Origin of the sequence: Thermoactinospora rubra (assembly GCF_002093975.1) — a bacterium.
Lineage (GTDB): Bacteria > Actinomycetota > Actinomycetes > Streptosporangiales > Streptosporangiaceae > Nonomuraea > Nonomuraea rubra_A.
Genome location: NZ_MSZZ01000032.1, coordinates 108713 through 165795, shown reverse-complemented (window position 1 = coordinate 165795; position 57083 = coordinate 108713). Strand labels below are relative to the sequence as shown.

The window sequence follows — 57083 nt, the reverse complement described above, 5'->3', positions numbered from 1 at the left end:
ACTTCGCCGAGCTGGTGCTCAAGCGAGTAGCCCCTTCTCAGGGGCACGGCCGTGAGCCTGACTGGGGCTACCTCCAGAAGGAGTGGGCTCCACCGTTGCCAAAGCGTTGACGAGCAGCACAGCCACCGAGGTGAGCCACAGGCTGAGTGCCCGGCGGGGACTCAGTTCCTCCCGAACCCGCTCACGAGCCGCCCGCAGGTTCCGCAGTCGCCCCTCGTGCATCCGTCGGATGCTTGGGTTGGTCTGCTTGGCCAACCTTTCCTCCACATTCCGGATCTGGAGATCGATGGTGTTCTCCTGCGCCCGAATGCGGCCATCCACCAGTGCCGCGTTCTCCTGCTTGAGGATGAGCTCAGTCTTGCTTTGCCGCGCGGCGACCAGTTCTTGCGCTCGGTGCCAGAGGTCCAGCAGATTGCCGGGAACGCTCGTGTCACCGTCTTGCAAGGCACCCTCGGCCAGGGCAGTGAGCAAGGCGTCTCCGGCGCCCTCGGACGGCTCGCCCGTCTCGACGTCCACCGCGGTGGTCCACAGCTCCAACCGCGGACGGAGCCCGTCGGACTCGGCGAGGTCGATGGTCATGAGGTAGCGACGCCCTTCGGGCAGACCTGGTACCGCCACTGAGCCGAACCTCTGGAGAGCCAAGTTGTCCTCGCCGAGGACTTCGATGGCGAGCTTGACGAGGGGATGCCGGGCGGAGAGAAGATCGACGTCGAGTTTGCTGGCCACTTCGGGGTCAAAGGTGCATTCGACAGGGGATCGCTCCTGGAGCCGGGCGGCAAGCTTGTAGCGCGGATACGTGCTGCTGGTGCTGTCGCTGTGGCTCTCGCGTAGCCGTGTCGCCAGCTCGGGCGTACCGATGATCTGGTGGACGCCATGGTTGTCCGTCTTCGCCCATCGCCCGCCGTACTTCTGGAAGAGCCGGTCGATCATTCCTCTTATCTCGGCCGCACCGACGAAACGACCGTTGCCGGGGCCGTTCTCCGTGAAGCCCTCCACGAGGAGGCTGTCCAGGCCTGCCAGCAGTGAACGAGAGGCGTTGAGCTCGTCGGTGTCGAGGGCGCGCCCCTCGGTCGCGACGGCGATCCTTTCCAACTCCCGGTCTCGTTGCTGCGGGGTCAGGCTGGGGTCGAGCAGTTTGGCGAAGCTGTCACGCAGGATGGGCTCCAGCTCTCCGATGGCGTTGTGAAAGATTCCGATGCGGTCATAGAGCCGCTGAAAGATGTCGGTCTCTATCGTCCCGGGAACCCGCATGTTGTAGATGAAGATCTTCTCATGCTGCTGGCCGAACCGGTCCAACCGGCCGATGCGCTGCTCAACGCGCATGGGGTTCCATGGCAGGTCGTAGTTGACGAGCACCTGGCAGAACTCGAAGTCCAGACCTTCGGATCCGACCTCGCTCAGGAGCAGGATCTCGAACTTTCCGTCGCGGAAGTCCCGCATGATGTCCTGCCGTTCGATGAGCGGCACGCCACCGTGCATGACCCGGCAGGTGAAGTGCTCACTGAGCCGGCGTTGCAGATAGGAAAGCGTCCCGCGGAAGAACGAGAAGATCATCGCCTGGTCGATCCCATGTTCGCGCAGCCGTAAGAGCTCCTCCAGCAGGCGCTCGAACTTGGTGTCGCGCTGCACAGGCCGGATCTTGGCCAGGTGCTCACGGAGCGGGCCGAGGTCCTCGGCTTCGAGCTCGTCATCGACCTCATCGAGGTCGTCGACGTCGTCGAAGAGGTACGGCTCGCGCCGGCGCATGACCTCCTGCGAGGCGGGGATGCAACTGGCGGCCTGCCGTAGCGGCATCTGCATGATGAACCCCGGCGGCACTCCCTTGGACCAGGCACGAAGCCAAGCCCAGCGGTACACCGCGTCGTAGTAGGCGCGCTCCTCGGCGGTCCATTCGACGTCGATGTTCCGGGGCTCACGAACGGCCTTGCGGTCGGGCACGTCGGCTTTACGGGTTCGGGTCAGCACGCCGCTGAGCACGTTGAGATCTGCCAGAAGCTGTCTGGCCCTGGCCTTCTCCTGGTGAGTGAGAGGCCGGTCCGCATCGAGCAGCGTGCGGAGCACGTGGTAGTCAGGGCGATCGGTGATGTTCCGCCCGAACCGCAGCCCATCCAGCCGGTCCAGCTCGGCCAGCAGCTCCCGGGGGTGCTGGTTGCCGACGAGCGCGCTGGAGACCTTGTTGAGCACCGCGTTGGGTTCCAGCTGCATGGCAAAGGTGTCGCGGTCGTTGAAGTTGCCCTCGTCCAGGAGGTTCACCAGGTTGAACAGATCGTCGTTGCCCAGGTTGAGAGGGGTGGCGGAAAGCAGCACGAGGTAGTCGCTGTTGTCGGAAAGGTGCTGGCCCAGAGCATTGGCCTTGCTCTCCCGGTTTCGCATGCTGTGCGCCTCATCGATGATCACCAGGTCAAAGCGCGGCTGCAAGGCGGAGAGCCTGGTGAGGACCTTGTCGGCCTTGCGCAGGGATTCGATCGAGACGATGGCGTGAAGGGTCGGGTCATCTCCGTCCTCCACCCTGTCGAGCCACTCGTCCAGGTCTCGTGGCCGCAGCAGGTCCAGGTTCCGATCGAAGCGTCGCCGCATCTCGGCCTGCCACTTGTACTTGAGCACCGAAGGAGCGATGACCAGCACCCGATCGAGCTTTCGGCGTTGCTCCAGCTCGCTCCAGATCAGTCCCGCCTCGATGGTCTTGCCCAGACCGACCTCGTCCGCGATGAGGATCCGGCCGGACGAACCCGTGAGGATCTTGAGCACCGGTTTGAACTGGTAAGCACGGAAGACCGTCTTGCTGGAGGCGAACGAGTAGATCGTGTCCGTCAGTGGGTGAGTCAGCTTGGTCCAGGTCAGAGTGAGCGCGACATCGTCGGCTCCGGCCGGCTCCTGAGCGAGCCAGAACTCCATGTCGTCCGGATCTCCGGCGACCCCTTGAAGAGACTGCTCGGTGTAGCGGCGCTTCTTACCCCTGATCTCCACCTCGTAGCGGTAGCCGAAACCGCTTGGCACCACCTTGATCACGTTCCCCACGACGGAGCCACCGTCGGGCTTGACGAGATCACCGACTCGGTAGCGCGCGTCATCGCCAAGCGGCTGGGCTTGCTTCCACATCTCCTGCTGAACCGCCCAGGCAGCGATGAGGTGCCCGGAGTCCATGGAGCGACGTTCAGCTCCCGCAGGCTCCGACGTGACACCGTCGAGGACCACCACCGCGTGCCAGTCCTCGTCGATCTCGACAGCGTAGGTGCCTCGATGGAGAAGACGTGTCACCAGACTGGCCGGCATGCCGCGAACCTCCTGCGCGAGCGCCTTGAACCGATCGCGGGAGCCGTCCGGCACGGCGCCGATGACCAGGCAGGTGGCGAGGTTGAGTGGTTCCAGCCAGCGCAGGTCGGTTGTTGAGGGCCGGTATAGCAGGTCATCCGACATAAAGACTCCTGCTGCTGTGAACTTCGGACACAGCAGATATCTATGGTGTTCGCATAACCATCTCGAAGTGCTACCGTTGCTGTCAACGGTGCGCGCAGCGGTACCGGAGAAGCAAGGGCTCATCAGTGAGACGCCTGCGAGACTGGTCGGGATGTCCTGCTGATCGAAGGAGAAGGGCCACCACGTGGCGAAGCTGACGTTGCCGCAGCTCGAGCGGCACCTGTTCGGGGCTGCCGACATCCTCCGCGGCAAGATGGACGCCTCGGAGTTCAAGGAGTACATCTTCGGGATGCTCTTCCTGAAGCGGGCTTCCGACCAGTTCGAGGTGGTCCGCGATGAGCTCATCAAGAAGTGGGTGGCTCAGGGCAAGAGCCGGCAGGAAGCCGAGCGGATGGCGGAGGTGCGGGACTTCTACCGGGGCGACAAGTTCTACGTGCCCGCAGAGGCCCGCTGGCCGTACATCTGGAACCGCTCCCGCGAGAAGAACGTCGGCGACATGCTCAACAAGGCGCTGGCCGCGCTGGAGCAGGAGAACGTCGACGCCCTGGAAGGCGTCCTCGAGCACATCGACTTCACGCGCAAGGTCGGCCAGTCGACGATCCCGGACAAGCGGCTGCAGCAGCTCATCGACCACTTCTCCCGGGTACGGCTGCGCAACGAGGACTTCGAGTTCCCCGACCTGCTCGGCGCGGCCTACGAGTACCTGATCGCCCAGTTCGCCGACTCGGCCGGCAAGAAGGGCGGCGAGTTCTACACCCCGCGTGGCGTCGTCCGGATGATGGTGCGCCTGGTGAAGCCGCAGCCCGGCCATGCCGTCTACGACCCGTGCTCGGGCTCGGGCGGCATGCTCATCCACGCCAAGGAGTACATCGACGAGCACGGCCTCGACTCCGGCGACCTGACCCTGGCCGGGCAGGAGTACAACGGCGGCACCTGGGCCGTGTCGAAGATGAACATGATCCTCCACGGCGTGCTCAACGCCAAGCTGGAGAACGACGACACCCTCGCGGAGCCCAAGCACGTCAAGAACGGCGAGCTGGAACGGTTCGACCGGGTTCTCACCAATCCGCCGTTCTCGCTGAACTACTCCTCCGCCGACATGAAGCACAAGGAGCGCTTCAAGTACGGCTTCGCCCCCGAGACCGGCAAGAAGGCGGACCTCATGTTCGCCCAGCACGTGCTGGCCGTGCTCACCCCTGATGGGATCGGCGCCACGGTCATGCCGCACGGCGTGCTCTTCCGCGGCGGCAAGGAGAAGGAGATCCGGGAAGGCATCGTCAAGGACGACCGCCTGGAGGCCGTGATCGGCCTGGCGCCCAACCTGTTCTACGGCACCGGCATCCCGGCCTGCATCCTCGTCCTGCGCGGCACCGCCCCGCGTCCGCCCGAGCGGCGCGGCAAGGTGCTGTTCATCAACGCCGACCGCGAGTTCACCGCCGGCCGGGCGCAGAACTACCTCGACCCGCAGCACGCCGAGAAGATCGTCGCCGCCTACGAGGAATACCGCGACATCCCCGGCTTCGCCCGCGTCGTGGACATCGAGGAACTGCGCGAGAACGACTTCAACCTCAACATCCGCCGCTACGTCGACAACACTCCCCCGCCCGAGCCCCAGGACGTCCGCGCCCACCTCCACGGCGGCGTCCCCAAGTCAGAGGTCGAGGCCAAGGCCGGGCTGTTCCGGGCGTTCGGCATCGACCCGGCTGTTCTCTTCACCGAGCGCGACGCCGACTACTACGACTTCCTCCCCGAGGGCTGGAAGGCGACGGCCGACCGTCTCCCATCGCTCGCCGCTCCCGCCGAGGAGCGCCTGCGCGAGGCGTTCTCCGATTGGTGGGTACGGCACAGCAAGCGCCTGGTCGAGCTGCCCGACACACGCAAGGTCATGGAGGTCCGCGCCGAGCTCCTCGACTCCTTCGTCACCGAGCTCAAGCCGCTGGGCGTTCTCGACCGCTTCGACCTCGCCGGTGTGGTGGCCGCTTGGTGGGGTGAGGCGCAGTATGACATCAAGACCCTCGGGCTCAACGGGTTCGAGGGGGTCGTCGAGGGTTGGCTGACCACCATCGAGTCGGCGTTCGCCTTGGATGAGGAAGACGTCGAATACTGGGACAAGCAGAAGGTCGCCGCCGAGAAGCGCAAGGCCCGAGACCACCGGGTCGTCCCGGCGCTCATTCCCGACTACCTCGCCGAGCTGGAGGAGGCCGAGACGGCTTATGCCGAGCTGAACGCCCAGCTCAAGGCCGCCACCGCCAAGCCCTCCGAAGAGGATGAGGAGGCCGACGAGCCCGCCGAGGATCAGCTCTCCGAGGCTGAGCTCAAGGCGTTGAAGGCCCGTACGGCTGCCGCGAGGAAGAAGGTAGCCGTCTTGGAGGGCCACTTCCTGCCGCGCCTCCGCATGGCCTACGCCGCTCTGGATGACGACTCCCGCCGCGACCTCGTCCTCGACGTCCTGCGATCACAGCTTGCGTCCCGTCTCGAGTCCCGTACGGCTGCCGCCCGCCGGTTGCTTGAAGGTGCCTTCCGCACCTGGGCCGACAAGTATGCGGTGACCTTGCGCGAGCTCGAAGCTAAGCGTGAAGCAGCCGCCGCGCAACTGGGTGCCTGTCTTAAGGAGCTGGGCTATGCGTAAGCAAACGCACTACGTGCCACTGGCGAACCTGGTCGAGATCAATCCGAAGGATTATCCAAACAGCGAGGTAGTCCACTACATTGCCATGGAGGACGTTTCCGACAACGCGGAACTTCTCCGCATCGGAGAGCGTCCTCGCTCGGAGCTATCCCCGGGGCAGCCTACTTTCCGGGATGGCGATGTACTCTTTGCTAAGATTACGCCGTGCATGGAGAACGGCAAGGGCGCCTTCGTCTCCGGTCTTGATGGAAAAATAGGCCAAGGCAGCACCGAGTTCCACGTCCTCCGGGCCCGAAACGGAACCAACTCCCGCTTTATCTACCATTGGACTAGGTCGAAGTATCTGCGACGCTCAGCAGCAGCCATGATGACTGGCTCGGCGGGGCAGCGGCGAGTTCCGAGACAGTTTTTTGAACGCTTTCTCGTGCCAGCATTCAATGAGTTGGAGCAGCAACGGATCGCGGAGACTCTCGATACTCTCGATGGACTCATCAGCAACTTCCATGCCTACGCAACCAAGCTAAAGCTTGTACAAGCAGGCACGGTTTCTCGCCTCATGACGCACGGCCTAAGCGGCAACGCTTCATCCTGGCCCCAGTTTGCCTGCAAGGATGCATTCAGCCTCTCCAGCGGGCTTCCATACCCCGCACCTCAGCCAATAGAAGGAAAGACGCCCATCTACGGCGCCAGTGGGATATCAGGATATGGCGATCGCCAACTTACGCCAGGCCCCACTTTCACTATCGGCCGTGTCGGCGAAGGCGGCGTCGGGATTGTTCACCATGTACCAGGTGCTGCGTGGATCACAGATAATGCGCTGTGGGCCACCTCGATCAATCCGGGATGGCATGCGGAATTCATCGCACGATATCTGTCCTGGTTCAACCTTCGAAGGGTTCGAAGCCAGACCGGGCAGCCCCTGGTAACTCAGGGTGTTATAAGCCCTCTGCCGATCCCTAAGCCACCCAAGGCCGAGCAACTTCAAATAGTTTCAATCCTCCAAAGCCTCGATGAGGCAGCGGAAAAGAATAATGCGGAGCTTGAAAAGCTCCGCATTCTCAAGTATGGGCTCATGGACGACTTGCTGACCGGGCGGGTTCGGGTTTCGGAGGCGGAAGCCGTACTGGAAGATCTTTGATCTTGGCGAGGCGGCGACGCGCCGCCCCGCGATGAGGCGATTCGTCGGGGGATGACGTTGTTCGAGGACTTACCGAGGGGAGTCGGCCGGTGACCGACTACGAGTACACACTGGTCGAACGGCCACTGATCGAGCAGCTCAAGAGCATGGGCTGGCAGCATCTCACGGGTGCCGAGCACGGGGCCGTGGTCCCGCTGTTTCCGAGGATGTCAGCACGGCGGTCCTTCGACGAGGTGATCCTGGAGGACAAGCTCAGGGACGCGCTTGAGCGGATCAACGGCGACTGGCTGGACGACCGGCGGGCGAACCAGGCGTTCAACGCGCTGACCCGCGTACCGGCGGCCAACCTGCTGGAAGCCAACAAGCAGGTCACCGAGCTGCTGATCAACGGCATCCCGATCGAGGACCCCACGAGCGGCAAGTCGCGGACCGTCCACTACATCGACTGGCGGAACCCGGGCAACAACGAGTTCACCGCGATCAACCAGTTCCGCGTCGACATCCCCGGCACCGGCGGCAAGCAGCAGATCGTCCCCGATGTCGTCCTCTTCGTGAACGGCATCCCCCTGGTCGTCATCGAGTGCAAGAAGACCACCGAAAGCAGTCTGAACGTCGCGGTCAACCAGATCCGCCGCTACTGCGACAGCCGTACCGGAAACCCCAAGCTCTTCCACCCTGTGCAGCTCACCGTGGTCACCAGCGGCGAGGACGCCAAGCTGGGCACCTTCACCGCCAGGCTGGAGCACTACGTGCCCTGGCGCGACCCCTATCCGCTGACCAAGGCGCAGCTCGCCGGCGACCTCGGCAAGGACGAGGAGCAGCTGAGCAGGCAGGAGATCCTCGTCACAGGCGTGCTGGAGCCCGCCAACCTGCTCACCGTCATCCACAACTTCGTCACCTTCATGACCACCGACGAAGGCGTCACGGTCAAGGTGGCACCGCGCTACCAGCAGTTCCGCGCGGTGGAGCGGACCGTCGACCGCCTCCTGCACGGCAAGCCCGGCCACAAGGGCGGCATCATCTGGCACACCCAAGGCTCGGGCAAGAGCCTGACCATGACCTTCCTGGTCCGGCGGCTGCGCTCGATCCCGGAGCTGGCGCACTACAAGGTCGTGGTGGTCACCGACCGAACCCAGCTGCAGGACCAGCTCAGCGAGACGATGCAGCTGAGCAACGAGAAGCTGGACATCGCCAAGAGCAGCGCCCGGGCCAAGACCCTGCTCGGCCGCAAGGGCCCAGGTCTGGTCTTCGTGATGATCCAGAAGAACCAGAACGGCGCGCCCGTGGACAGGTACGACATGGGCGAGGTCAACACCGACGAGTCCATCGTCGTGCTGATCGACGAGGTGCACCGTTCGCACACCGCCACGCTGGGCGCCAACCTCCGGCAGGCGCTGCCGAACGCGGCCCGGATCGGCTTCACCGGCACGCCGATCATGACCAAGAAGGGCCTGCGCAAGACCAGCGTCGAGCTGTTCGGCTCCTTCATCGACACCTACCGGCTGCGCGAGGCCGAGGAGGACGGCGTGATCGTGCCGATCCTCTACGAGGGTTTCAAGGTCAAGGGCGCGCTCCAGAACGGCCAGGACATGGACGCGCTCTTCGAAGAGGAGTTCGAGGACCTGACCGACGAGGAACGCCAGCAGCTCCAGCGGCGCTGGGCGACCAAGGGGAACGTCTCGGCGGCGCAGAAACTGGTCGACGTCAAGGCCAAGCACATGCTCCGGCACTACGTGGACAAGGTGCTGCCCGAGGGTTTCAAGGCGCAGGTGGTCGCATATGACCGGGAGACCACCGTGCGCTATCGGGAAGCGCTCATGGAGGCCCGCGACGAGCTGGTGCGCGACCTCGAGAAGCTACCGCCGCAGCTGCTCACCCGCAACCTGGATGAGCTCAAGCCGCGGCAGGCGCAGCTCGTCAAGGCCCACAGGCAGCTCGATCTCATCAAGCGGATGGACTTCGTGCCGGTGATCTCCAAGGGGGACTCCGAGCACGAGGACCGCTACGCGGAATGGACCGACGAGGCCAAGCAGAAGCTGCGGATCGACGGCTTCACCCGGCCCTTCGACGAGAACGACATCGCCTTCGTCATCGTCAAGTCGATGCTGCTCACCGGCTTCGACGCGCCGATCGAGCAGGTCATGTACCTCGACCGCAAGCTGGAGATGCACGACCTGCTCCAGGCGGTCGCGCGGGTGAACCGGACCGCGGACGGCAAGCCGTACGGGTATGTGGTCGACTATCGCGGCGTGGCGCAGAACCTCGTGGAGGCGCTGCGGATCTACGCCGACGAGGAGTTCGAGGCCGGAGAGAGTGATGACGTGGCCGGCGCGCTGCGCGACCTCAAGACGGAGATCGCCAAGCTCGAACCGCAGCGGCAGCGGCTGCGGATGATGTTCCGGGACCACACGGACGTCGAAAGCTGTGTGCAGGAGCTGGCCGACCCGCAGCTGCGGGACAGGTTCAACGTGGAGCTCGCCCGGTTCGCCCGGACCATCAACACCGTCTTGCCCGATCCGGCGGCGACGCCGTACCTGGAAGACGTCAAGCGGTTCTCGGTGATCAAGCTGACCGCGAACCGGCGCTACCGTGTCGACGGCGGCGAGTTCGACCCGGGCGCCTACGGTCAGAAGATCAAGCTGCTCATCGACGAGCACGTGACCTCGCTCGGCATCGAGCAGCAGCTCCCGCCGATCGCGCTGACCGCCGCCAACTTCGCCGCCAAGGTGGAGGCGATGACCGGCGGCTCGCGGGCCAAGGCCTCGGAGATGGAGCACGCCCTCCGGCACCACATCACCGTCCACGCCGGCCAGGACCCGGCCCGCTACCAGCTCCTCAGCGAGCGCCTGGAGCAGATCCTGACCGAGCTGAAGGACGACTGGGACGCCCAGCTGCTGGCCTTCAAGAACCTGATGGCCGACGTGGTGGAGGACCGGCGGGACAACCCGCACAACTTCAGCCCGGCCGAGTACGCGATCTACGGTCTGCTCCTACAGGAGCTGGCCACCTCGGAGGAGGACATCCACGAGGAGCGTTTCGTCAACGCCGCCCGGGAGATCGTGGCGTTGGCGAGCCGGACCATCCATCGCCGCGACTTCTGGAGCAAGCGCTCCGACGTCGCCGACTTCCGCAGCCAGATCTTCGAAATCCTCGTGATGAGGGACCTCGGCGATCTCGAACACCTGGGGCTCGTCGCGGACAAGGCACGGGACGTCGTCAAGAACAACCTCGCGACCATCCCCAAAGCGTGAGCCTGGCATGCTGGTGACCGTGAGTGATTTCCCCGGAGTCCTGCGGGTCGGCGACCTGGAGGTCGCCGTCTCGGTGAGTGATCGCCGCAAGAGCGTTCGCCTCACCGTCGAGCGGGACGCCTCGGTCACCGCCGTCGTGCCGCCGCAGATCTCCACCGCCGAGCTGGCCAAGCTGGTGGAGGCCAAACGATCCTGGCTGTACGGCAAGCTCGCCGAGAAGCGGGAGCTGGGTGAGGCTCCGCCGGACAAGCAGTTCGTCACCGGCGAAGGCTTCCGCTATCTGGGCCGCTCCTACCGGCTCCGCATCGTGCCCGCGGGTGAGGTCCGGCTGGTCCGGGGCCGCTTGGAGCTGCCGGAAGGCGGTGGCGCCAAGGAGCTGGTGGGCTGGTACCGCCGGGTCGGCCGGCCCTGGCTCACCCGGCGGATCCGGCCGTGGGCGGCTCGCATGGGCGTGGAGCTGACCGGGCTGCGGGTGCGTCCGCTGGGCTACCGCTGGGGTTCGTGCTCACGGGATGGTCAGGTCAACATCCACTGGGCGACCATGCAGCTTCCGCCGAGTCTGATCGACTACGTGCTCGTGCATGAGCTGGCGCATCTCAAGCGTCCCGACCACGGCGCCGAGTTCTGGCGGGTCGTCGAGCAGGCCCTGCCGGGCCACGAGGAGTATCGGGAGCGGCTTCGCCGTACGGGGGATGACCTGTGGTTGCCGGAGGAAGGGCGATAGATGCGAGACGACGTCCTGGTCAACGCCGCCGACATCGCGCGGCTTGCCGACGTCGGCCGGGCGGCGGTGAGCAACTGGCGCAAGCGGTTCAGCGACTTCCCCCAGCCGGTGGGCGGCACCGCCACCAGCCCGGCTTTCTCCCTTGCCGAGGTGGAGCAGTGGCTGCGCAAACACGACCGGTACGTCGAGGTCGCGCCCCGGGAACGGCTCTGGCAACGGCTCCGCAGCAGCACCGACGATCTGCGCCTGGGTGAAGTGGTGGCCGATGCCGGCGCGGTCCTGCTGGGCGAGAAGACCAGCCTGGACAAGGCTCTGGTCAAGGAGATTCAGGAAGTCGGACGGACCGAAGGCGCCGTCGCCGCCTTCGACGGGATCTGTGAACGCTACGTCGACCTGCACTCCCGGCGCCTGCTGGCCACACCACCCGAGGTGGCCAGGCTCATGGCCAGAATCGGCGCGACCTCCGGTGGCACGGTTCTCGACCCGGCGTGCGGGATCGGCACCGTGCTGCTGGAGTCCGAAGGCAGCCAGGTGTTCGGCCAGGAGCTGAACGAGAACGCCGCCAGACTGACGAGTATCCGGCTCCGGCTCCATGGCTACCGGGCGCGGATCGAAGCGGGTGACTCGCTGCGTGCCGACGCCTTTGCGGGCGTGCAGACCGACGCGGTGGTGTGCAACCCGCCCTTCAATGAGCGGGCCTGGGGGTACGACGAGCTGGCCAGCGATCCGCGCTGGGAGTTCGGCCTGCCGCCGCGTGGCGAATCGGAACTGGCCTGGGTGCAGCACTGTCTGGCGCACGTCCGGCCCGGCGGCCTCGTAGTGATCATGATGCCGGCTGTGGCGGCCACGCGACGCCCGGGCCGCCGGGTGCGGGCGAACCTGCTGCGCGCAGGTGTGCTTCGCGCGATCATCAGCCTCTTCCCCGGTGCGGCTCCCGCCTCCAGCGGAGCGCCGGACCTGTGGGTGCTTCGCAAGCCCGAACCGGGCGACGAGCTGCCGTCCCAAGTGCTGATGGTCAACGCGAGCGAGGATCTGGCGCTGGCCGAGGAGGCGTGGCGGGCCTTCGGCACCGGTGACGAACTGCCGGCGAACAGCCGGGCGGTACGCATCATCGACCTGCTCGACGACGAGGTCGATCTGACGACGAGCCATCGGGTGGCCGCGCAAGAACCCTCATCCGGCTTTGCCGTGATGAGCGATCGCCTGTCGTCGATGCTGGAGACGTTGACACTCCCCCGGCTGACGTCGGCCCCCCGCCGGGATCTGGCGATGACCAACATCGGTGAACTGGCACGCGCCGGGGTCGTCACCGTCATGCAGGGGCCTCTCAAGCTCGCCGACGAGGGCGACCAGCCCGTGCTGACCGCGAAGGACCTCCTGCTCAACCGGGCGCCGAGCGGCCGGACCGGCGATGCGCCGGGCCTGGTCCGCATTGAGGCAGGTGACATTGTGGCGCCCGTCCTCTTGAGCAGCGGTGCCGTGCCGCGGGTGATGAGCCGGGCGGGAGCCGTACTGGGACCCCAGCTCCTGCTCTTCCGGACCGACCCCGAGCGGCTCGACCCCCACTTCCTGGCCGGCTGCCTGCGCGCCGGCGGCGCCACCGGTGCCCGATCCGGCTCCGCCGTACGGCTGGACCCACGGCGAGCGCAGCTGCCACGGCTGCCGATCGAGGAGCAACGCAGGTACGGCGAGGCGTTCAGGCAGCTACTCGCCTTCGAAGACGCCACCAGGGAGCTGCGGGAGATCAGCGATAATCTTGTCGCTGCCGGGATCGACGGGCTTCTCGACGGGAGCCTTGCTCCCGAGTGATCTCCCTGGAGGCGCGGTGACCCTCTTCCTTGGTCGCTACCAGTTCGACCCGATCCATCTGGGCCGCGGGGGCATGGGAGAGGTCTGGGGCGCCGAGGACACGATGCTCGGCCGCCGAGTGGCGATCAAGTTCGTCCGGCTCCCGGACGCGGAACTGGACAAACGCTTTCGCCGGGAAGCCAGGGCGTTGTCCATGTTGTCGCATCCCGGTGTTCCCACCCTCTACGATTTCGGGTCCACCGACGGCCGCCACTACATGATCATGCAGTTCATCCACGGTCATGGCCTGCATGACGTCATCGCCGAGCATGCCCCGCTCTCCATCGGCTGGGTGGCCTCGATCGGCGCCCAGATCGCGGCGGTTCTGGAAGCCGCCCACGAGCAGCACATCCTGCACCGGGATCTGAAGCCGTCCAACCTCATGCTCTGCCCCGATGGCTCGATCCGCGTCCTGGACTTCGGGCTGGCCTTCATGCGGGAGGCGGAGCTGACCAAGGTCACCCGTACCGGCCAGCAACTCGGCACCGCGGCCTACATGTCGCCCGAGCAGGTCGAATGCGAGCCGCCCAGTGCCCGCAGCGACATCTACTCCCTGGGCTGCGTGCTCTATGAGCTGCTCACCGGCTATCCGCTGTTCAGCGGGCCAAGCGAGTACAGCGTCATGAGCCAGCACGTGCGGACTCCGGCCACCCCGGCCGGGCGGCATCGGCCGGACGTGCCCAAGAGCCTGGACGAGCTGCTGATGGCGATGGTGGAGAAGGATCCTGCGGACCGGCCGGCCAGCGCACGCGAGGTGCATGAGCGGCTCATGCCGTACCTGTCGGGCATCGGCCCTCTGGGAGACATGACCAGGGGTGGAGTGAGCCCGTTGACGCTCTACTCTCGGGCACTGAGCCGGACGATCTTCGCTGGGGTCTCTGTCCCGAGTTCCAGGACGTCGGTGGCACGGCAGGACTTCAGTCACGGAGATGTCCGGCGAGCCCGGCGGGAGGCGCAATCGCTAGTCCGGGAATCTCGGTACGGCGAAGCCGCCGCTTTACTGGAGGAGGCGGTTGCGCACGCTCCCGAAGAGCTGGCATTGCGGGAACAGCTCGCCGAGGTCTGGCTGACGGCGGGCGACTACTCCCGGGCCGCCCACGAGTACCGGAACCTGGCCGCAGCAGCCGACTCTGAGCAGGCGTTTCACTACCGGCTCCAAGAGGCCGCCTGTCATGTGCACCTTGGCGACACTGAGTCGGCGCTGCACCTCATGAACGAGCTGCTGGCAGACTGCGCCGCGGAGGACGAACCTCAGGCGCTGGAGCTTAGGCGGCAGATCGGCGAGCTGGAACGGGATGCGGGTCTTCTGGACCGGGCCAGACGGACTCTCACGGCGCTGCTGTCCGACCTGGAGCGAACCCACGGCGCCGACCATGCTGCGACTGAACGAGTCCGGCAACTGCTCGCCTCATGCTGAGCTGATCACTGATCCTTAGTTGATGGAGTTGCGTGGGGGTCGTGCCTCCCGCCTCGAAACGGGCGAAAGCGGAGTTTCCCGGAGCTTGCCGTGCAACTGCCTGGTGTACGGCTCGCCGAGCACGCCTCCGCTCCGCCAGGAGGCCGACGTAGAAGACGGCCGTCTCCTGATCGTCCTGACTGGGCGAGTCGAACCTCTTGTCGACCTCCCCGAGCCACCCGGAAGCATCCCCTCATACTTTGCGTCCCGTACGCATCCTTGACGGCATGCCCATGGCTAAGCGCTGAACATTTGTTTAGCATGCTATTCATGCGTTCAGAGTCGGATCTCACCGCCCGGGCCCGCATCCGCGACGCCGCGATAGACCTGTTCGGTCGCGAAGGTGTCAACCGGGTCAGCGTGCGCGCCATCGCCGCCCGAGCAGGCGTCTCCCCCGCCCTGGTGCTGCACCACTTCGGCTCGAAGGACGGCCTACGCAAGGCCTGCGACGCCTACCTGCTGGAGATACTGCGCGGCGACGGCCGGCCCGCCGATCTCGGCGACACCGCCCGGCTCGGCTCGATGCTCGAAGCCGCCGCACCGGCGCGCCGCTACCTGGCCCGGGCCTTCCTCGACGACTCCCCGGAGGCGGGCACGCTGTTCGACGAGATGGTGGCCGCCTCCGAGAGGTGGCTGGGTCACGGCGCGGAAGAAGGCTGGATCCAGCCCAGTGAGGATCCGCACGCCCGCGCCGCCGTCTACGTGACATGGCTGCTCGCCCCGGTGATGCTGCACGCCCATCTGTCGCGCGCCTTCGGCGTGGACGACCTGGCCGAGACCGGCGCGACCCTGCGCTTCTCCCGCGCCGCCATCGAGATCTTCACGCGCGGCGTGTTCGCCGACGACCGCGTGCTGGACGCCTGGAACACCGTCAGAAAGGACCTCGGATGAAGGTCGTCATCCTCACCCACGGCACCCGCGGCGACGTCCAGCCCTACGCAGCGCTCGCCTACGCCCTCATGGAAGCCGGGCACGAGGCCGTGTTGGGCGCGCCCGCCGCGTCCGCTTCGCTCGCCGAGCCGTACGGTATGCCGTTCCTCCCTCTCGACGACGGCCCGAACAAGCTCATCGACGATCCCGAGATCCGCCAGGCGATCGAGACCAACTATCGAGGGCTGCGCGGCAAGAAGATCGCCCTGCAGGTCATGCGGCGCACCAAGCCCCTGATGGGCCAGGTCTTCGCCGACATGATCCGGGCGGTCGACCTGGGTGCCGACCTGATCGTGCACCCGCCGGGCATCCCTGCGCACCACATCGCCGAGAAGCTCGGCGTGCCCGCCGTACCCGCTGCCATGCAGCCGGTGTGGGTGCCCACCGCGACCTTCCCCAACCCCATGCTTCCGGTACGGCTGCCGCGCGCGCTCAACCGCGCCAGCTACCTGCCGATCAAGATGCTGCTGCGCAGCTTCGCCGGGGTGGCCGACCAGTTGCGGGACACGCTGGACTTGGCGAAACGCCGAGGCCGCCACGACGTCATGCGTGCGCCCGGAGGAGGCCCGTCCACTGTGTTGCAGGCGTTCAGCCGTCATGTTCTGCCGCCCGGCCTCGACTATCCGGCCACCGTCCACACCACCGGTTTCTGGTACCTGCCCGCTGCCCCCGGCTGGGCTCCCTCCGACGAGCTGGCCGCCTTCCTGGCCGACGGGCCCGCCCCGGTCTACGTCGGGTTCGGCAGCATGGCGGGCACCGATCCCGAGCGGATCGGGCGCATCGTCACCGAAGCCGTCCGCCTGGCCGGCGTGCGGGCCGTGCTGGCCGCCGGATGGGGTGGCATGCGAGTCGGCGACCTGTCGGGTGACGTGTTCCTGTTGGAGCAGGCGCCACACGACTGGCTGTTCCCGCGCATGGCCGCGATCGTCCACCACGGAGGCAGCGGCACCACCGGGGCCGCGCTGGCGGCCGGGCGCCCGCAGGTGGTCGTGCCGTTCGTCGCCGACCAGCCCTTCTGGGCGGCGCGTATGCACGCCACGGGCGTCGCCCCAGCACCTATGCCGCAACGCCACCTCACCCCAGAGGGCTTGGCCAGCGCCATCAAGCTCGCCGCCACCGACCACGCCATGGCCGAGAAGGCGACCATCCTCGGCGGTCTCGTCCGCGCCGACGATGGTGTGCGCACCGCCGTCAAGATCCTGGAGAGCCTCGTGTGACCCCTCGATATCACCGGTTGCTCGCCGAAAGGCCGTATGAAGGGCGTCAAGAATTCTTGCCCGCGAATCGGACTCGATGATATTGAGGGATATCGGCCGCAAAAGCCGGGGGCGAGGATTCTTCTCGCCCCATGCCTGCCTTTCATATTCTCTGAGAAGGAGAGGGCGTCCCCAGATGATCCGACTTCGCCGCGCCGCCCGCCGCCGATGAGCGGCAGTGGCCTGCCCGTGTTCTTCCACGCCCGCCGTTCACGCGGCTACCTGTCACTCGGCTCGGTGGCGTCGCGCTGGCAGCGGGCGCGGCCGGGGTTCCTCCAGGGGTGAGGGAGGAACTGAGCTGTAAGGAACGTATTTCACCAACGGGAATCGCCTAGATCCGACCTCGCGCTGTCGCGGGGTTCGGCTCCTTGGTCGATCGAGTGCCCGCCCAACCATGAGAAGCGCAGGCGCCATGCCCATGTCCAGCATCAGGCTCGGGAGTACCCCCGAAAGCGCCGAATACCTCCCAAGCCGTAGGAAGGCCGCCTCCCCTGAGCCGACGCCCTGTCGAGGACTGACGACCAAGCTGGCCATATCGCCGGAAGGAGAAGACCGTGAGGACCCTCGACAAAGCCATCCCGACGCCGCCGAAGGCGCACCTGTCGGCACGATTCACAGACATGCCTGCGTGGTTGCTGCTCACGCTGGTCGCCATCGGACTGCCGCGAACCATCCTCGCCGACCTGGACATCGTCCCGCCGGAGAGCGGCCTGCTGTACTACTTCCTCGCGCTGGCCCCGTTCGCCGCGTGGCTGGCGGTGGCGGTGCTTCGCGAGACCAGGAAGCCGATCATGGATTTCCTGGTCCTCGGCTCGCTGTACGGGTTGTCACTGGCCGTCGTCCACCACGCGTTGTGGAACGCCGACGCGGGGTACGGAAATCGGCCCCCTGCCGGAGCAGTCGGCTTCGCCGGGAACTTCAGCCCCGCTCTCCAGGACCTCGCGCTTCATGGATACACGATCATGATCGCCATGGCGATCGGCCTGGGCTCGGGCCTGGCCGTCGCCGTGGCCGCCTGGGTGGCCGGCAAGGTGCGAGCGAAGCGCCACGACTTGCACCGGAAGTTCACTGCATGATGAATTCATGGATTCGATGCACCAGCCCGCCGCCATCGCCCCGACTGCCCGGTATCGCCTGCATGCAAGCGCGATACTCGTGCTGATCGCCTGGTGGGGCTTCGGCAACCTCTACGAGGCGATCGTGGTGATGCCATGGATGTGGCGCCTGCCTCCCGGGTCACTCCCCGGCGAATTCGAGCCGGGGAGTCCCGTGCTCTACTTCTTACCTGCCGGACTGGCTCTGCTCGCGCTCGCCTGGACGTTGGTCATCCGCGTCCGCCGGGATCCCGGGAGTTCTCGACGTGGCGTGCAGTCCACCGCTGTCCTGATCACGATCGCCGCGGCCGGCACCGGGATCCTGGTCCACGCCGTCAATCCGACGTTCCGCGATCCGGCAGCGGCCCTGTCCGATGTGCGGACTGCGATCGTGCTGTGGGAGATAGGCAATGCCGTACGGCTCGCCCTTGCTGCCGCCGCAGCCATCAGCCTGCTGCGCTGGCGGGTGTCTTCAGCGGAGTGTCCATAGTGTACGGCTCGCGGGGGCCCGGCTTCCCGGGCAGTGCGCAGCCGAAGGAGTGGCTGCCGCCGGTGACCTGGCAGTCCGGCCGTCGGGCAGTTCGACCAGGGTGTGAGTGCCCTCGGGGACGGTCACGTCGAGGGCGTAGTGGTTGAGCGACGTTATGCCGGTGGAGTCGGGACGCACGGCGTCCCAGCGCTCCCAGATCGTGGGCGCGCCCATGGTCACCGGGTGGAGGAAGCTCGGGCAGCCGGTCTCCATCAGCATCAGGTAGGCCTCCTCCAGGTGGCCGGTCCTGGTGAGCGCGGGCGGTATGAGAGGGATTCCCGCGAAGTTGTCGGACCCTCCTGTCATGATCGCCGCGATACGGCTTCCGCGGGAGGTAGAGGAATGGACGGCGCCACGGCAGCGACCTATGAATGGCTCCGCGGGGAGTTCAGCGACGCCGAAGAGACCTGGCTCTGCGCCGGCTTCGTGCGGGACCTGTCCCCTCGGGAAGCTCTGCGGCGGATCCACGTGACCCCCGGCTCTTTGAGCGAGTCGGGACAGGGCGTCGCAGCCTACGCGGCCGACGGCGGAACTGTCCTGATCGAATACGGCTGGGCGAGAACCGTCTACGACAAAGCCCGTCTGCTGTCAGTGGGCACCGTCGCGGCCTCGGTGTACGTGAACATCAAGAACGACGGCTTCACCTACTGCGTCGACGGCCGGCAGATCACCACGTTCAGCTTGTACGCCTATTCCCTTCGGGAAGGGGCCGACCCCGACCGGCTCCAGTCGGATGTCGAGGACCTTGGCATGGACATCGACGGCAACCAGCTCGGCTTTCCCGACGATCCCGTCTCCAGCGCCCTGGCCCTCGCCGAACGCGCTACGGGCGTCCATCTGTCTTCCGCCCATTTGGCCAGTCCGGCTCTGATCGGATCCACCGATCACCTTGACACAGCCTGATACCCCATGAAGAGCTCGTTCCCAGGCGGGTGCCCCGGGGCGAGCTTTTCGTCATGGAGCCTGATGAGGCGGTGACCGCTCAAGGTAGAGGTTCCGCCCTTTGGACACGCCCTGTTCCCCTGCGCAGTGCCAGCTGATCAGCGACGTCCGGATTTCCCGGGCATCGCGGTACCGGCCGCGGCCCAGCCGTATCGCTGGACCGAAGATCGCACTGTGACCGCCGGCAGCATCCCTGCGGGCGTGAATCGCCGGAGGTTGTTGACGCCTCGGGTCTCGACCGGCAGAGGCGTGTTGGCGTGAGTCACCGAGCCCTGCCTTCTGCTCGGTCCGCCATCGGCACAGGAGGCGTGTCAGAACTGAGATCCAGTCTGGGGAGCCGGCGCAGGGCCAGGATGCCGAGCGCGGCATGCAGCAGGGCGGCGACCGCTGCGGCGATGTGCAGGCCGGTGACGAAGGCTGCCTTCGCATCCCCAGCGACTGCCGGCGCGAGGCCGGGGAGCTGGAGGGTTTCGTCGAGGGTGGGGGCCAGATCCGGCCCCTGGAGGCGGAACACCAGGGCGGCGAGTGAGCCCAGCAGCGCGATGCCGAGGGCGTTACCGATCTCATTGCTGGTCTCGGCGATCGCGCTCGCCGATCCCGCTCGTTCCGTGGGCACTGCGGCGACAGCCGTATCGGCGACGACGCTGAACGAGATGCCGTAACCGACGCCGGCGATCGCCGTCGAGGCGATGTACCAGCCGACCCCGCCCGAGACACCGGTCGGCAGCAACAGCAGGAGACCGGCGGCGATGCAGAAGTGGCAGACGATGAGGGCTGTCCTCTTGCCGATGCGACCGGCCACTGTCGGCGTGATGACGCACGTGGTCGTGAGAACCGCCGCCCCGGGCAGCGCCAGGAACGCCGCGTGCAGGACCGGTAGGTCAAGAACGGACTGGAGGTAGATTCCGGCCAGGTAGGCGACTGCCGACCACGCTGCCAATGGCAGCAGGCCGGTGATGATCGCGATCGTGAAGACGCGGTCGCGGAACAGGGAGAACTCGATCAACGGGTGTTCGAGGCTCCGCTGGCGGCGAGCGAACCACGCCAGAAGGCAGACGCCGGCGATCCCTACCGCCAGCGGGACAACCGCCAAGCCTTCTGCGGCGGCGTGCTTGATTCCGTAGATCGTGAGCAGCAGGCCGCCGGCGGAGAGCACGACGCTCGGCGTGTCGACGCGGCCGGGCCGAGTGGCGCGCACCTCACGGAGGAGGACGGGCGCGAGCAGCAGGAACAAGGCGATGACGGGAAGGTTGATCAGGAAGACCGCCCCCCACCAGAACTGCCGCAGCAAAGCGCCGCCGACGATCGGGCCGATCGCGAATCCAGCGGCGAACGCGGCGGCGAAGATGCCGATGGCCTGAGCACGGCGGCGCGGGTCGGGGAACAGTTCGCTCACCACCGCCAGCGCCGACGGCAGGAGGGTCGCGCCGGCCACTCCCATAAGGGCGCGGAATGCGATGAGCAGCTCCGGGCTCGGCGCGAACGCCGCGGCCGCGGATCCCACTCCGAAGACGGCGGCGCCGATCATCAGCAGCTTCAGCCGGCCGTACCGATCGCCGAGGTTGCCGAACGCGACCAGCAAGGATCCGACGGCGAACCCGTAGACGTCGAGGATCCACAGAGCCTGGTCGGCTGTCGGCGTGAGAGCCTGGCTGATCCGGGGCATCGCCAGGAACAGGATCGAGCCGTCCATGGACACCAGGAGCACCGGGCAAAGGATCACCAGGAGGCCGAACCAGGCCCGCAAGCCGGGTGAGTGATGCGCACGCTGTCGAATCATGTCCTCGACGGTGCGGGACCGCGCCCGGCGGCAACCATCCCCGTGTCGTGGGTACACCCGACAGGTACACCCACTTGTGAGGTGGAGGACCCTAGGCTCGATCTCATGGAGAGCCTGGGGGCATTCCTGAAGAGTCGTCGTGACCGGGTGACGCCTGCCGAGGTCGGCCTGCGCACCTACGGCACTTCCCGCCGCGTGCCGGGTCTACGGCGTGAAGAGCTCGCGCACCTCGCCGGAGTGAGTGCTGGCTACTACACGCGCCTGGAGCAAGGCCAGGCGGAGACCGCGTCCCGGCAGGTTCTCGACGCGCTCGCCCGAGCGCTCCGGCTCGATCCGGTTGAGACCGTCCACCTGCACAACCTCGCTCGGCAACCCGCCATGCCCCGCTTGTCCGAACCGCGCCAGGAACAACCTCATCCACGAGTCCTCGCGCTCCTGGAAAGCCTCGGCGAGGCCGTACCCGCCGTCGTGCTCGGCCGGCGTGGCGACGTGCTCGCGTGGAACCTCACCGGACACGCGCTCAAGGCCGAACACATCGCTTTCGACGCGCCGCAGGATCCGGCGCGGCGCCCGTCCATTCCACGGATGTTCTTCCTCGACCCCCTCACCCGCGATCTGCACCGCAACTGGCACGAGCTCGCCCGGATCCACGTCGCCTTCCTGCGGCTCACCGCAGGCCGATACCCCACGGACGCTCGCCTGGCCGAGCTCATCGGTGAGCTCACGATGCGCAGCGACGACTTCGCGACGCTGTGGGCGGCGGGCGACGTCGCCGACTGCACCGTCGGCACCATGCACCTGCAACACCCCACCGTCGGAGCCGTGAGCGTCGACTACCAGGTGTGGCTCCAACCCGACAGCCCCGACCACCGGCTTGAGATCTACACCCCGAACGACCCGAGCTCCGCCGACGCGCTGCGAATCCTGGCCCACCAGGTCGGCGAGGAGCAGGCCCACAGTCCGCGGGAAAGCGCTGAATAGCCGCCTGACTCCAATCGCATCGCCAACGCTTTGACCGCGGGCTCGGTCCCCGCTGAGCGCTTCCCGAGAACACGAGGGCGTTGGCGATCTCTTCTTCACCTCCGTCTACGCCTCAAAGCCGAAGCTCAGTCGACGAGCGCGCCGCCGGACAGATTGGCGATTGTTCCGGTCATGGCTCCGGCTCGATCTGAAGCCAGGAACGCGGCCGTCTCCGCTATCTCAGAGAGCGTGGGCAGCCTTTTGAGAAGCGTCCCCTGCGCCAGCCCCCCGACTTCGAGCAGTTCCTGGACCGACTGCCCGGCCGCTGCCGCGGTTTGCTTGAAGAGGTCCTTGGTGTAGGAACCCGCTGCCGGCGCGTCGACGGCGGCGTGTGGACGGATGCCGATGACCCGGATGTTGCCGGGTGCCAGCTCCGCGGCCAGGATCCGCGAGAAGGCCTCTTTGCCGGCCGCGCTCACGGCGTGCCCCAGGATGCCGCCTATGGCCAGCTTGGAACCCGGCTCGGACAACGTCAGGATGACGCCGGGACGCTCGCGGCCCATGTGCCGTGCCACGGCCTTGCTTGTGATGAACAGCGTCCGCAGAAAACCGTCGATCGGCCGCATGAACTCCTCCAGCGAGAGGTCCACCAGCGAAGTCCCCTGGTCGTGCATGACACTCACGGCGTTGAGGGCGATGTCGATGCCGCCGGCCGTCGCCGCGATCGCATCGGCGTGCTTTTCGACCGCCTGCTGATCGAAAACGTCAACTTGCGCGGTCTCGACCCTTCCGCCCATGGCGGCGATATCACGCGCCACGGTGTCGAGCTTTTCCCGCGTCCGGCCGGCGATGAAGACCCTCGCGCCTTCCCGGGCGAATACCCGTGCGATAGCGCCGCCGATAGCGCCCCCGCCGCCATAGATCACAGCGTTCTTGTCTTCGAGCAGCGATCCACTCATGTGTGCCCTCCAGGGCGATTGATTCTTCGGATGATGACGCGGGCTCGGTGGTCACACCGTGGCGCTGCCGGCTGAGTACTCGGCTGCATCATCCTGCTCCCTCTCGAGGAATCCCCCGCGCTGATGCCGCCGAGGGTCGCCAGAGGGGCCCAGTGATCTCGACCGTCCTGGGCCCGGTACGGCCACGCGAATCAACAGTAACCACAGTCGGTTGTAAAAAACAACCATAAGCAATCCTGGTTTAGGATCGGACTGGATAGGAGGGTGGCCATGCCAACCAGCCGTAGCTATCGGGACTCATGTGGGATCGCCCGGGCCCTCGACGTCGTCGGGGAGCGATGGGCCCTGCTGGTCGTCCGCGAGCTGCTCTTGGCGCCTCAACGCTTCTCGGAGCTGCGGCGTGCTCTGCCCCACGTCAGCTCGAACCTGCTTGCGGACCGACTCCGAGAACTCGAGCACAACGGAGTGATCCGTCGTAGACCGGCACCGACGGAAGGCCCGCGGGTCTACGAACTGACCGAATGGGGCCGGAAGCTGGAACCGATACTGCTGGCGCTGGGCGACTGGGGGATCGACGCGCCGCAACCCCCGCCGCCGACCGCGCTCAGCGCCACCTCCGTGCTGATCTTCCTGCGACGTGCCGCTCGCCCCGACCCGGCGGCACCGCCCACGACTTGCCGTCTCGAGCTCGACGGCCGGGTTTGGACGGTCCGCCTGGCGTCCGGACGGGTACAGGTGCAGCCCGGTGAACCCGCAACGGCAGACGTCTCACTCCGTACAGACCCCAAGACGCTCAGCGCCCTGCTGGCCGATCCAGCCGCACTCGCACCCGCATGCGCCGACGGCAGGGTCGCCGTCGTAGGAGATCTGTCGGCCATCGGCCGGCTGCTCCACGCGGTCGCCGACCCGTGGCCCTCCGGCGATCAGACGAGTACCTCCCAAAGCGCTTTGGACGTCGGCCGGCCCGCCACCGGGTGACTTACGGACACCGATGATCGCCGCGGGCTCAGGCAGCCGAGGCCACCGGCATGCCCGGCCCGGGTACCCCAACGACCCCGATCCACCCAGAAAAGCGCCCTTCCGGCGATGAGTTCCGGCGCTCCATCGGGTCTCCAGTCTGGACGACCGCTACGACCGAGGAGGAGTTCATGGGCAAGGTCATCTACTGGATGAACACCTCGATCGACGGCTACATCGAGGATTCCGGCGGTGGCATGGACTTCATGGACCCGGCCGAGGACTTCCGGCAGGAGGCGAACGACCATGTCCGCCGGACCGCGGCGTTCCTGTTCGGGCGGCGACTGTATGAGGCGATGGAGAAGCCCTGGACGCAGGACCTCGGCAAGGAAGGCGCCCCGGCCCTCGAGCGGGAGTTCGCCCAGCTCTACAAGGAGACGCCGCGGTATGTCTTCTCCGACACCCTCCGGACCGTCCCCGAAGGGCTCACGATCGTCCGTCGCAAGGACGCCGTGTCCGTGGTGACGCGCCTCAAGCGGGAGATCGACGGCACCCTCCAGCTCGGCGGCCCCGAGCTGGCCGTCTCCCTGCTGGACCTGATCGACGAGTTCTGGGTGTACGCGTTCCCCGTGATCGTCGGGGGCGGCAAGCCGTACCTGCCCGTGAGAGAAATACTGCGGCTGCGGCTGGTCGAGCACCGGTCCTTGGCCTCGGGCATCATGTTCCGGCGCTACGTACGGCCCTGACCGGCCAGGAGCGGACCTCGCGCGGGCGCCCCCACGAGGCGCCCAGTGATCGGCGACCTCCAGCCACACTCGAGCCTTTATCGCACCCGGCGCGGTTCAAGCCGCATCACATGCGGGATCGTTCGAACTCGCGCCGGTAGGCGTCCAGGACGAGGCCGTGGAAATGATGGACCGCGTGCTCCGACAACCCGGACCCGTCGGGATCATAAACGATCTTTCCCTGGGTGAAGGCAGGAGTGCGCATCCCGCGCTGGACGCTCTCCACCAAGGCGATGTCCTCCGCCTGGAGAACCTCGTCGATGTACCGGATGCCGTCCAGCTCGGCCTCGTTGGGCTCGGCGGTCTCCAGATAGAAGTCCCAGATCTCGCGAGTGCGTTCCGGGCCGTCAGGGATGATCTGCAGCACCATGAAGTTCCCCCGGCCGGGATAGCGCAGCAGGCAGGTGTTGGGCCACAGCCACCAGACCGCGTGCTCGGTGACCGTCGCGCCGGACACGTCGTAGGCGGAGTTCTCCGTCTTGCCGGCCTGGGCCATGTGGCTGGAGTAGATCCCGTACGTGGTGACCTTGTAGGTGCTCATGTCGACCAGGGACACGAAGTCCTTGTGGGCCACGTGGCAGTGGTAGCACTCCAGGAAGTTGTCGACGACGTTCTTCCAGTTGGAGGCGATGTCGTAGGTGAGCCGGCTGGCGAGGGTCAGCTTGGCCACGTCCGGCGCCCGCGCCTCGATCTCCGCTTCGAGACCCCCGGCCTGCTCCGACAGGGGAGCCGCCTCGGGGTCGAGGTTGACGTAGACCATGCCGCCGAACTCGGTGACCTGGATCTGGTCCAGGCACACCGCGGAGGTGTCGAAGCCCGGCATGCCGTCGGTGTTGCGCGCCCGCCTCAACCGGCCGGTCAGGTCGAAGTTCCAGGCGTGGTAGGGGCACACGATGCTACGGCGGACGCCGGAACCGGACAGGAGTTCGTGCGCCCGGTGCTTGCACACGTTGTAGAACGCCCGCAACGTGCCGGCCTCGTCCCGGACGGCGACGATCGGCATGCCGGCCACCGTGCCCGTCACATAGCTTCCCGGCTCCCGCAGTTTCTCCACATGGCACAGCCACTGCCACGTACGCGCGAAGATCGCCCGCTGGTCGACGTCGAACCACCTCGGATCGGTGTAGGCGTCGGCGTGCAACGACATCGACAGCGCGGGGTCCGGGTGGTATCCGGCAGAGATGTGGTCGATTGCGGGGATCGAATCCGGTGCCACCGTACCTCCGAAGCATGACACCAAGCGGACGGGTGTCCGGGCGGCCACCCCGTGAGACAGCACAGAAGTCCTGTGTTGACCGCATTCAGGCTAATGATCCTTTTGGCCGGGATTCAAGACTCCCGAGCGCTCGATCGGCGACCTGGCCCACGGCCGGATCCCCGGGATTCCGGCCAGACCCCCAAGATTCCAGCCGGACCCCGGAATTCCCCGGTGATGAGTTTCGCCGTCGTTGCGAGTCTGTAGCTCTGACACGCGATCAAACGCACCCAAGGGGCCCGTCATGACCGTCACCTACACCTTCGACGTCTTCTCCAGCCTGGATGGCTTCGGCGCGGCGGGCGGCGACTGGACCGGCTACTGGGGCAAGCAGGGCCCCGAGCTTCTCGACCGCCGCCTCGCCCTGTACAGCGAGGAGCAGCGGATGGTCTTCGGCGCCAACACGTTCCGGGGCATGACGCAGATGCTGGCCTCGGCCAGCGAGGACTCCGAGCTGCACGACCCGTGGGTCACCCGGATGCGGAACCTGCCGGCCACGGTGGTCTCCACCACGCTGGACGGCCCGGTCGACTGGCCGGACGCGACCGTCGTCAGCGGCGACGCCGTCGACGTCGTCGCCCGGCTCAAGGAGGAGTCGAAGGTACCGCTGCGCTCGCACGGCAGCCTGGCGATGAACCGGGCGCTGATGGCCGCCGGCCTGGTCGACCGCGTCCAGGTGACGCTCTTCCCGGTGATCACCGGCCAGACCGGGATGGACCCGGTCTTCCAGGGAGCGGCCGACTTCGACCTGGAGCTGCTCGAGACCCGGACGCTCGACGGCAACATCCAGGAGCTCATCTACCGGCCCACCTTGCACGCCTGAGTCCCTGTCCTTCCTGGGCATGCCTGAGATCCTGGGCCCGGCCGATGAGGTTCCGCAGGGATCAGTGCTCGACATATCGACTGCACACGGAGGACACATGACGCTGGACCTCTATGCCGGCATCCCCGTCACCGACTACGCCGCGGCGTTGCCATGGTACGAGCGGATCTTCGGGGGGCCGCCCTCGTTCCTGCCGCACGACACCGAGGCGGTGTGGGAGGTGGCCGAGCACCGCTACGTCTACATCGTGCAGGAGCCGGAACGGGCGGGAAACGCCCTGGTGCTGTCGTTCGTCGACGACCTGGACGACCGGGTCGCCGAGATCGCCCGGAGGGGCATCGAGCCCGCCGAGCGCGAGAGGTACGGCAACGGCGTGACCAAGGTGATCTACCGGGACGCGGACGGCAACGAGATCAGCTTCGGCGGCGGCCCGGGGTGACGCACTTCGGACGCCGGCTGCCGCGCCGCGAGCGGGCGCTGTATGGGCACTCCTGCGGGCATGCGCTACAGGCCTCGGCCGTACGGCGGGGCGGAGGCACCACCCTGTTTCGCCACATTGAGCCTATCTATAGACACGCATAGTGATGTCCTGGGCGGCGGCTGGGGATAACGACGCGGCAGCGTCCGCATCGTTCGGCACGCCATCGTCGTGCGATGGCGTGCTCCCGGAAGGAGTCATCCCACGCCATGTCATTCGATGCCATCGGGCTGCGGTGGTGCGACCAGGCACACTGCGGCAATGCCGGTCCAGAGATCAACGAATCCTGCCAGTCCCTGTCCAGCGGGCTCGTGTACAGCCACGACCGGTTCGGCCCGTGTATCTGCGCGTGTTCCTGCCTGGCGTTCGGCACCCTGGTGCAGGACGGCCGTGGCTCGCTCAAGGCCATCGAGTCCTTCGCCGTCGGCGACGAGATCATGGCGGCCGGCAAGGACCTGCAGTGGTCCAGCCGCCCCGTGGTCTACAGCGGCGGGACCGCACCCGGCCAGGAGCAGGACTTCATGGTCATGGTCACCTACGCCGACACCGGCATCGTGGTCACCTGCGATCACCTGTTTCTCCTGGCCGGTGACACGCCCCAGCTGCGGCGGGCGGACCGGCTGACCACCCAGGATCGGCTGGTCTCGCCAACGGGCGAGCCGGTGCCGGTCACAGGGGTGCACATCGGCGGCTACACCGGCGGCATCCACCACGTGGTCGCCACCTCCAAGGAGCCGCCCGGCGCCGACCTGGGCGGGCACCTGCTCAACACCAACGGCGTCGTCAGCGCCGACTACGCCGTACAACTGCTGGGCCAGCGCGGCGACAAGGTCGGCGAAGCCGACATCGGGCGGAACTTCCAGCTGCCGATCGTGGGGTCGGTGGAATACCTCCAGCGGTTCGGTACGGCCTGCCTCCAGGTGCCGGACCAGGTACGGCAGGCCGCGGACCGGCTCGGGCTCGGGGCCGTCACGCGCACCGTCAGCCAGGGCGCCCAGCAGGTGTCCGATCTCCTGAGCGCGTTCACGCCGCTGGGTGCGACGGCACCGCAGATCCCGGACGACGCGCGCGGTTTCGTGAGCCGGGCCGAAGGCCAGGCGGGGAAGGGCTCCGCGAAACGGGGGCTCGGCGACCCGCTCACCCGGGAGACCGTCAAGTACCTCATCCAGCAGTACCGGCTGCACTACCCGGACATCACCTTCCACGTGGACTGGACCAGCGACGACACCAACGCCTACGCCTGGACCGCCAGGGGCGACAAGCACGTCTCGCTGCAGGGCGGCCTCGTCCTGGACCACAACCTGGGGCTCGCGGGTCTGGCGCTGGTCCTCGCCCATCAGGTCGCGTGCCACACCGGCGGCGACTCGCCGGACAGGACCGACTACATCGCGGTTCGCGACGTGATGCGCCAGGCCTGGTTCGGTGAGCAGTACGGAACCATGACCGAGCAGGGAATCGCGCAAGTGGAGACCTTCCTCAACGCCGTGGGCAAGCAGGTGGGCGAACCCGGCGGACGCCCGGCGGCCCGGCGGCTGGCCCTCTACCGGTCCGCCGTGACCCTGGCGGGCATGCCCGCCTGACACCGACCGCCCTCCCACCAGGTCCCGGCCCGCACGCGCCGGGACCCCTCCATGCCGACCACAGATCGGACCACAGATCGGAGAGGACATGCACGGTCAAGCTTCCGAGGCGGAGGAGATCGAGGCGAGCCGGCAGGCCATCGCCGACCGCCTGGGCCTTCCTGCCGACCGCATCACCGACGCGATCCTGGACAGGATCGCCAACGACCCGGCGACCCTGCACCACCTCGCGGCATGCCGGCACGATCCGCAGATGCTCGACCTGGTCCTGACGGCCGTACCGGCAACCGGCCGCACACCCGCCGGCGCGGCCGGGGAACACTCGACGGCCGTTCTGCTGGCCCGCGCCGGCAAGGCCGTGGCCAGATGGGCGGCAAGCGGCTTCGCCCAGGCGCCGGATGAGGTCTTCCGACAGCGGCGGCAGGCCTGCCTGACTTGCGAGCACCTGGGTCCGCCTCCCCCCGGCCTGCCGTCCTGGATGACCCGCTTCGGCGACGAGCGCACTCATTGCGGTCTGTGCGGCTGCTCCGTCGTCCAAAAGGCCCGGATGGCAACGGAGACCTGCCCGGACGGCAGGTGGGGGACGTACGGGACCTCACGCGAGCCTCATGGGGGTCCTGCGTAGCGCTCCTCCATGAATCCGTCCACACAGGCCGGCCGGTTCGCGGCCATCCGGCCGGTGGGCAGTGGCGCCTTTCGGACACACTTCGCTCCATGATCGCCCGAGCCGAACTCGGGCGGTCACTTCTTCGCGGACTGGCTCGTACGGCAGGCGCGGCGACGATGCCGGTGGATGCGGCGGCCTGGTTCTCTGAGAGAGTTGCGAGCATGGATGACGACGTCGAGCGGTTACATGCGGCGGCCGAGGACGGCTCGCCCGAGGAAGTGGCGGAACTGGCCGGGCTCGTGGTGGACGTCGACGAGGAGTACGACGGCTGCACCGCGCTCTGGGTCGCCGTGTACGAGGGCCGCCACGACAACGCCCGCGCGCTGGTGGCCGCCGGGGCCGACCCGTGGCGGCCGATGATGAGCGGCTGGTCGCCCGGTCGCCTCAGCCTGGCCGGTCCCGAACCGGACCTGTTCGACCGCCCCGCCGGGGTGAGCGGCCTGAGGGATGAGGAGGCCGCCGCGGTGGCGGAGGCCCGGCGGCTGACCGCGGCGCTGGGTGAGCTGTACTACCCCGGCATGGGGCTGGCGTGTGTCGCCGGCATCGGCACGGCCGAGGCGGCGCGGCGGCTGGAGGCCACGGTCGAGGCCGTCGATCCCGAGGAGTTCCTCGACGAGATCGATCCCTTCGACGCCGCATGCATGGCCTTCGTCGGCGTCACCGACGTCCCCGGCGGCTGCGTCGTCACCCAGCCCTGGGGGTACATGCCCATGACACCCGGCGTCACCAGGCGCCTGTCGGCGGGCACCGTCTGCTACGGCCTGAATGTCAACCCCAAGAGCGGCGACCAGGGCAGCATCGTCCGCGACGGCGAGATCGTCGGCTGGGACCTGCATCCCGGCGGACGCCCGTGGGAGGACGACGAGCCGATGGAGGTGCTCTTGTCCTACCTCTACCGGTGCAACGCGGTGGCCTACTCCTGCGCCTATGCGGGGCTGCGGCTGACCGACGCCCGCGCGATCACCGGACCGCCCGACGCCTGGCTACGCCTGCCGGAACGCGACTACTGGCACTGACTTCGGCATCGCTGTGATCGCTGCGGGAGATGCGGGAGATGCGGCGTACGGCTCGGGCGACGTCGCCGGCGCCGGCGCCGGTCAGGCGTAGCGCGCCGACGGCGAGGGTTCGCACGGCGAAATCCACTCGCTCGCCTCGCCGGGAGCCCGCTAGTGTCGCGCGGATGAGCGACCTTCGCGTGCCTGTGCTGTGGCTGTCGGGGCCGTCGGGTGTCGGGAAGTCCTCGATCGGCTGGGAGGTGTTCGCGCAGCTGAGCCGTCGTGGTGTCAAGGCGGCGTTCGTCGACGCCGACCAGATCGGCCTGTGTCACCCCCTGCCGGAGGGCATGACGCATCGCCTCCGGGCGCGGAACCTGGCGGCGATGTGGCCGCACTTTCGGCAGGAAGGGATGCGGTGTCTGGTCCTCGCGGGCTTTGTCGACACCCCTGAGGAGGTTCGCGAGTACACCGCCCTGCTTCCCGAGGCCGCGTTCACGGTGTGCCGGCTGCGGGTCGGCAGCGCCGAGCTCAAGGAACGGTTCCTGGCGCGAGGGTGGCGTCCGGACCTGGTGGAGGAGGCGATCGCCGAGGCGGAGGCCCTGGACCGGAACGGCTACGCCGACGTGTGCGTGGATACCGGCGGCTTGACGGTGGCTGAGGCGGCCCGGCTGGTCTGTGATCAAGCAGGAGCATGGCCGGGCGTCCTCCCCCACGCGACGTCCCACCGGTTGGGTGCCGGGCGGAGCCGCCAGCCGTCACCACAAGCGGCGCCGATCCCCGTGCTGTGGCTGTGCGGGGCGACGGCGGTCGGGAAGTCGACGGTCGGCTACGAGATCTTCACGCAGGTCTACCGGGCCGGCGTGCGAGCCGCCTACGTCGATGTGAAGCAGATCGGCGCGCTGCGTCCCGTCGCGGACGACGACGTGGACGGCCATCGCCTCAAGGCGCGCAACCTCGCGGCCGTCTGGGCCGGATATTGCGCGATGGGCGCCCGGTGCCTGGTGGTCTCCGGGGAGGCCGACTCCGGCTATGCCGAGTCGCTGCCCGGAGCGGCCCTGACCGTGTGTCGTCTGCACGCCGGGCCGGCGACGCTGGCCGAGCGTGTCGCGCGGCGCGGCCGGGGAGACGGGCCAGCCATACCGGGCGACGAGCTGAGAGGGCTGGCTCCGGACGCCCTCGACCGTGTGGCCGCACGAGCGGCGCGCGAGGCCATGGCCCTCGACCGGGCCGGGGTGGGCGATCTGCGTGTCGACACCGATGGCCGGTCGGCGCAAGAGGTGGCCGCGGAGGTACGGCTTCGCAGCGGCGATTGGCCGAATCTCCTCGCCTGAAGCCGTACTCCCGGCAGCCGGTCACGCCAGCGCTTTGAGCGCCGCGGAGGGGCAGAGGTCGACGGCCCGGCGCACCGCCTCCCACGACTCGGCGGGCGGCTCGGGCCGCAGGACGACCACCTTGCCGTCGTCCTCGCTCTGGTCGAACACCTCGCCCGCCGTCAGCACGCACATGCCAGAGCCGATGCAGCGCCCCGCGTCCACACTGATCCTCATCGGTCACACGTCCCAGGCGACCGGGAGGCTCTTGACCCCGTAGATGTCCGCGCTCTCCGGGCGCAGGACGACCTCGTCAGCCGGTACGGCCAGGCGCAGCGTGGGGAAGCGGTTGAGCAGCGCGGGGAAGGCGACCCGCATCTCGACGCGGGCCAGCTGCTGGCCCAGGCACTGGTGGATGCCGTGGCTGAAGGCCAGGTGGCCGCCCTCCTGCCGGTTGAGGTCGAGCACGTGCGGGTCGGTGAAGCGCTCGGGGTCGCGGTTGGCGGTGTTGAGCGACAGGATGACCATCGTGCCCGCCTTGATGGTCTGGCCGCCCAGCTCGACGTCCTCCAGCGCGACCCGGTAGAACTGCTTGGCGACGCTCAGGTACCGCAGCAGCTCCTCCACGGCCCGGTCGATCATCGTGGGATCGGCGCGCAGCGCGGCCAGCTGCGCCGGGTTCCGCAGCAGCGCGAAGGTGCCCAGCGCCAGCATGTTCGCGGTGGTGTCGAACCCGGCCGACAGCAGGATCAGGGCCATCCCGCGCAGCTCCTCATCGGTCAGGTCGCTGTCCATGAGGTCGCTGAGCACGTCGTCGGTGGGGTTGGCGCGCTTGGCCGCCACCAGCTCCGCGAGGTAGTTCTGGGTCGCGACGTAGGCCGCGATCAGCTCCTCGTCGCTTGCCTCCCCGCCGAGGAAGGTGTCGATCTGCTCCTGGAACCGGCCCCGGTCCTCGTACGGCACGCCCAGCAGCTCGCAGATCACGATGGCCGGGATGGGCTTGGCGAACGCGGTCACCAGGTCCACCGGCGGGCCCGCCTTCTCCATGGCGTCCAGGTGCTCGGCGGTGATCTGCTCGACGCGCTCGGTGAGCTGCCGCATCCGCCGTACGGTGAACTTGCCCACCAGCGGCTTGCGGTAGCGGCCGTGCCGCGGCTCGTCCATGAGGAGGAACTCGCCGGGCGGCGCCGGAGGGACCTCGATGCCGGAGTAGTCGATGGTCGGGTGATGGATCATGAGCTCCTTGCGCGAGCTGAACCGCGGGTCGGCCAGGACCGCCCTGACCAGGTCGTATCCGCTGACCAGCCAGCCCTGGTGCCCGTCGGGGAAGACGTAGCGGCTGATCGGGCCGTGCTCGCGGGCCTCGATCAGCTCGGCCGGCGGGTCGAAGGGGCAGCCGCGCCTGCGTTCCGCCGGCATGGTCGTGAGGGTGTGGAGGGATTCGCTCATGGCCGTTCCTCGTTTCGCGGGAGAAGGTTTCGCGGGAGAAGGTCGATGCGGGTCGAGAGCGGGGGTCGCGGGATCCTGACCGGACCCCGCGACGGCGTCCCGGGTCACGCGGCGTCGAGGGCCGCAGTGATCTTGCGGGTCATCTCGGCCAGGACGGGGCCGGGCTCGCCCTTGTGGGCCCGGGTGGCCGCTTCCACGGCGACGAGGACGGTGCCGCGGAAGTTGTCTGCCTCGGCCGGATCCTGCTGCTTGAGCAGGCCCATGGCCGCGGTCAGGGCCGGCAGCACGTGGTCGGCGAGCTCGGCCACGGTCTTGCTCTTCAGGCTCGCGCCCTTCGGCGCCTTGGTGAGCACGTGCCCGACCAGGCCGGTCGCGGAGGCCAGGGCGAGGGAGCCGTGGGTGGCGATCTTGTGGGGCGAGCCGGTGGCGCCCGCGGCGGCCAGCAGCGAGACGGCGCCCCAGGCGGCGGTGCGCAGGGTGAGCTTGTCCTGGTCGGTCAGGGTGACGGACATGGTGTTCTCCTTCAGTCATCGGGGCTTGCCGGCGCCCCGTCACGGCATCCACCTTCGCCGCCCGCCCTGACATCGGGCCGTCGCCGTGCTGACACGGCGGCTGACGCCGCCCGGGCCGCCGTCGTGTCAGCGTCCGCGTCAGGACGGCGACGGCCCCGTATCAGCGCGGCCCGCCATGGTTGGCGCCATGAACGGTTCAGCGATCGCGGCCTCGGGGCTGCGAAAGGCATACAAGGACAAGGTCGTGCTCGACGGCATCGACCTGGATGTGCGGGCGGGCACGATCTTCGCCCTGCTCGGGCCCAACGGCGCCGGCAAGACCACGACGGTGAACGTGCTGACCACGCTGCTGGCCCCCGACACGGGCAAGGTGGTCGTCGCCGGGCACGACGTGGTCGCGGAGACCAAGAAGGTGCGCGCGGCGATCGGGGTCACCGGGCAGTTCGCCTCGGTGGACGACCTGCTCACCGGCGAGGAGAACCTGCTGCTGATGGCGGACCTGCTGCACCTGCCCAAGGCGGAGGGCGAGCGGATCGCCCGCCGGCTGCTCGAGCGGTTCGAGCTGAGCGAGGCCGCGGGCAAGCCGGCGGCGTCCTACTCCGGCGGCATGCGCCGCAAGCTCGACCTCGCCATGACGCTGGTCGGCGAGCCGCGGATCATCTTCCTGGACGAGCCCACGACCGGGCTCGACCCGCGCAGCCGCCGCACCATGTGGGAGATCATCCGGGGCCTGGTCGCCGGCGGCACGACCATCTTCCTCACCACCCAGTACCTGGAGGAGGCCGACCAGCTCGCCGACCGCATCGCCGTACTCGACCAGGGCCGGATCGTCGCCGAGGGCACCGCCGACCAGCTCAAGCGCCAGATTCCCGGCAGCCATGTCCGGCTGCGGTTCGCCGATCGGCACGCGCTCGACGTCGCGGCCCAGGTCCTGCCCACGTCCACGAGGGACGAGGAGGAGCTGACCCTGCGGGTGCCCGGCGACGGCGGGGTGCGGTCGCTGCGCGCGCTGCTCGACCGGCTCGATCAGCATTCCATCGACGTCGAGGAACTGTCGGTGCACACGCCGGACCTGGATGACGTCTTCCTCGCCCTCACCGGCCACGCGAACAAGACCAAGGAGGTCAACGCACGATGAACGTCATCTCGGACTCCGCGACCATGCTGCGGCGCAACTTCCGGCACACGATGCGAAACCCTCTGACGCTGTTCAACGGCATCGTCATGCCGGTCTTCCTGATGTTCCTGATGGTCTACGTCTTCGGCGGCGCGTTCAGCGTCGGCGTCGACTACGCCGACTACGCCACGCCGGGGCTGATCCTGACGACCATCTGCTACGGCATCGCCCCCACCGCGATCGCGGTGAACTCCGACATGACGAACGGGTTCATCAACCGGCTTCGCGTCATGGACGTGTCCCGGGCCGCGGTGCTGAACGCTCACGTGATCGCGACCATGCTGCGGAGCCTGCTGGCCATCGCGCTCGTCGTCGGGGTCGCGTTCCTGATGGGGTTCCGGCCGTCGGCGGGTCTCCCGGAATGGCTCGGCGTGGTCGGCGTCGTCGTGCTGGCGGTGCTGGCGATCAGCTGGCTGACCGTCGCGTTCGGCCTCGCGGCGAAGGCGCCGGAAAGCGCGGGGATGGCCGCCGTCCCGCTGATGCTCCTTCCCTTCCTGAGCAGCGCGTTCGTGCCGGCCGACAAGATGGGTCCTGGCGTGCGGCAGTTCGCGGAGTACCAGCCGTTCACGCCGATCATCGAAACCGTGCGCGGGCTGCTGGCCGGCACGCCGTCGGCGAGCTCGGCCGTCATGGCGGTCGCCTGGTGTGCCGGGCTGGCGCTGATCGGCTACCTGTGGGCGCGCAAGTCGTTCACGAAGCAAGGGTGAGCTCGGCCAGCTCCCGCCAGTCCCGCCCCGCGCCGTCACGGATCGCCTCGGTGAACACGGTCTCGCCGAGGCGATTCCGCGTCTCCTCGGCGATCCTGGCGGCGTCCGGCAGCGAGCGATCCGGCATGCCGCGCACGCCGTCGCTGGCCGCGAGCAGCCGCGCGGCCTGCTCGTCCTGCCCCTGCCGCAGCGCGAGGTCCGCGATCCCGATCAACACCTCGGCGATCAGCGGCGGGTACCTCGACTCCACGGCCGTGCGGAGCGCCTCGCTCCGGTACGCGCGGGCCTTCTCGAGGTCCTCGGTGAGGTAGCCGTACAGGTCCATGGCCTTGGAGCGGATGGAGTCGGCCGCTTCCGGGCTGCCCAGCGCCGCGGCCAGGTGCCGGTGTGCCTCGTCCGGCTCGCCGCGCCAGCGCGCCAGCTGCGCCTTCGACAGCGCCAGCTCGGCGAGGACGACGGGCGAGACGATCCCGTCCGCGGACCGCTGCGCGTGCGCCATGGCGGAGCCGCTGGACCGCTCGTCGCCGAGCAGCCAGTACAGCTGGGCCTGCCGTACCCGCAGGAGGGCCACGTCCTCGTTGGCGCCCACCTCGGTCAGCGCCACAGCCGCCTCTTCGTAGCACTCGCACGCGCGGGCGAACTCGCCGCGCGTGGCGAGCCGATCGGCCAGGAAGGTCAGCGCCGTCGAGATCCCCCACCGGTCGCCCAGCCCGCGGAACTCGGCGAGACCGAGTTCGAGGTCGGTGTCCACGTCGGTCTCGTCACGGCTGATCGTGGACCGGAACCTGGCACGGCTGAGCCTGGCCTGGGCGCGCACCCATGGATCATCGCCGGCGACGAGCCGCTCGAACGCGGGCAGGAACTCCGGCGGCTCCCGCAGCAGCCCCTCCAACGGCGTGATCAGCCTGAGCATCGGGTTCCGATACCCGCTGCGCCGGGCGAACCGGTTCGCCGCGTGGATCCACTCCCGCGCCTGATACTGGTCGCCGCCGGGCGCGGAGGACAGGAACATCGCCACCATGCCGCACGCCAGCGCCCGCACCTCGTCGGAGACCTCGCCGGGCAGCGAGGCCGCCGCGATGCTCAGCTCGGTGCCCTCGGTCCGGTGCCCACTGAGGAACCAGTACCAGCCCACGGCCCCGGACAGCCGCATCGCCTCCTGGGCCCAACCCTCGGCGACCGCCCCGCGCAGCGCCGTGGTGATGTTGTCGTGCTCGGCCTTGAGCGTGGCCAGCCATTCCAGCTGCTCGGCCCGGCGCAGGTGCGGGTCGGCCGTCTCGGCCAGCTCGGTGAAGTAGGCCAGGTGCGCCCGCCGCGCCGGCTCGGCCTGCCCGGCCTCGGCGAGCCGGTGCGCCGCGTACTCCCTGATGGTCTCCAGCATCCGGTAGCGCGGCGCGTCCTCGCCGTCGGCGAGCACCAGCGACTTGTCGATCAGCGCGGTCAGCACGTCGAGCACCTGCTCCCCGGCGAGCTCCTCGCCCCCGCACACCCGCTCGGCGGCTTCCAGGCTCGCCCCGCCGGAGAACACCGACAGCCGCCGCAGCACGTGCCGTTCGGCCTCGGTGAGCAGATCCCAGCTCCAGTCCACGACCGCGCGCAGCGTCTTGTGCCGGGGCAGCGCCGTACGGCTGCCGCTGGTCAGCAGCCGGAAGCGGTCGTCGAGCCGGTGCGCCAGCTGGTCGAGGGACATCGAGCGCAGCCGCGCCGCGGCCAGCTCGATCGCCAGCGGGATCCCGTCGAGCGCCCGGCAGATCCGCGCCATGGCCGCCAGGGTGTGCGGGCCGGAGCCGATGTCCTTGCGCACCAGCTCCGCGCGGTCCCGCAGCAGCCGTACGGCGGGCGAGGACCCGGCCTCGGCGGGGTCCGCTCCCTTCGCGGGCAGCGCGAGCGGCTCGACCTGCCACAGCACCTCTCCGGTGATGCCGAGCGGCTCTCTGCTCGTGGCCAGGATCCGCAGCCTGCGGCACTCCCCCAGCAGCCGGTCCGCGAAGGCCGCGGCCGCCTCGATCACGTGCTCGCAGTTGTCCAGGATCAGCAGGAGCGCGCGCTCCCGGAGCGCGGCGATGAGCCGATCCATCGGCTCGCCGCCCCGCGCGTCGCCGAGCACGGCCTGGTCGCGCAGGCCGATCGCGGTGAGGGCGGCCTGCGCCAGCTCGCCGCCCGCCCGCACCGAGGCCAGCTCGACCAGCCACGCCCCGTCTGGCAGCTCGGCGAGCATGGTCCGTGCGGTCTCCGTGGCCAGCCGGGTCTTGCCGGAGCCGCCCGGCCCGGTCAACGTGACCAGCCGGTAGTTCATGGCCAGCCCGCCGACCGCGGCGACGTCGGCGTCCTTGCCGACGAAGCTCGTCAGCTCGGCGCGCAGGTTCGTCCTGCGGCTCTCCGCCCGCCCGCCCAGCTCGCCCCGCAGCAACGCGGTGTGCAGCGCGGACAGCTCGGCCGACGGATCGGCGCCCAGCTCCTCGGCGAGCCGCTCGCGCGTCCGCTGGTACACGGTCAGCGCCTCGTTGCCGCGCCCCGCCTCGGCGAGCGCCCGCATCAGGGCCGCCACGAAGTCCTCCCGCAGCGGATACGTGGCGACCAGCTCGGTCAGCTCGGAGATCAGCTCCGAGCCACGGCCGAGGCGGACGTCCGCGTCCACCCGGTCCGCGAGCGCGGCGACGTAGAGGTCGTCCAGGCGCGCGACCGCGGCGTCGAACGCCTCGCTGTCCTGCAGGGCGATGTCGGCCATGGCCGTACCGCGCCACAATGTCAGGGCCTCGCGCAGCAGATCCGCCCGTGCGGCGGGCTCGGCGGCACGGGCCTGGGTGACCAGGCGCTCGAACCGGCTCGCGTCCACGACGTCAGGAGGTACGGCCAGCCGGTAGCCGCCGGAGTCCGCCTCGATCACCCCGTCGGGCAGCACCCTGCGCAGCCTGGACACCAGCGCCTGGAGGGCGTTCGCCTCGTCGGCGGGCGGCCGGTCCCCCCAGATCCAGTCGACCAGCCTCGCGCGGGAGACGATCCGGCCGGGTTCGAGGGCGAGCGCGGCCAGCAGTGCGCGCAGCCGGACCCCGGGAACCTCCACGACGGCCCCATCACGGTTCCGGACCTCGAACGGTCCCAGCAATCCGACTCGCACAGCTGCAATTGTGCCGAACTGCGGCGATGACCGGGCAACCGCCACCTCGGCCCCGGAGGCGATGTCCGGGCGGTCCGACGGCTCTTGATACGGTGTTGACAGGTGTGCCGGGAAGCCTGGTCGGCGGTTCTGTCGTCGATCACCTGGAGGGCCCACATCATGCGAGCGTGTGCTCTGCCGTCCGGCTTTCCCAGGGTCGCCCCGTGAGCGCGGTCGCCTGGCTGGCGGTGGCCGTCTTCCTGTGCGCGTACGCGCTGATCGCCACGGAGAAGGTGCACCGGGTCGCGGCGGCCCTCGGCGGGGCGGGGATCATGCTGATGATCCACGCCACCGACGCCGAGGCGGCGTTCTTCTCCGAGTCCACGGGCGTCGACTGGAACGTCGTCTTCCTGCTGCTCGGCATGATGATCATCGTCGGGGTGCTGAAGCTGACCGGGGTCTTCGAGTTCCTGGCGATCTGGGCGGCCAAGAAGGCGCGCGGCCGGCCGTACCGGCTGATGGTCCTGCTGGTGGTGATCACCGCGGTCGCGTCGGCGCTGCTCGACAACGTCACCACCGTGCTGCTGATCGCGCCGGTGACGTTCCTGGTGTGCGAACGGCTGGCGCTGCCGGTCGCGCCGTACCTGATCGCCGAGGCGATGGCCTCCAACATCGGCGGGGCGGCGACGCTGGTGGGCGATCCGCCGAACATCATCATCGCCAGCCGGGCGGGGCTGAGCTTCAACGACTTCCTCGTCCACATGGCGCCGATGGTCATCGTGCTGATGGCGGTCTTCATCGGCCTGTGCCGGATCCTGTTCCGCGCGGCGTTCCGCTACGACCCGGACCGGGCCGCGGAGATCATGGCCCTGAAGGAGCGGGCGGCGATCCGCGACCGGCGGCTGCTGTGGCAGTCGCTGGCCGTGCTCGCGGTGGTGATGGCGGCCTTCGTGCTGCATCCGGTGCTGCATTACGAGCCGTCGGTGGTGGCGCTGCTGGGCGCGGGCGTCCTGGTGGCCGTCACCAAGGTCACCACCCAGGAGGCCATCGCCGAGGTGGAGTGGCCCACGCTGACCTTCTTCGCCGGGCTGTTCGTCATGGTCGGCGCGCTGGTCAACACCGGCGTGATCGAGCGGATCTCGCAGGCCGCCGCCGACGCCACCGAGGGCCGGCTCGGGCTCGCGACCATGGGACTGCTGTGGGCTTCGGCCGGGCTGTCGGCGATCGTGGACAACATCCCGTATGTGGCCACGATGAGCCCGATCGTGGCGGAGCTGGTCGAGGCGGGCGGCGGCAGCGGCCCGGCCCAGGTGCTGTGGTGGGCGCTGGCCTTCGGCGCCGACCTGGGCGGCAACGCCACCGCGGTGGGCGCGGCGGCCAACGTGGTCGTGCTGGGCATCGCCGCACGCAACGGCACGCCGATCAGCTTCTGGCAGTTCACCAAGTACGGGCTGATCGTCACCCCGATCACGATCGCCCTGTGCGTGCCGTACCTGTGGCTGCGCTACCTCGTGTAGCGGCTCGGAACCACCTCTTGCGGGCTCAGCTCGGGAATCTTCCCTGACGACACCTGGCCACGTCGTCCGAACGCGGGGGTGCGCACGCCACCTGATGGAGGCCTGTTCATCGTGCGGTGCGGCTGAGGCGAACGCCGATCGCGACGATCCAGCAGAAGCCGACGAGCAGGGAGGCGTGTTCGAGCAGACCGGCGGGGGCCGGGCGGAGGGTGCCCTGCACATCCAGCCGGTAGGCGATGCCGGCGGCGAAGGCGAGCACGATGACGAGGATGCCGGACAGCCGTGAGTAGAGTGCCCAGCCGCGGCTGGTCTCGCGTAGGCGGCGGGCCAGGACGAAGGCGGCGGCGCTCAGCGCGACGAACAGGACGAGGCCGATCAGGCCGTGGATCCGGCCCGCCGCGGTGACCACTTCCGGCTGGCCGGGCGGGTAGCCCAGTGCTGGGTCGGTGGGGATCACTCCGGCCAGGACGAGGGCGACCCCGGCCGTCGCCGTCAGGACCGGCCCCCAGGTGGCACTCTTGCCCGGGTGCAGAGCTCGGCGCAGGCCGGCCGCGAAGGCGATGAGCAGCAGGCCCCCGATCACGAAGGTCAGGGTCAGCAGCCACCAGCGCTCTCCCGTGCCGAGCTGGCTGGCACCATGGTGCCAGAGGTTGTAGCCAGGCCGGGTGGCGCCGTCGGCCAGGATCAGCCCGGGCATCAACACGCCAGCGGCGACACCGCTGCCGAGCAGAAGCTTGGAGTGCACGGAAGTCTCCTCACGCCGACCAGACTTCCCGGCACTCCTTCAGTTATTTCAGCTTAAGCTGAAATAACTGACATGGCCGAGCGTGAGCAACTGCTGGAGTGGGTCGAGCGGGTGGCCATGTATCTCGCCCGGGACGGCGTGCCACCGATCGCCGGGCGGGTGCTGGGCTGGCTGATGGTCTGCGACCCTCCGGAGCAGTCGGCCGGGCAGATCAGCGAAGACATCGGCGCCAGCCGCGCCTCCCTGACCTCGAGCCTGCGTCTGCTGTCCGGCATGGGGTTCCTGACCTGGCGCACCAAACCCGGCGAGCGCACCATTTACTACCGGCTGGCCGACAACGCCTGGGCGATCGTGGTGCGGCAGCAGATCGCCGGCATCGCCGCCTTCCTGGAGATCGCCCGCGACGGCATGCGGCTCATCGGCCCAGACAAGCGCATCAAGCAGGCCGAGGCCACCTTCGAATGGATGGCCAAAGCCTTCCACAACGCATCCCCGCTGGAGGAAGCGTGACGGGGCAGGCATCGAATGACGGCGGAGTGCCACCGCGTGTGCGGACGAGCATGGGCAGCGCCTAGAGATGGATCTGCATGCGGGCCACGTCGGGGCACAACCGATGCTCGCCATCCATGCGCGTCGCGCCGGTCTTCGAAAGCTCATGAGGTGGTGTCGCGTATTGCCGATGTGTCCCTTGCCTAACGGCGCCCTGATCCAGGTGATCGCGTGATGACCGCGGCGGGCTTGAAGCCGGCATACGCAACTGATCGGTAGGTGTGATGATCACGGCCCGGTTGTGGCTGCTTTGGGGGCGATGATGGCGAAGGGATCTGCCTGCAGGCACGTTCAGGCACGTGTGGCGATCTTGGTGATCAGCGGCTGAAGCACACGTGCGGCCAGCGGACCGAATGCGGCCAGGATCAGCACGTATGCGGTCGCCAGCGGACCCAGGTCGGGGTGGGCCCCGGCAGCCACGGCCAATCCGGCGATCACGATGTTGAATTCGCCACGCGGAATGAGCGCGATTCCCGCCCGGGCCTGCCCGGCCCGGCCGATGGCGGCTCGACGAGCGGCGTAGAAGCCGGTGAACAGCTTGGTGACCATGCTGACCACGGCCAGCAGCGCGGCCAGCCCCGCGACCGGGCCGATGTTGGCCGGATCGGTCTGCAAACCGAAGAAGACGAAGAAGATGGCGGCGAACAGGTCGCGCAGCGGCGACAGCAACGCACGAGCCTCATGGGCGAGTTCGCCGGACACGGCGATGCCGACCAGGAAGGCGCCGACCGCCGCCGACACCTGCAGGTACTGCGCGCCCCCGGCCACGACCAGGGCCAGCCCGACCACCTTCAGCAGCAGCACCTCGGAGTTGGGGCTGCGCACGAACGCCTCGATGAACCGGCTGTACCGCAGCGCGACCACCAACACCACGCTGACGGTGGCCAGCGCGATGGTCACCGTCAGTGCGCCACTTGCGAGACTGAGCCCGGCCAGCAGGGCGGTCAGCAATGGCAGGTAGATCGCCATCGTCAGGTCCTCGAAGACCAGCAACGACAACACCACCGGTGTTTCCCGGTTGCCTATCCAGCCAAGATCCGACAGCACCTTCGCGGTGATGCCGGAGGAGGTGGCGTAGGTAACCCCGGCCATCGCCACCGCCGCCACCGGGCCCCAGCCCAACAGCATCGCCAAGATCGCGCCCGGGGCGGCATTCAGCACAAGGTCGACGATGCCGGCCCGGGCGTTGGTCCTCAGGCTGGTGACCAGCTCGTCGGCGGTGTATTCCAGGCCGAGGGTGAGCAGCAGCAACACCACGCCGATCTCCGCACCGACTGCGACAAACTCCTCGCTGGTTGCCAGCGGCAGGATGCCGCCGGTGCCGAACGCCAGGCCGGCGATCAGGTACAGCGGGATCGGGGAGATACCCGCGCGCAGCGCCAGGGCGCCGAGCAGGCCCAGCCCCAGGACGATCGCGCCGAACTCCACAAACAGCAGTGCGGTGTGGTGCACCCGTAGGCCTATCCCTGGGCCAGGATGTCGGCGACGGCGTTGACTGCCTCGGCGCTGCCCACCACGACCACCAAGTCACCCGCGGCCAGCACGAAGTCCGGAGCCGGGCTGGTGACCACGTGTGCGCCGCGCACGACCGCGACGATGGAGGCGCCGGTGCGGGTGCGCACCCGCGCATCTCCCATCGGGCGCCCGGCGTACGGCGAGTTCTCGCCGATCGGCAGCTTCTCGCTGACCAGCCCCTCGACTTCACGGTGCAGGTCGTTGAGGCGTTGCACGACCCGGGGCGCGCCGAGCAGTTCGGCCAACGCATCGGCTTCCTCGTCATTCAGCGTGACGCTCTCGCCGGCGCGGTCGGGGTCGTTCCGGTCGTAGATCACCAGGTCGCGGCGGCCGGTGCGGTGGGAGACGATTCCGATGCGCCGCCCGGACCGTGTGGTGAACTCATGCCGCAAGCCGATGCCCGGTAGCGCCGTCTGCTCGATCTCCACCATCTGTCCCATCCGCTCCCAACCAGGCCTGGCCGCCTGTGCCGTACCAATCCGGTTACCCACGCGCTGCCCCGTGACGGGTCCCAGCAACCCAGATCCCGCGCGGCCGCTCATCTTTCCTCCCGCAGGCTGACGGTATGTGATCAATCAGCCGTCGGCCCTACTGAGCCGGTCGCTGTCGTAGACGTCGGGAACACCGTCGTGGTCACGGTCAGCGGTCTCGACCTCGTGGATATGCCGGTAGACGCGGTTGCGCAGGCGCAGGATCACCGCCGCCAGCAGGGCCGCGGCCACCGAACCGGCCAGTACCGCCACCTTGATGTGCTCGTCGCGGCCTTCGCCGAAGGCCAGCTCACCGATCAGCAGTGAGACGGTGAACCCGACCCCCGCCAGCACCGACAGCCCCGCCACATCCACCCAGGACAGATCTTCGTCCAGGTCGGCGTGGGTGAAGCGGGCCGTCAGCCAGGTCGCGGCCAAGATGCCGATCGGTTTGCCCGCGACCAGCCCCATCACAACCCCCACCACCACCGGATCGCGGAAAGCGTCCACCAGGCCGTTTGGCCCGCCCAAGGGCACGCCCGCCGACAGGAACGCGAACACCGGCACGGCCACTCCAGCCGAGAGGGGGCGGAAGCGGTGTTCGAAGTGCTCGGCCAAGCCGGGCCCGGCCTGCGGGCCGCTGGCCTCGTGGCTGCGCAGCACGGGCACGGCAAAGCCCAGCAGCACTCCGGCGACGGTGGCGTGTACGCCCGAGGCGTGCACCAACGCCCAGACGGCCACGGCCAGCGGCAGCAGTAGCCACCACGACCGCACCCGGCGCTGCACCAGGATGGTGAAGACCGCCAGCGGCGCCAGCGCCCCGGCCAGCGGAAGCGGTGACAGCTGGTCGGTGTAGAACAGCGCGATGATGACGATGGCCAGCAGGTCGTCGACCACCGCCAACGTGAGCAGGAAGGTGCGCAGCGCCACCGGCAGGAACCGCCCGACGACCGCCAGCACCGCCAGGGCGAAAGCGATGTCGGTGGCGGTGGGGATCGCCCACCCGCGGGCCGCGCCCTCAACGTCCCGGGTGATGAGCAGGTACAGCAGAGCCGGGATGATCACCCCGCCCAGCGCGGCCGCGACGGGGACCGCGGCCCGCCGTACATCGCGCAGGTCACCGGCGACGAACTCGCGTTTGAGCTCCAGCCCGGCCACGAAGAAGAAGATCGCCAGCAGGCCGTCGGCGGCCCAGGTAGCCAGGGAAAGATCCAGGTGCAGCGCCTCGGGCCCGACGCGGACGGCGCGCAGCGCCTCATAGGAATCCTTCCACGGGGAGTTGGCCCAGATCATCGCCGCAGCCGCGCCAACCAGCAGCAGCGCCCCGCCGACGGTCTCCTTGCGCAGGATGCCGGCGATGCGGCGGGCCTCCGCCCACGATCCCCGGTCCAGTAGGGCAGGCGGACGCGGCGGGACAGAGTGGGTCATGTGTGCTCCAGGTACTCGGGTACTGGTCCGACGTTGCCGACCAGACTTCCCGGCGCACCGTTGTTCACTTTACCGGCTGGCCTGCGGATACCCATGGCCTGGGTCACGCACCGGCTCAGGCGCGCCCTTCTGGCAGCCGTCGGGCCGATGAAGGTACCGGCGATCTTCCGACCCGAGATCGTGACGTCGGCGAGCTCACCTGCCTCGGCCGTGATCACCCATGAAGGACCACTTCAGGAGGACGAGTGACGGGCCATGGTCGCGAACAGGTCGAAGGCCGCAACTCCCTGCCGCATGCCTGAGATCTTCTCGTCCATGCCTCCACACGACCGGCGTGGACGATGTGTCAGGTCGCATCTGGCGCGGCGACGCGGTCGCTGTTAACGTCGATCGTGGAGCGCCGGGAAGCCTGGTCGGCAACGTCATATCGGACCGGCTTCAGGGAGGCGCCCATGCCGGGCAATCCTGCCGTGCTCATCAGCGGGCTGACCAAGACCTTCGGCCACGTACGCGCCCTGGACGGGCTGGATCTCACCGTGCACACGGGCGAGATCCACGGCTTCCTCGGCCCCAACGGCGCGGGCAAGACCACCACCCTGCGCATCCTCCTCGGGCTGCTGCGGGCCGACTCCGGCCACGCCGAGCTCCTCGGCGGCCACCCGTGGCGCGATGCTGTCGAGCTGCACCGGCGGCTGGCCTACGTGCCCGGCGACGTCGTGCTGTGGCCGACCCTGTCCGGCGGCGAGACCATCGACCTGCTCGGCAGGTTGCGCGGCGGCCTCGACCAGCGCCGCAAGAAGGCGCTGCTGGAGCGCTTCGACCTCGACCCGACCAAGAAGGGCCACGCCTACTCCAAGGGCAACCGGCAGAAGGTCGCGCTCGTCGCCGCCCTGTCCTCCAACGTGGAACTGCTCCTGCTCGACGAGCCCACCGCCGGGCTGGACCCGCTCATGGAGGCCGTCTTCCGCGAGTGCGTGACGGAAGAGCGCGGCAACGGCCGCACGGTGCTGCTGTCCAGCCACATCCTGGCCGAGGTCGAGGCGCTGTGCGACCGGGTCACGATCGTCCGCGACGGTCGCGCCGTCGAGAGCGGGACCCTGGCCCAGCTGCGCCACCTGACCCGCACCTCCGTCGCCGCCGAGCTCGACCGGATCCCCGAGCTCCCGGGTGTGCACGAGCTGATGGTCGACGGCTCCCACGTGCGCTTCGAGGTCGACGCGGACCAGCTCGGCGAGACGCTGCGCATCCTCACCGAGTCAGGTGTACGCGGGCTCACCTGCAGGCCGCCGACGCTCGAGGAGCTGTTCCTGCGTCACTACCGGAGCGCGCCATGACTGGCACCTTCGAGCTGGTACGGCTGGCGCTGCGCCGTGACCGCCTCATGCTCCCGGTCTGGATCGTCGTCATCACCGGAGCCGTCGCGGGCACCGCCTCGGCGATCGCCGAGCTCTACCCCGCCATGGAGCAGCGCGTCGCTCTCGGCGTCACCATCGGCTCCACCCCGGCGCTGCAGGGGATCACCGGGCCGGTCTTCGACGCCACTTCCGTCGGCGGGCTGACCGCCTGGCGCGCCACGAACCTGGCCGCCGTCCTCGCCGGTTTGATGAGCATTCTGCTGGTGACGCGGCACACACGCGCCGAGGAGGAGACGGGCCGCGCGGAGCTGATCGGCTCCTGCCCGGTCGGCCGCCACGCGATCCCGGCCGCCGCGGTGATCCTGGCGGCGGGCGCGAACCTCCTCCTCGCGCTCCTGCTGACGCTGGCTCTGTCCGGTCAGGGGCTGCCGATGGCCGGTGCGCTGGCCTTCGGCCTCGCTGTGGGCGGCGTCGGCTGGCTGTTCGCCGGGGTCGCCGTGGTGGCGGCCCAGCTGGCCGAGCACGCGCGCTCCGCCAACGGGGCGGCCGTCTCGGTGCTCGGCCTGGCCTTCCTGCTGCGCGCCTCGGGTGACGCGGCCGGCATCGAGGCCCTGTCGTGGGCGTCGCCGCTGGGCTGGGCGCCGCGGGTTCGGGCGTTCGCCGGCGAACGGTGGTGGGTGGCCGGCCTGCTGGTCCTGACCGGGCTCGTGCTCGTCGGGCTCGCCGCGCTGCCGGCCAGGCGGCGTGATGTGGGCAGCGGGTTGCTGCCGGCCAGGCGGGGCCCGGCGGACGCGGCACCGAGGCTGGCCAGTCCGCAGGCGCTCGCGTGGCGGTTGCAGCGGGGCGGGCTGCTGGGCTGGGCGGCCGGCTTCGCGGTCGTCGGGGCCATGCTCGGCGCGCTGGCCACCAGCGTGGGAGACGTCGTCGATGACAACCCGCAGCTCGCCGCGATCCTGGAGCGGATGGGTGGCGCGGGCGCGCTCGTCGACACCTTCCTGGCCGCGGAGATCGGGATACTCGGCCTGGTCGCGGGTGGCTTCGCCGTACAGTCGGCGTTGCGGTTGCAGGCTGAGGAGGTCGCGCTCCGCGCCGAGCCCGTGCTGGCCGGGGCCGTATCGCGCCGGGAGTGGGCGCTCAGCCACCTGGTCATGGCCCTTGGCGGCACCGCGGCCGTCCTGACCGCGGGCGGGCTGGCCGCAGGATCGGCCCACGGTGCCCGCACGGGTGAGATGGCCGAGCAGGTCATCCGGCTCCTGGGCGCGGCGTGGGTGCAGGTGCCGGCGGCGTGGGTGCTCGCCGGAATCGCCATGCTGCTGTTCGGCCTGCTCCCTCGGTATACCGCCCTGGCCTGGGCGGCGCTGGCGGCCTTCGCGCTCCTCGGCCAGCTCGGCGAGCTTCTCCAACTGGACGACTGGATCAGGAGCCTCTCGCCCTTCGCCCATCTGCCGCAGGTTCCCGCCCAAGACGTGAGCGCCGCTCCGCTGCTCTGGCTGACCGCCGTCACGGTGGCGCTCGCCCTCGTCGGGATCGCCGCCTTCCAGCGGCGCGACCTGGCCGGCAACTGACCTGGAGGGAGATGACCCGCGGTGAACACCCGTCCCACCATGCTCGGCATCGCCCTGTGCGTGCCGTACCTGTGGCTGCGCTATCTGGCCTGAGACTCCGTTCGCTCGACCCGGCGGTGAGCATTCGGTTTCGAGGTCGTGCAGGCTGCGAAGATGACTCTTGCACAGAGCAACGGTCTGCTAGTCTCGGGGCTGGGTGAGCCGGGAAGCCTGGTCGGCGTCCGACGTCCCGGCGCCGGACATCGCAGGGCCGTACACGATGGATCCCCGGCGCTTGCCGCAGGCCATGATCCTGCCGCGGCGGCAGGGCTACCGAGGAACACGCCACCATGGACACCTTCACCGTCGACATCGACCGGCACGGCACCGTGGTGGTCCTCCGCCTGCACGGCGAGCTGGACATGCTCACCGCGCCGACCCTGCGCGACTGCCTCGTCGTGGCGCTAGCCGAGTTCCGGTCCCCGACGCTGGTGATCGACGCCGCCGCGCTCACCTTCTGCGACTCCAGCGGCCTGTCGGTCCTGCTCGGCGGCCTTTCCCTGGCCGAGTCGGCCGGTGGGAGCCTGGCGCTGAGCGCGGTGGACGGGCGGCTGCTGCGGTTGCTGCAGCTCACCAGCCTGACGGAGCGCTTCCAGATCTTCCCGACCACGCAGGAAGCCGTCACCCGCCTGGGGTGAGATAGAAAGAGCTCATGCAAGAACTCGACATGGTCAGCTCAGCCGTGCTGACCGGCTCGCGGGTGCTGGTGGCCATCGCCGCCCGCTCCCTGGCAGCCGTCGAGGAGAGGGTGACGCTGCCGCAGTTCCGCATGCTCGTCGTGCTGTCCGGCCACGGCGAGACCAAGCTCGTCACCATGGCCGAACTGCTGGACGTCAACTCCTCCACCGCGATGCGCATGGCCGACCGGCTCGCCGCCGCCGGCCTCATCGTCCGTGAGGTCAACCCGGACAACCGGCGCGAGACCCTGATGCGGCTCACTCCCGAGGGGCGGCGGCTGGTCGACGAGGTCACCGCCCGCCGCCGCGCGGAGATCGACTCGATCGTCTCCCGGATGGCGCCGGAGCACCGCCGGGCACTGGTCGAGGCCATGGCCGCCTTCAACGAGGCCGCCGGCGAGCCTCCCGCCGACGGCTCCCACCCGCTCGGCTGGCCGTAACCCCTCGCGGGTGACACCCCCGCCTAATCGCCGCGGGCTTCCCGCCCCTCTCGGCGTGCCGTCGACGGGAGGGCCGCGGCGATGCAGTCGAGGACGCGCTCCAGCCCGTACCGGAACTGGTCGTCGCGGCTCAGGTGCGGCTGGCGCGCCTCCATCACGATCTTGGTGAAGATCGGGTACTTCCCGCTCTTCACCAGCTGCTGGATGTACGGATAGCTCCGCGCCATCCACTCCGGCTCGCTGAGCCCGCTGCGGCGGAGCTCCTCGGCCGAGCTGATCTCCTCGCGGACGGCGCCCTCGACGTAGCCGTTCAGGATCGCCATGAGGGCGAGGTTCTCGTCGATGGAGACGTGGGCGTCGAGCACTCCCATCAGCCGTTCGATCAAGAGCAGCTGGTTGGGGCCGAGGCTGGGGAGCGACCGCTGCACGGTGGCGATCCACGGGTGCCGCAGCCACATCGCCCGCACCTCGTAGGCGTAGCGGGTCAGGTCCGCGCGCCAGTCGCCGGAGGGCACGCCCTCGACGTCGATCTCGCCCATCAGCCGGTCGGCCATGAGCATGACGAGGTCGTCGCGGCTCGGGACGTACCGGTAGAGGGACATCGCGCCCGCGCCGATCTCGGCGGCGATGCGGCGCATGGTGGCGGCCTCCAGCCCCTCGGCGTCGGCGATCCGGATCGCCGCCTCGGTGATCTGCGCGCGGCTGTAAGCCGGTCTGGGCCCGCGGGCCGGGCGCTCGGGCCGCATCCAGATGCTCACGTACTCGGCGTCGGTCATCGCTTCACCCCCTACTTGCGTACATCGTACCCAGTAACTTACGCTGGCCGTCATAAATGCGTACGCCGTACCCAGTGGAGGAGTCGTGACGGATCCGATCGTGGTCGCCGAGGGGCTGCACAAGTCCTTCGGCGACACCCATGCGCTGCGGGGCCTGGACCTGAGCGTCCCGCGCGGAACGGTCTGCGGCGTGCTGGGGCCCAACGGCGCGGGCAAGACGACCGCGGTGCGCATCCTGGCGACCTTGTCCGATCCCGACGCCGGGCACGCCCGCATCGCCGGATACGACGTCGTCCGCCAGGCCGACAAGGTGCGGGAGAGGATCGGGCTCGCGGGCCAGTACGCCGCCGTGGACGAGAAGCTCACCGGCCGCGGCAACCTGCGCATGTTCGGGCGCCTGTACCACCTGTCCCGCCGCGAGGCGCACCGGCGGGCCGACGAGCTGCTCGAACGCTTCGGGCTGACGGACGCCGCCGACCGCCCGGTCGCCGGCTACTCCGGCGGCATGCGGCGCCGCCTCGACCTGATCACCTGCCTCATCCTGCGCCCCGAGGTGCTGTTCCTGGACGAGCCGACCACCGGCCTGGACCCGCGCAGCCGCGGCGAGATCTGGGACAGCGTCCGCGAGCTGGTGGCGGACGGCACCACGGTGCTGCTCACCACGCAGTATCTGGACGAGGCCGACCGGCTGGCCGACGACATCGCCGTCGTCGACCACGGGCAGGTGATCGCCACCGGCACGCCCGACGAGCTGAAGGCCACGATCGGGGACCGCCTCGACGTCGTCCTCGAAGACCCCGCCGCGTTGCCTGCGGCGGCAGCCGTACTGCATGCCCTGGCAGGGACCGATCCCGCGGTGACGGACGCCGGCCGGCTCAGCGTCGCCCTGCCCGCCGGCGGTTTCCGGCTCGCCGACATCGTGCGCGAGCTCGACCGCGCCGGGGTCGAGGCGGCCGACGTACGGCTGCGCCGTCCCACCCTCGACGAGGTGTTCCTGCGCCTCACCGACCGGAAGGAGCACGTCTGATGACCGCCCTCTCCTCGCCGCTGGGCCGCCTGCGCTGGACGTTCGCCGACGGGCTGACCCTGGTCGGCCGCGAGCTGGGACGGCTGCGCCGGCAGCCCGGGGAGCTCGTCGCCGCGCTGGTCTTCCCGGCCGTCATGGTGGTGCTGTTCGGGTACGTCTTCGGCAGCGCGATCCAGGTGCCGGGCGGCGGCGACTACCGCGAGTACCTCATGCCCGGCCTGTTCGCGATGGTGACCTTCACGGCCGCGCAGGGCGTCATGGCCCGGGTGGCCGCCGACGCCTCCCGCGGCGTGATGGACCGGTTCCGCTCCATGCCGATGGCGCGCCTGGCGGTGCCGTTCGGGCAGACCGGCGCCGACCTGCTGGTCGGCCTGGCGTTCCTGGCCGTCATGGTGGGCACGGGCCTGCTGGTGGGCTGGCAGCCGCACCGCGGCCTGGTCCCCACCGTCGAGGCGTTCCTGCTGATGACCGTGCTGCGGTACGCGCTGAGCTGGGTGGGCGTCTATGTGGGCCTGGCGGTGAGGAACGAGGAGGCCGCCAACGCGCTGGTGCCGCTGTTCCTGCCGTTCACGATGGTGTCCAACGCTTTCGTGCCGACCGGCGGCATGCCGGGATGGCTGCGGTTCCTGGCCGACTGGAACCCGGTGAGCGCGCTCACCGCCGCCTCCCGGGAGCTGTTCGGCAACCCGGGCGTCCCGTCCGGCGACGTGGCCTGGCCGCTCGCGCACCCGGTGGCCGCCGTCCTGCTCTGGTCGGCCGCGCTGCTGGCGGTGTTCGTCCCGCTGTCGCTCCGCGCCTTCATGCGCAGGGGACGGTGACCGGCCGGGCCGGTGGGCCGCCGCCGATCAGCGAAGAGGACCGCGACGCGGCGGTGCTGCGGCTGCAGGAGGCGTACGCCGAAGGGCACATCTCGCACGAGGAGCTGGACGCACGCCTCCACCAGGCGCTCACCGCCAAGACGCCCGGCGAGCTCGCGTCGGCTCTGATCTCGCTCCCGGAGAAGGCGGGCGCCGCGTCCACGATCGCCGCCGTCAGCGGACGGATCCGGCGGCGCGGCGCATGGCGGGTGCCTCGCTTCCTCAAGGTCGAGTCGGCATTGGGGAGGGTGCGCCTGGACCTGTCCCGTGCGGTCTTCGAGCATCCGGTGGTCGACATCGAGCTGCACCTCGGTACCGGCGGGGCCGGCATCACGGTGCCTCGCGACGCGATCGTCGACGTCGAGGGGCTGCGCACCGGGTGGAAGGACCTGCGTTACAGGACCCGGCGGCGTTCCCGCTCCGGCGGGCCGAGGATCCGGATCTCCGGGACCGTGGGGCTGGGGCGGTTGAAGATCCGCCACGCGCGGCGCTGAGGCCCCATGCGGACGCCTCCGGTGGGCCTCGACTCCGGGAAGATCGTGCACAGGATGGTGAGAGGCGGCTGCCCGGTCCTTTTGGGAACCATTCCGAGAGTCATGCGAGGGGACATGACCAGATCTGCGTAGACCTACTGGCTCAGGAGTACCCAGGTTGCGGGAATGCCCGTATGCGCCGTTATCTGCTCAGCCACAGTGGAGACCACTTGGTCGGCGACATCGTCAGGGAGGTCTCCCTGGTTCCACCGTGCCATCTCGTGCCCGATAGCAGGGTGATCGAGGGTGATTGGCGGAGTCGCGGCACAGGCGGCCAATGGCTTGACCGGCGGCGCGGGAGTTCAGGCGGTCACGAGCCGAGACTTTCCAAATTGGTGATAGAGCCTGGATGCATGTCCCCTCGGAGAGGATGACCATATGGATCACTCGGAGATCGTCATCGGCCGAGGGAGGCAGTCCGATCATGTGCTGATCCAGGTTCTCGGCCGTATGCATCCCGGCCGTACCGACTTCTGGGACGGGAACTGGCTGGCCTCGCCCATCCACGTGATGGGGACCTCATCGAACTTCCAGTGGTTGATCTCGACCCGTTCGCCTTCGAAGTCCAGGACAACCGGGCAGGCGGTGAACCACTCATCCTCATCGAGGTCCCACACCAGGAGCGCCCTGGTCAGACGTCGGCCGACGAGGCGAGCCAGCCTCGTCCCATGAACGGAGATGACCGCAGAACGCCCGCTCAACCGCTCCGGCCGCCGTACGCCCGCGGGACCTCCCGCGCCCGCCCCGCGCGTCATGCTCCTCCGTCATCTGCACCCCCTCCTTCCGGTACGGCGAGGCCGGGCAGGTCAGGCGGTTCCCGGGCCCTTACCCGGCACCCGTTTCGCGCAATGTCAGGAACGTTCCAACTCTCGTCCCGGCCGGGAGATTCGACGAAGGGGACCCTCCATCCCGGGCCATCCGGACAGACGGAAAATCAGGTGACATTTCATGTCATTTGCCGGAATGCTGGGTCGGGCCGATGAATTTTGTCGGTGTCGCCAGTCAGTCTTGGCATGACCACAACAACGTATGCGAACGAAGGCCGGGACACCGGCCTTGACCATGTCATGCCCGACAACCCCGATCGAGGTACCGTGACCGTCTCCCAGCTCGACCCACCCGCCAAGTCCGAGACCCCCGCCCCAGGTCGCACGCCGGCCGTGATCCGTCTCCTGGTGCTGGCCACGTTCGTGGTCATCCTCAACGAGACGATCATGATCAACGCGATCCCCCGGCTGATGACCGCGCTGAGCATCACCGAGCAGACCGCGCAGTGGCTCTCGACCGCCTTCATGCTGACCATGGCCGCGGTGATCCCCATCACCGGGTGGTTCCTGCAGCGGGTCTCCACCCGCCACGCTTACGCCACCGCGATGGGCTTGTTCCTGGCCGGCACGGCGTTGGCCGCCGTCGCGCCGACGTTCGAGGTACTGCTGGGCGCCCGGATCATCCAGGCGTCCGGGACGGCCGTGATGATGCCGCTGTTGATGACCACGCTGATGCAGGTGGTGCCCGAGGCTGACCGGGGCCGGGTGATGGGCAACGTCACGCTGGCCATCTCGGTCGCGCCCGCGATGGGTCCGGCGGTGTCGGGAGTGATCCTCCAGTTCGGGTCCTGGCGCCTGCTGTTCGCCGTGGTGCTCCCCATCGCCGCCGCGATCACCTGGGGCGGCCTGCGCCAGCTCAAGAACGTCGGCGAGCCGCAGTTCAGCACCATCGACTGGCTGAGCGTGATGACCGCCGCGGCCGGCTTCGGCGGCCTGGTCTACGGGCTCAGCCGGTTCGAGGGCGGCGACGTCGGCCTCGCCGTCGCGATCACGGCGGCCGGCCTGGCCACCATCGCGGTCTTCGTCGTCCGCCAGCTGTTCCTGCAGAAGCGCGGCGTGCCGCTGATGGACCTGCGCACCCTGCGCCACCGCACCTACACGGTCGCGCTGGTCCTGATGTCGGTGGCCTTCATGGCGATGCTCGGCTCGATGATCCTGCTGCCGCTGTACCTGCAGAACATCCGCGAGCTCAGCGCCCTGCAGACCGGGCTCCTCGTGATGCCGGGCGGCCTGGCCATGGGGCTGCTCGGCCCGACCGTCGGCCGCCTGTTCGACCGGTACGGCGGGCGGGTGCTGGTCATCCCCGGCGCGATCGGCATTATGATCGCGCTCGCCGGCTTCACCCAGGTCACGATGACCATGCCGTTCTGGCTGCTCCTCGGCCTGCACGCGCTGCTGATGGTGAGCCTGGCCGCGACCTTCACCCCGGTGTTCACGCTCGGGCTCGGCGCGGTTCCCCCGCAGCTCTACTCCCACGGCAGCTCGATCCTGAGCACGCTGCAGCAGGTCTCCGCCGCTTTCGGCACCGCGCTCGTGGTCACCGTGATGGGCGCGCGAGCCGACGCGCTGAAGGCCGAGGGAGTCACCGAGACGCTCGCCAACCTCGACGGCATGCAGCTGGCCTTCATCATCGGCGCGGTGCTGTCGGTGGCCGTGGTCATCACGGCGCTGCTCCTCCCGGCCCGCGCGGAGAACGCCGCCGGGCACGCCGCCGGACACTAGCAACCCCGTCCTGCCCGCCTTGCTTGACCCACGGCGGGCGGACACCCTCCGGGCCGGACCCGACCGCCGAGGTCGGGCCCGGCCCGGAGCCGTTCCCGGTGACGACTGCTGTCCGGCCATGCACGATCCGGGCCAGCCGCTCTCCGGGTGAGCGGGCTCAGCGGGCGGCGTCGGCCGCCGCAGCCGGTACGGCGGCGCGTACGGTCGCCGCGGACGCCCCGGCCGCCTGGTCGGGAATGGACCGGAGGTTGAAGGCGTAGCGGGCGACGGAGTCGGCGATCGCGTCGGAGTTGACGTCGAGCGCCGTGAGGTTGACGTTGGCGATCGTGTCGCAGGCCTGGTGGTAGCACGGGTCGTAGGGGATGCCCGCCGTACCGCCGAACAGCTCCGCCTCCGCCGCGGTCTTGGGCTGCTCGGCGCCGGTGAAGATGCCGCCCGCCGGGATGCCGGCCGCGATGAACGGGCCGTAGTCGGAGCGGCCGTCGAAGTCGGTGCCCACGGTGGGCAGGCCGCGGCCGGTGAAGAACGCCTTCAGCTGCTGCTCGATCTCGGCCGAGCCCGCCGGTCCGGCCGGGGCGCCGACGCCGTCGGAGTCGTCGCCGTCGTACAGCTTGTAGGCGTAGTTGGGCGAGGCGACCATGTCGAAGTTGAGGTAGAGCCTGATGCGGTCGCGCTGCTGCTCGGTCAGCTCGTCGACGTACTGGCCGGAGCCCAGCAGGCCGATCTCCTCGGCGGCCCAGAACGCGAAGCGGACCTTGTTGCGCACCGGGAAGTGCCGCATCTGCAGCGCGGTCTCCAGGATGGCCGCGCTGCCGGAGCCGTTGTCGTTGACGCCCGGGCCCTCCGGGACGCTGTCGAGGTGCGCGCCGACCATCACCACGTCGCGCGGGTCCCCGAAACGGGACTCCGCGATGACGTTGTGGTCGGTGCCCAGCACGAGGGTGGCGTCGACCTTCAGCCTGACGGTGGCGCCCGGCGTGCTCGCCAGCTCGTTGCCGACGGCGAAGTCGGCGAACACCATCGGGACTCCTCCCCGCCACTCGCCGATGTCGAGGGAGAACGCCTCGGTCCTGCCCGGTTGTCCCTCGTTGAAGACGATGACGCCGGAGGCGCCGGCTCGCCCGGCGTTGCGGACCTTGGTGGCGAACGGGCAGGTGCCGCGCTGGATGAGCGCGATGCGGCCGGCGACGAATCCCACGAAGTCGGAGGCCTCGCAGCCGCTGGTGGAGGTGTTGGCGTTCGGCGCCGGCGGCAGGACCAGGTCCACGCCCTGCACCTGCGCGGTCACGTCGCCGGCGGGAGAGGGCCGGAAGGTGAAGTAGTCCTCGTTGGGGACGTAGGACTTCGAGGTGGGAGCGGTCAGGTTCAGCACCGGCGGGCTGTTCTCGGCCCAGCTCTCGACGAAGTTGATCGGGTCCAGGGTGACCCGGTAGCCGGCTTTGCGCAGCTTGCCGGCCACGTAGTCGCGGGAGGCGGCGTATCCGGGCGTGCCCGCCGCGCGAGGGTGACGGCGCTGACGACGCCTTTGCGGAGGGAAGCGTGCATGTGGCTCCTCCAGGGGCCGATGACGAGCAAGATCCCCCGAGATGTCGCTTTCTGGACCGTAGCTCAGCGCCCGATGCGCGGATAGTGCACTATTTGCCAATCCTTCCGCCCTGCTCTGCCGGGGTCTTGGCTTGTCCGGTCGCTCACCTGCGCTGTGCGAAGATCCACTCTCGGATGCCGGGAATGGCGTAGGCGATCGCCCAGGTGCCCAGGTGGTTGTTCAGGCTGGTGTCCGCCTGCCACTCGGGGACGACCGTGCCCCTCTCCAGCACCGCGTAGTTGATCGAAGCGGCCTCGGCCACCATCCTGTCGACGTGGACGTCGAACTGCTGCGCGGTGGACCGGCCGTTCCAGACCGCGCGGCTGACCTTGGCGCCGCCCCTCTCCAGGACTCCCGTGATCACGCTCATGCCCGGGTAGGCGCTGCCGTCGCCCTGCGAGACCACGATCCACAGCCTGTCCCGGGCGAGCGGGGCCACCTCGGCGGGATCCCACCGGCAGGCCACCAGGTAGGAGGCCGCGAACAGGTTGGGATACGCGATGTTCATCGCGATGGCCAGCATGCCGCCGCCCCCCTGGCCGGTCGCGTACAGCCGGTCCATGTCGATGCTGTACTGGCCGGCCAGCGACCTGATCAGGCTCACGGTGGTGTCCCGCATGCTGGTCGCCTGATAGTTGTCGCCGGCGACCAGCCCGGCGTACTGCGGCGCCAGCACCAGGCACGGGTGCCTGGTCTGGTCCTCCGGGCTGGCCCAGCAGACGGCGCCGAGCCCCTGGACCAGGGTGGTCAG

51 protein-coding genes (2 of these 51 running past the window's edge) are annotated in these 57083 nt (G+C 68.9%); 33 read left to right on the top strand and 18 right to left on the bottom strand.

Going from position 1 to position 57083, the window contains the following annotated elements:
• Nucleotides 1-110, top strand: the final stretch of a protein-coding gene (locus tag BSB02_RS26320; RefSeq protein WP_084962944.1) for an Hsp70 family protein. It extends 1537 nt beyond the left edge of the window; 110 of the gene's 1647 nt are visible here — the last part of the coding sequence; the start codon falls outside the window, past its left edge; it ends in the stop codon at nt 108-110.
• Here BSB02_RS26320 and BSB02_RS26315 read toward each other — a convergent pair.
• Nucleotides 19-3417, bottom strand: coding sequence for a DEAD/DEAH box helicase (locus BSB02_RS26315; protein ID WP_158088727.1), 3399 nt, complete (start codon nt 3415-3417; stop codon nt 19-21). The two genes, BSB02_RS26320 and BSB02_RS26315, sit on opposite strands and share 92 nt — an antisense overlap.
• 184 nt (nt 3418-3601) lie before the next feature.
• Between BSB02_RS26315 and BSB02_RS26310 the strand changes: the two genes are divergently transcribed.
• The 10 genes from BSB02_RS26310 (at nt 3602) to BSB02_RS26265 (ending at nt 18233) form a co-directional block, all read left to right on the top strand.
• Nucleotides 3602-6046, top strand: a complete 2445-nt coding sequence (locus BSB02_RS26310) for a type I restriction-modification system subunit M (protein ID WP_084962938.1) — start codon at nt 3602-3604, stop codon at nt 6044-6046.
• Nucleotides 6039-7184 (top strand): restriction endonuclease subunit S, encoded by a 1146-nt coding sequence (locus tag BSB02_RS26305; protein ID WP_084962935.1) that lies wholly within the window; start codon nt 6039-6041, stop codon nt 7182-7184. The genes BSB02_RS26310 and BSB02_RS26305 overlap by 8 nt, the downstream gene beginning before the upstream one ends.
• Nucleotides 7185-7273: 89 nt before the next feature.
• Nucleotides 7274-10435 carry a type I restriction endonuclease subunit R gene (locus tag BSB02_RS26300; protein ID WP_084962933.1) on the top strand — a complete coding sequence of 1054 codons (3162 nt, stop codon included), beginning with the start codon at nt 7274-7276 and terminating at the stop codon, nt 10433-10435.
• A gap of 19 nt (nt 10436-10454) precedes the next feature.
• Nucleotides 10455-11159: a M48 family metallopeptidase gene (locus tag BSB02_RS26295; RefSeq protein ID WP_206184892.1), complete on the top strand. Its 705-nt coding sequence runs from the start codon at nt 10455-10457 to the stop codon at nt 11157-11159.
• Nucleotides 11160-12968, top strand: a complete 1809-nt coding sequence (locus BSB02_RS26290; protein WP_084962931.1) for an N-6 DNA methylase — start codon at nt 11160-11162, stop codon at nt 12966-12968.
• A gap of 16 nt (nt 12969-12984) precedes the next feature.
• The gene (locus BSB02_RS26285; protein WP_084962929.1) at nt 12985-14424 is read left to right on the top strand and encodes a serine/threonine-protein kinase; all 1440 of its coding nucleotides are present in this window, start codon (nt 12985-12987) and stop codon (nt 14422-14424) included.
• Nucleotides 14425-14733: 309 nt separating this feature from the next.
• Nucleotides 14734-15354, top strand: coding sequence for a TetR/AcrR family transcriptional regulator (locus BSB02_RS26280; RefSeq protein WP_084962927.1), 621 nt, complete (start codon nt 14734-14736; stop codon nt 15352-15354).
• On the top strand, nt 15351-16610 hold the full coding sequence (locus tag BSB02_RS26275) for a glycosyltransferase (RefSeq protein WP_084962925.1): 1260 nt from the start codon (nt 15351-15353) through the stop codon (nt 16608-16610). Before BSB02_RS26280 ends, BSB02_RS26275 begins: the two co-directional genes overlap by 4 nt.
• A gap of 659 nt (nt 16611-17269) precedes the next feature.
• Nucleotides 17270-17725, top strand: coding sequence for a hypothetical protein (locus BSB02_RS26270; RefSeq protein WP_143591158.1), 456 nt, complete (start codon nt 17270-17272; stop codon nt 17723-17725).
• 7 nt (nt 17726-17732) lie between these two features.
• Complete coding sequence (locus BSB02_RS26265) at nt 17733-18233, top strand: hypothetical protein (RefSeq protein WP_084962921.1); 501 nt, start codon at nt 17733-17735, stop codon at nt 18231-18233.
• On the opposite strand, the gene BSB02_RS26260 is transcribed toward BSB02_RS26265, so the two are convergent.
• The gene (locus BSB02_RS26260) at nt 18216-18578 is read right to left on the bottom strand and encodes an alpha-L-rhamnosidase-related protein (protein ID WP_084962919.1); all 363 of its coding nucleotides are present in this window, start codon (nt 18576-18578) and stop codon (nt 18216-18218) included. The two genes, BSB02_RS26265 and BSB02_RS26260, sit on opposite strands and share 18 nt — an antisense overlap.
• A 36-nt stretch (nt 18579-18614) precedes the next feature.
• Between BSB02_RS26260 and BSB02_RS26255 the strand changes: the two genes are divergently transcribed.
• Nucleotides 18615-19175, top strand: coding sequence for a DUF6461 domain-containing protein (locus BSB02_RS26255; RefSeq protein WP_084962917.1), 561 nt, complete (start codon nt 18615-18617; stop codon nt 19173-19175).
• A gap of 301 nt (nt 19176-19476) precedes the next feature.
• On the opposite strand, the gene BSB02_RS26250 is transcribed toward BSB02_RS26255, so the two are convergent.
• Entirely contained in the window at nt 19477-20994 is a 1518-nt protein-coding gene (locus BSB02_RS26250; RefSeq protein ID WP_084962915.1) for an MFS transporter, read from the bottom strand.
• Between the two features lie 105 nt (nt 20995-21099).
• Here BSB02_RS26250 and BSB02_RS26245 point away from each other — a divergent pair, with 105 nt between their 5' ends.
• A complete protein-coding gene (locus BSB02_RS26245) occupies nt 21100-21975 on the top strand; it encodes a helix-turn-helix transcriptional regulator (protein WP_084962914.1) in 876 nt (291 codons plus the stop codon).
• A gap of 125 nt (nt 21976-22100) precedes the next feature.
• Here BSB02_RS26245 and BSB02_RS26240 read toward each other — a convergent pair whose 3' ends face one another.
• On the bottom strand, nt 22101-22913 hold the full coding sequence (locus BSB02_RS26240; RefSeq protein ID WP_084962913.1) for an SDR family NAD(P)-dependent oxidoreductase: 813 nt from the start codon (nt 22911-22913) through the stop codon (nt 22101-22103).
• Nucleotides 22914-23183: 270 nt separating this feature from the next.
• Between BSB02_RS26240 and BSB02_RS26235 the strand changes: the two genes are divergently transcribed.
• Together BSB02_RS26235 and BSB02_RS26230 are read left to right on the top strand one after the other, a co-directional pair.
• Nucleotides 23184-23891: a winged helix-turn-helix transcriptional regulator gene (locus tag BSB02_RS26235; RefSeq protein ID WP_084962911.1), complete on the top strand. Its 708-nt coding sequence runs from the start codon at nt 23184-23186 to the stop codon at nt 23889-23891.
• A gap of 170 nt (nt 23892-24061) precedes the next feature.
• A complete protein-coding gene (locus tag BSB02_RS26230; RefSeq protein WP_084962909.1) occupies nt 24062-24616 on the top strand; it encodes a dihydrofolate reductase family protein in 555 nt (184 codons plus the stop codon).
• Nucleotides 24617-24722: 106 nt separating this feature from the next.
• Here BSB02_RS26230 and BSB02_RS26225 read toward each other — a convergent pair whose 3' ends face one another.
• Nucleotides 24723-25871, bottom strand: a complete 1149-nt coding sequence (locus BSB02_RS26225; protein WP_084962907.1) for an aromatic ring-hydroxylating oxygenase subunit alpha — start codon at nt 25869-25871, stop codon at nt 24723-24725.
• Between the two features lie 283 nt (nt 25872-26154).
• On the opposite strand from BSB02_RS26225, the gene BSB02_RS26220 reads away from it, so the two are divergent.
• The 6 genes from BSB02_RS26220 (at nt 26155) to BSB02_RS26195 (ending at nt 31784) form a co-directional block, all read left to right on the top strand.
• Nucleotides 26155-26733 carry a dihydrofolate reductase family protein gene (locus BSB02_RS26220; protein ID WP_084962905.1) on the top strand — a complete coding sequence of 193 codons (579 nt, stop codon included), beginning with the start codon at nt 26155-26157 and terminating at the stop codon, nt 26731-26733.
• 97 nt (nt 26734-26830) lie between these two features.
• Entirely contained in the window at nt 26831-27172 is a 342-nt protein-coding gene (locus tag BSB02_RS26215; RefSeq protein ID WP_084962903.1) for a VOC family protein, read from the top strand.
• 248 nt (nt 27173-27420) lie between these two features.
• On the top strand, nt 27421-28791 hold the full coding sequence (locus BSB02_RS26210; RefSeq protein WP_084962901.1) for a Hint domain-containing protein: 1371 nt from the start codon (nt 27421-27423) through the stop codon (nt 28789-28791).
• A gap of 88 nt (nt 28792-28879) precedes the next feature.
• Nucleotides 28880-29416, top strand: coding sequence for a hypothetical protein (locus BSB02_RS26205; protein WP_084962899.1), 537 nt, complete (start codon nt 28880-28882; stop codon nt 29414-29416).
• 203 nt (nt 29417-29619) lie between these two features.
• Complete coding sequence (locus tag BSB02_RS26200) at nt 29620-30474, top strand: ankyrin repeat domain-containing protein (protein WP_206184891.1); 855 nt, start codon at nt 29620-29622, stop codon at nt 30472-30474.
• Nucleotides 30475-30638: 164 nt separating this feature from the next.
• Nucleotides 30639-31784, top strand: coding sequence for an adenylyl-sulfate kinase (locus BSB02_RS26195; RefSeq protein ID WP_084962897.1), 1146 nt, complete (start codon nt 30639-30641; stop codon nt 31782-31784).
• 21 nt (nt 31785-31805) lie between these two features.
• On the opposite strand, the gene BSB02_RS26190 is transcribed toward BSB02_RS26195, so the two are convergent.
• The 3 genes from BSB02_RS26190 to BSB02_RS26180 all read right to left on the bottom strand — a co-directional run bounded on the left by BSB02_RS26190 (nt 31806) and on the right by BSB02_RS26180 (nt 33724).
• Complete coding sequence (locus BSB02_RS26190) at nt 31806-32000, bottom strand: ferredoxin (RefSeq protein ID WP_084962896.1); 195 nt, start codon at nt 31998-32000, stop codon at nt 31806-31808.
• 3 nt (nt 32001-32003) lie between these two features.
• Entirely contained in the window at nt 32004-33212 is a 1209-nt protein-coding gene (locus BSB02_RS26185; protein ID WP_084962894.1) for a cytochrome P450, read from the bottom strand.
• 104 nt (nt 33213-33316) lie between these two features.
• Complete coding sequence (locus BSB02_RS26180) at nt 33317-33724, bottom strand: hypothetical protein (RefSeq protein WP_084962892.1); 408 nt, start codon at nt 33722-33724, stop codon at nt 33317-33319.
• A gap of 187 nt (nt 33725-33911) precedes the next feature.
• Between BSB02_RS26180 and BSB02_RS26175 the strand changes: the two genes are divergently transcribed.
• Nucleotides 33912-34862 carry an ATP-binding cassette domain-containing protein gene (locus tag BSB02_RS26175; RefSeq protein WP_084962998.1) on the top strand — a complete coding sequence of 317 codons (951 nt, stop codon included), beginning with the start codon at nt 33912-33914 and terminating at the stop codon, nt 34860-34862.
• Nucleotides 34859-35608: an ABC transporter permease gene (locus tag BSB02_RS26170; protein WP_084962890.1), complete on the top strand. Its 750-nt coding sequence runs from the start codon at nt 34859-34861 to the stop codon at nt 35606-35608. The genes BSB02_RS26175 and BSB02_RS26170 overlap by 4 nt, the downstream gene beginning before the upstream one ends.
• Here the strand turns inward: BSB02_RS26170 and BSB02_RS26165 are convergent.
• Nucleotides 35592-38672 carry an AfsR/SARP family transcriptional regulator gene (locus BSB02_RS26165; RefSeq protein ID WP_240506662.1) on the bottom strand — a complete coding sequence of 1027 codons (3081 nt, stop codon included), beginning with the start codon at nt 38670-38672 and terminating at the stop codon, nt 35592-35594. The two genes, BSB02_RS26170 and BSB02_RS26165, sit on opposite strands and share 17 nt — an antisense overlap.
• Before the next feature lie 257 nt (nt 38673-38929).
• On the opposite strand from BSB02_RS26165, the gene BSB02_RS26160 reads away from it, so the two are divergent.
• Nucleotides 38930-40222 carry an ArsB/NhaD family transporter gene (locus BSB02_RS26160; protein ID WP_084962886.1) on the top strand — a complete coding sequence of 431 codons (1293 nt, stop codon included), beginning with the start codon at nt 38930-38932 and terminating at the stop codon, nt 40220-40222.
• 106 nt (nt 40223-40328) lie between these two features.
• On the opposite strand, the gene BSB02_RS26155 is transcribed toward BSB02_RS26160, so the two are convergent.
• On the bottom strand, nt 40329-40967 hold the full coding sequence (locus BSB02_RS26155; protein WP_084962884.1) for a DUF998 domain-containing protein: 639 nt from the start codon (nt 40965-40967) through the stop codon (nt 40329-40331).
• 72 nt (nt 40968-41039) lie between these two features.
• On the opposite strand from BSB02_RS26155, the gene BSB02_RS26150 reads away from it, so the two are divergent.
• Entirely contained in the window at nt 41040-41477 is a 438-nt protein-coding gene (locus BSB02_RS26150) for a GbsR/MarR family transcriptional regulator (protein WP_084962881.1), read from the top strand.
• A gap of 330 nt (nt 41478-41807) precedes the next feature.
• Here the strand turns inward: BSB02_RS26150 and BSB02_RS26145 are convergent, their stop codons facing one another.
• The 4 genes from BSB02_RS26145 to BSB02_RS39920 form a co-directional block, all read right to left on the bottom strand.
• Nucleotides 41808-42968 (bottom strand): cation:proton antiporter, encoded by a 1161-nt coding sequence (locus BSB02_RS26145; RefSeq protein ID WP_084962879.1) that lies wholly within the window; start codon nt 42966-42968, stop codon nt 41808-41810.
• A gap of 8 nt (nt 42969-42976) precedes the next feature.
• A complete protein-coding gene (locus BSB02_RS26140; RefSeq protein WP_338064360.1) occupies nt 42977-43462 on the bottom strand; it encodes a cation:proton antiporter regulatory subunit in 486 nt (161 codons plus the stop codon).
• A gap of 144 nt (nt 43463-43606) precedes the next feature.
• Nucleotides 43607-44929 carry a Na+/H+ antiporter NhaA gene (gene nhaA / locus BSB02_RS26135; protein WP_084962877.1) on the bottom strand — a complete coding sequence of 441 codons (1323 nt, stop codon included), beginning with the start codon at nt 44927-44929 and terminating at the stop codon, nt 43607-43609.
• Nucleotides 44926-45147, bottom strand: coding sequence for a hypothetical protein (locus tag BSB02_RS39920; RefSeq protein WP_143591154.1), 222 nt, complete (start codon nt 45145-45147; stop codon nt 44926-44928). Before BSB02_RS39920 ends, nhaA begins: the two co-directional genes overlap by 4 nt.
• Nucleotides 45148-45381: 234 nt before the next feature.
• On the opposite strand from BSB02_RS39920, the gene BSB02_RS26130 reads away from it, so the two are divergent.
• The 4 genes from BSB02_RS26130 to BSB02_RS26115 all read left to right on the top strand — a co-directional run bounded on the left by BSB02_RS26130 (nt 45382) and on the right by BSB02_RS26115 (nt 49005).
• Complete coding sequence (locus tag BSB02_RS26130; protein ID WP_084962875.1) at nt 45382-46263, top strand: ABC transporter ATP-binding protein; 882 nt, start codon at nt 45382-45384, stop codon at nt 46261-46263.
• A complete protein-coding gene (locus BSB02_RS26125; protein ID WP_084962873.1) occupies nt 46260-47849 on the top strand; it encodes an ABC transporter permease in 1590 nt (529 codons plus the stop codon). The genes BSB02_RS26130 and BSB02_RS26125 overlap by 4 nt, the downstream gene beginning before the upstream one ends.
• Nucleotides 47850-48178: 329 nt before the next feature.
• Nucleotides 48179-48526, top strand: a complete 348-nt coding sequence (locus BSB02_RS26120) for an STAS domain-containing protein (protein ID WP_084962871.1) — start codon at nt 48179-48181, stop codon at nt 48524-48526.
• Between the two features lie 14 nt (nt 48527-48540).
• On the top strand, nt 48541-49005 hold the full coding sequence (locus tag BSB02_RS26115; protein WP_084962869.1) for a MarR family winged helix-turn-helix transcriptional regulator: 465 nt from the start codon (nt 48541-48543) through the stop codon (nt 49003-49005).
• Between the two features lie 23 nt (nt 49006-49028).
• Here the strand turns inward: BSB02_RS26115 and BSB02_RS26110 are convergent, their stop codons facing one another.
• Entirely contained in the window at nt 49029-49781 is a 753-nt protein-coding gene (locus tag BSB02_RS26110; protein ID WP_084962867.1) for a TetR/AcrR family transcriptional regulator, read from the bottom strand.
• A gap of 85 nt (nt 49782-49866) precedes the next feature.
• Here BSB02_RS26110 and BSB02_RS26105 point away from each other — a divergent pair, with 85 nt between their 5' ends.
• Genes BSB02_RS26105 through BSB02_RS26095 form a run of 3 tightly spaced genes read left to right on the top strand, consistent with a single transcriptional unit; the run spans nt 49867 to nt 52159 of the window.
• The gene (locus BSB02_RS26105; protein WP_206184890.1) at nt 49867-50808 is read left to right on the top strand and encodes an ATP-binding cassette domain-containing protein; all 942 of its coding nucleotides are present in this window, start codon (nt 49867-49869) and stop codon (nt 50806-50808) included.
• A complete protein-coding gene (locus BSB02_RS26100; protein WP_084962863.1) occupies nt 50808-51626 on the top strand; it encodes an ABC transporter permease in 819 nt (272 codons plus the stop codon). Before BSB02_RS26105 ends, BSB02_RS26100 begins: the two co-directional genes overlap by 1 nt.
• Nucleotides 51623-52159, top strand: a complete 537-nt coding sequence (locus BSB02_RS26095; protein WP_084962861.1) for a DUF1707 SHOCT-like domain-containing protein — start codon at nt 51623-51625, stop codon at nt 52157-52159. Before BSB02_RS26100 ends, BSB02_RS26095 begins: the two co-directional genes overlap by 4 nt.
• A 461-nt stretch (nt 52160-52620) precedes the next feature.
• On the opposite strand, the gene BSB02_RS26090 is transcribed toward BSB02_RS26095, so the two are convergent.
• The gene (locus BSB02_RS26090) at nt 52621-52953 is read right to left on the bottom strand and encodes a hypothetical protein (protein WP_084962859.1); all 333 of its coding nucleotides are present in this window, start codon (nt 52951-52953) and stop codon (nt 52621-52623) included.
• Between the two features lie 339 nt (nt 52954-53292).
• Between BSB02_RS26090 and BSB02_RS26085 the strand changes: the two genes are divergently transcribed.
• On the top strand, nt 53293-54747 hold the full coding sequence (locus BSB02_RS26085; protein WP_240506661.1) for an MDR family MFS transporter: 1455 nt from the start codon (nt 53293-53295) through the stop codon (nt 54745-54747).
• Between the two features lie 157 nt (nt 54748-54904).
• On the opposite strand, the gene BSB02_RS26080 is transcribed toward BSB02_RS26085, so the two are convergent.
• Both BSB02_RS26080 and BSB02_RS26075 read right to left on the bottom strand, forming a co-directional pair.
• Nucleotides 54905-56206, bottom strand: coding sequence for a M28 family metallopeptidase (locus tag BSB02_RS26080; RefSeq protein ID WP_240506660.1), 1302 nt, complete (start codon nt 56204-56206; stop codon nt 54905-54907).
• Between the two features lie 229 nt (nt 56207-56435).
• Nucleotides 56436-57083: the 3' end of a PHB depolymerase family esterase gene (locus BSB02_RS26075; RefSeq protein ID WP_206184889.1), read on the bottom strand. It continues 666 nt past the right edge of the window; only the last 648 of its 1314 coding nucleotides appear in the window; its start codon lies beyond the right edge, outside the window; it ends in the stop codon at nt 56436-56438.

What these genes read in the sequence shown, in the direction of transcription:
- BSB02_RS26315 (WP_158088727.1), bottom strand. Translation starts at nt 3,417, where the DNA reads ATGTCGGATGACCTGCTATACCGGCCCTCAACAACCGACCTGCGCTGG.
- BSB02_RS26305 (WP_084962935.1), top strand. Translation starts at nt 6,039, where the DNA reads ATGCGTAAGCAAACGCACTACGTGCCACTGGCGAACCTGGTCGAGATC.
- BSB02_RS26290 (WP_084962931.1), top strand. Translation starts at nt 11,160, where the DNA reads ATGCGAGACGACGTCCTGGTCAACGCCGCCGACATCGCGCGGCTTGCC.
- BSB02_RS26280 (WP_084962927.1), top strand. Translation starts at nt 14,734, where the DNA reads ATGCGTTCAGAGTCGGATCTCACCGCCCGGGCCCGCATCCGCGACGCC.
- BSB02_RS26275 (WP_084962925.1), top strand. Translation starts at nt 15,351, where the DNA reads ATGAAGGTCGTCATCCTCACCCACGGCACCCGCGGCGACGTCCAGCCC.
- BSB02_RS26270 (WP_143591158.1), top strand. Translation starts at nt 17,270, where the DNA reads ATGCCTGCGTGGTTGCTGCTCACGCTGGTCGCCATCGGACTGCCGCGA.
- BSB02_RS26265 (WP_084962921.1), top strand. Translation starts at nt 17,733, where the DNA reads ATGGATTCGATGCACCAGCCCGCCGCCATCGCCCCGACTGCCCGGTAT.
- BSB02_RS26260 (WP_084962919.1), bottom strand. Translation starts at nt 18,578, where the DNA reads ATGACAGGAGGGTCCGACAACTTCGCGGGAATCCCTCTCATACCGCCC.
- BSB02_RS26255 (WP_084962917.1), top strand. Translation starts at nt 18,615, where the DNA reads ATGGACGGCGCCACGGCAGCGACCTATGAATGGCTCCGCGGGGAGTTC.
- BSB02_RS26250 (WP_084962915.1), bottom strand. Translation starts at nt 20,994, where the DNA reads ATGATTCGACAGCGTGCGCATCACTCACCCGGCTTGCGGGCCTGGTTC.
- BSB02_RS26245 (WP_084962914.1), top strand. Translation starts at nt 21,100, where the DNA reads ATGGAGAGCCTGGGGGCATTCCTGAAGAGTCGTCGTGACCGGGTGACG.
- BSB02_RS26240 (WP_084962913.1), bottom strand. Translation starts at nt 22,913, where the DNA reads ATGAGTGGATCGCTGCTCGAAGACAAGAACGCTGTGATCTATGGCGGC.
- BSB02_RS26235 (WP_084962911.1), top strand. Translation starts at nt 23,184, where the DNA reads ATGCCAACCAGCCGTAGCTATCGGGACTCATGTGGGATCGCCCGGGCC.
- BSB02_RS26230 (WP_084962909.1), top strand. Translation starts at nt 24,062, where the DNA reads ATGGGCAAGGTCATCTACTGGATGAACACCTCGATCGACGGCTACATC.
- BSB02_RS26220 (WP_084962905.1), top strand. Translation starts at nt 26,155, where the DNA reads ATGACCGTCACCTACACCTTCGACGTCTTCTCCAGCCTGGATGGCTTC.
- BSB02_RS26215 (WP_084962903.1), top strand. Translation starts at nt 26,831, where the DNA reads ATGACGCTGGACCTCTATGCCGGCATCCCCGTCACCGACTACGCCGCG.
- BSB02_RS26210 (WP_084962901.1), top strand. Translation starts at nt 27,421, where the DNA reads ATGTCATTCGATGCCATCGGGCTGCGGTGGTGCGACCAGGCACACTGC.
- BSB02_RS26205 (WP_084962899.1), top strand. Translation starts at nt 28,880, where the DNA reads ATGCACGGTCAAGCTTCCGAGGCGGAGGAGATCGAGGCGAGCCGGCAG.
- BSB02_RS26200 (WP_206184891.1), top strand. Translation starts at nt 29,620, where the DNA reads ATGGATGACGACGTCGAGCGGTTACATGCGGCGGCCGAGGACGGCTCG.
- BSB02_RS26195 (WP_084962897.1), top strand. Translation starts at nt 30,639, where the DNA reads ATGAGCGACCTTCGCGTGCCTGTGCTGTGGCTGTCGGGGCCGTCGGGT.
- BSB02_RS26190 (WP_084962896.1), bottom strand. Translation starts at nt 32,000, where the DNA reads ATGAGGATCAGTGTGGACGCGGGGCGCTGCATCGGCTCTGGCATGTGC.
- BSB02_RS26185 (WP_084962894.1), bottom strand. Translation starts at nt 33,212, where the DNA reads ATGAGCGAATCCCTCCACACCCTCACGACCATGCCGGCGGAACGCAGG.
- BSB02_RS26180 (WP_084962892.1), bottom strand. Translation starts at nt 33,724, where the DNA reads ATGTCCGTCACCCTGACCGACCAGGACAAGCTCACCCTGCGCACCGCC.
- BSB02_RS26175 (WP_084962998.1), top strand. Translation starts at nt 33,912, where the DNA reads ATGAACGGTTCAGCGATCGCGGCCTCGGGGCTGCGAAAGGCATACAAG.
- BSB02_RS26170 (WP_084962890.1), top strand. Translation starts at nt 34,859, where the DNA reads ATGAACGTCATCTCGGACTCCGCGACCATGCTGCGGCGCAACTTCCGG.
- BSB02_RS26150 (WP_084962881.1), top strand. Translation starts at nt 41,040, where the DNA reads ATGGCCGAGCGTGAGCAACTGCTGGAGTGGGTCGAGCGGGTGGCCATG.
- BSB02_RS26140 (WP_338064360.1), bottom strand. Translation starts at nt 43,462, where the DNA reads ATGGTGGAGATCGAGCAGACGGCGCTACCGGGCATCGGCTTGCGGCAT.
- nhaA (WP_084962877.1), bottom strand. Translation starts at nt 44,929, where the DNA reads ATGACCCACTCTGTCCCGCCGCGTCCGCCTGCCCTACTGGACCGGGGA.
- BSB02_RS26130 (WP_084962875.1), top strand. Translation starts at nt 45,382, where the DNA reads ATGCCGGGCAATCCTGCCGTGCTCATCAGCGGGCTGACCAAGACCTTC.
- BSB02_RS26125 (WP_084962873.1), top strand. Translation starts at nt 46,260, where the DNA reads ATGACTGGCACCTTCGAGCTGGTACGGCTGGCGCTGCGCCGTGACCGC.
- BSB02_RS26120 (WP_084962871.1), top strand. Translation starts at nt 48,179, where the DNA reads ATGGACACCTTCACCGTCGACATCGACCGGCACGGCACCGTGGTGGTC.
- BSB02_RS26115 (WP_084962869.1), top strand. Translation starts at nt 48,541, where the DNA reads ATGCAAGAACTCGACATGGTCAGCTCAGCCGTGCTGACCGGCTCGCGG.
- BSB02_RS26110 (WP_084962867.1), bottom strand. Translation starts at nt 49,781, where the DNA reads ATGACCGACGCCGAGTACGTGAGCATCTGGATGCGGCCCGAGCGCCCG.
- BSB02_RS26100 (WP_084962863.1), top strand. Translation starts at nt 50,808, where the DNA reads ATGACCGCCCTCTCCTCGCCGCTGGGCCGCCTGCGCTGGACGTTCGCC.
- BSB02_RS26090 (WP_084962859.1), bottom strand. Translation starts at nt 52,953, where the DNA reads ATGACGCGCGGGGCGGGCGCGGGAGGTCCCGCGGGCGTACGGCGGCCG.